Raw genomic sequence first — 56005 nt, 5'->3', positions numbered from 1 at the left:
ACGCTCCGGCCAGCGCGTGCAGCGCCTCGACCTGGTCGTCGAGGGTGAGCGGGAAGTTGTCCTTGATCGCCTTCTCCCAGCCGGGGGAGCGGCCGGGCGTGCCCCGGCCGTCCGCCACGATCACCGCGAAACCCTGGTCGGCGAACCACTGCGAGGTGAGATACGGATTCTGCGCGGCGAACACACGCTGGCCGTGCGGCCCCCCATAGGGATCCATCAGCACCGGCAGCGGACCGTCCGCCTCCTGGTAGCCCTCGGGCAGCAGCACGCCGCACGGAATCCGCAGCGTGCCCGCCTCGCAGAGCCGCACCCGGGCCGTCAGCACCGGCTGCTCCGCGTACGAGGCGACGGTCGCGACCGGCTTGCCTTCCCGCAGCACCTGCACGGACGCGCCGCTCACCTCCGTACGCGACGAGGCCAGCACCGTCACCGGGCCGGAGCGCACGGCCGAGTGCACCCCGGGGCCCTGAGAGATGCGCTCGATCCCCAGCTCGTTGACCCGGTACACATGGATCTCGCCGATCTCCGGATCCGCTGCCTCCTCGCCCGCCGCCGCGGACACCAGCACATCGCTCTCGCCGATGTCCAGCACCGCCCGCAACTGCAACTGGGCCCCGGTCAGCGCCCGGTCGCCCACCGCGAGCACCCGCGCGCCGCCCTCGTCCGCGATCCGCACAAGCCCCCCTCCCCCGGAGCTTCGCCCGAGAGGTACCCCCGGCGCCCAGGCCGGCACCCCGGGGAACAGATCAAGCCACACCGGATCCTCGTCGACATGCACCGTCCGGGTCGCGCCCGTCTCCGGATCGACCGCCAGATAGAGCTGCGTGCGCTGGTCACGAGCCTGTACGAGCAGCAGCGGGGCGCCCGCCGCCGACCAGTGCACCCGGGCCAGATACGGATACCGGGACCGGTCCCAGCCCACTTCCGTACGCTCCCCGTCCAGCGTGACCAGATACAGCCGCACCTCCGCGTTGGGAGTCCCGGCCGCCGGATAGGCGACTTGCTCCGGCTCCCGGCCCGGATGCGCGGGATCGGAGATCCACCAGCGCTGCACCTCCCGCTCGTCGACCCGGGCGACCAGCAGCCGGTCCGACTCCGGCGACCACCAGAAGCCGCGCGAGCGGTCCATCTCCTCGGCCGCGATGAACTCCGCGAGCCCATACGTGGTGTGCTCGTCCTCCGGCTCGGCCAGCGCCCGGTCCTCCCCGCCCTCCGCACCGGCCACCCGCAGCGCGCCCTGCGCCACATACGCGATGTGCCGGCCGTCGGGGGACGGCCGCGGGTCGATCACCGGGCCGGGCACGGGCAGTTCGCGCGCGGTCCCGGCCCGCAACTCCGCCGCGTACAGCCGCCCGGAGAGCGTGAACGCCGCCAACTCGACCGCCTGGTCCACCGCATACCCGACGATGCCCGCAGACCCCTCACGGCTGCGCTCCCGCCGGGCCCGCTCCTGCGCGGACAGCTCCTCGTCCGCCCCGCCCAGCAGTGCGTCCGGATCTGCGGCCAGCCGCTCCTGCGGGCGGCGTGCGTCGCCGTCGAGATCGAGCACCCAGAGCCGGCCCGACCGGTCGGTCCCCGAGGCCGACCTGAGGAACACCACCCGGGATCCGTCCGGCGACACCGTGAAGGCGCGCGGGGCGCCGAGCGTGAAGCGCTGGGTCCTGGCGTACTGACGCGGGAAGGAGAGCTGCAGCCTCGTGGTCATGCGACCGAACCTAGCGCTCGTGCGCCCCCGTGTGCTGCCGTGCACCGATCGATGCGTTGGTGCGGATAGTTATGATCCGTAGCGCAAGATGGGTATGACCCCTCCCTGGCACATGCAACCTGCCCGTCCCGACCGAATATTTGTGGAGGTGAACCGCCGTGGCACTCTCGATTTCGGCGGTGGTGCTGCTGGCGATCGTCGTCTTCCTGCTGGTCCGGAAGTCCGGGCTGAAAGGTGGGCATGCGGCGGTCTGCGTGTTGCTCGGGTTCTATCTCGCAAGCTCGTCGATCGGCCCCACCATCAACGAACTGACCACCAATGTGGCCGGGATGATCGGGGGCATCAAGTTCTAGCGCGACGGGCTCGGCCTCGTAGGCTGTCCGCATGAAGGATCTTGCCGCCCGTCGTCTGCTCCTGGTGCACGCGCACCCGGACGACGAGTCGATCAACAACGGCGCGACGATGGCCCTGTACGCGGCCGCAGGCGCCCAGGTCACGCTGGTGACCTGCACCCTCGGGGAGGAGGGCGAGGTCATTCCGCCGGACCTCGCCCACCTCGCGGCCGACGGTGAGGACCGTCTCGGGCCCCATCGCGCCGGCGAACTGGCCGCAGCGATGAAGGAGCTGGGCGTCACCGATCACCGCTTCCTCGGCGGCCCGGGCCGGTTCCGGGACTCCGGGATGATGGGCGTCCCGCAGAACCGCCGCGAGGGCGCGTTCTGGAACACCGACGTGGACGACGCTGCCCCGTACCTCGTCGAGATCATCCGTTCCGTGCGCCCCCAGGTGCTCGTGACGTACGACCCGGGCGGCGGCTACGGACATCCCGACCACATCCAGGCCCACCGGGTCGCGATGCGCGCCGGCGAGCTGGCCGCGGAGCGCGCCTTCCGGCGCGACCTGGGCGACCCGCACACCATCACCAAGATCTACTGGAACCGGGTGCCGCGTTCGGTGGCCGAGGAGGGCTTCGCCCGGCTGCGCGCGGCGGGCGGAGCGGACTTCCCGGGCATCGCCGAGATCGACGACATTCCGGGAGTGGTGGACGACTCCGAGATCACTACGGAGATCGACGGAACGGCGTACGCGGAGCGGAAGGCGGCGGCGATGCACGCCCACGCCACCCAAATCGCCGTGGACGGCCCCTTCTTCGCACTCTCCAACCATCTGGGACAGCCGATCTTCGCCACGGAGTACTACCAGTTGGTGCGGGGCGAGCCGGGCGCGCCGCCCGGAGAGCGTGAGCACGATCTCTTCACGGAAGTCGCACCATGAGCGGGAGTTGGGCATGACAGGAGTTATGGCATGAGCGGACGCGACGTACCCGGCTCCTGGCTCAGCCAGTCGCCGAAGCCCGGCAGGATCGCCGCCTACCTCGGTCTCGCCGTGCTCGGCGCGCTCGTCGGCCTCGTCGGCTCCTTGGTCCAAGGCGCTTGGTTTCCGGGCGGGTTGGTGCTCGCCCTGTTCGCCGCGGCGGGGCTGTTCTACGGCTCCCGGCGGGCAATCGAGACGCAGCTCGGGGTCGTCGCGCCCGCCGTCGGCTGGCTGGCGGCGATCGTGCTGCTGAGTATCGGACGTCCCGAGGGCGACGGGGCGTTCTCCGCCGGGATCGGACCGCTGGTCTACATGCTCGGCGGGATGGCGGTGGCTGTGATGTGCGCCACCATGCCGCGGCCGGTGCAACCGGGCGGCGGGCCCGGCCGACTTGGCAAGTAGGGGGCTGTGGGACCCCCTGGTATGCAGCAGGTGGGGTGGGCCCTATGGTGGGTCGCCCCTAGGGGTGGGAAGCCACTGAACTGACCATGCCCGTACGGTCGGCGGAATGTCGCTTTCCACAGTCCCGGGGTGCCTGTCTTCGGCGGCCAGTATGGTGGTGCGCGCCGCCGAGCCGCCCGCAGTAGTAGCTATCCAGTAAGAAACGGGCGGCGAAGCCAACCGGGAGAACCTGCTTTGAGTCGTGAAACTGACAGTTCGTCCTCCGGCCCCCAGGGGCGCGGTGGAGCCGTGTACCCCTCGGGAACACCGCCGTACGGATCCCGCCAGTATCCGTCGCTGCATCCCCCGCAGGACGCTCCGGACGAGGCCGGCGCGGCTCCCGAGCCGCAGCCGGACGAGCCCAGGACCGAGACCACGGTGACCACCCGCATCCGTATCAACATCCCGGGTTCGCGGCCGATTCCGCCGGTCGTCATGCGTACGCCGATGAGTGAGGCGGACGCCTCCGCGGCTTCGTCGGGCGGCTCCTTGAGCGGGTCTTCGGGCGCGTCTTCGGCGGGCGGACGGGACAGCGAGCGTACGGGCAGCACTCCGCGGCCGGACACGGTGCAGGACGCCGCGGCGGCGGAGCCGCAGGCCGAGGAGAAGCCGCCGACGAGTGACTGGTTCGCACCGCGCAAGTCGTCCGGCACGAATGGGGCGGGACTGTCGGCTTCGGCCGCGCCTGCCGGTCCTTCTGTGCCGGCGCCGGCTGCGGGGCCGGGGGCCGCGAACGGCGGTGGCCCAGGGGCCGGTCTCCCGGGCGCACCCCGCTCCGCGCTGAGCGACCTGGCAGCGAACGCCGATGGCACGGCATCCCGTACCAACGGATTCGCTCCGGGGAACGACACGCCTCCGCTGGGTGTACGGCCGCCTGCCGGGCCGACGGCGGGGCCGTCGACCGGCAGCATGCCGATCCGCCCGCGTCCGGGTGGGCCCGGTGCGCCTGGGCACGGCGTGGGCGGCCCCGCCGGTCCGGGCCTCATCGCTCCCGGTGCTCCCGGTGTTCCTGGTCAGGGGCCTGGTTCCGGTGCTCCCGGTGTTCCTGGTCAGGGGCCTGGTTCCGGTGCTCCCGGTGTTCCTGGTCAGGGGCCTGGTTCCGGTGCGCCCCGGATGTCCGACGACACCGCCGTGCTGACCCCCCAGAAGCCCGCCGGTCGGGCCCCCGATCCCGCCGTTGGCCATGTCTCCGGTGACACGCTCACCAGCGGCATCCCCGTCGTGCCTCCGGAGCACCGCTCGCCCTCGCCCTTCCCGTCCCTCGGCGTCCCGCAGCACGGCCCCGGCACCGGACCGAACCCCCTCCTGCAGTTCCCCGGCCCGCAGGACGAGGGCAACTTCTCCGCACCGGAGTTCCCTGGCGGCCCGGGCGGTGGCCCCGGCGGCCCCGTGGTGCCCGCCCCACGCCCCGCCGCGGCCGGGCCCGCCCCCGCCCCCGCCCCCGCCCGCGCGCCCCGCTCCGCACCCGCCAAGGGCCGCTCCAAGCTGGTGCTCGCCGGCGCCGGAGTGGTCGGCCTGCTCGGCGTCGCGTACGGAGCGGGACTGCTGATGAACCACTCCGACGTACCGAAGAGCACCACCGTCCTCGGCGTCGACATCGGCGGCGGCACCAAGGAGGACGCGGTCAGCAAGCTCGATGCCACCCTCGGCGAGCGCGCCGCCACGCCCCTCCAGCTCACCGTCGGCGGCAAGAAGGAACAGCTCGCCCCGGACAAGGCCGGACTCTCCCTGGACAGCCAGGAGACCGTCCGCAAGGCCGCGGGCAGCGACTACAACCCCGTCTCGGTGATCGGCTCCCTCTTCGGTGCCGAGCGCGTCTCCGAACCGGTGATCCTGGTCGACGAGGAGAAGCTGGGCGTCGCGCTCACCGACCTCGCGGGCGTCTCGGGATCGGCCACCGAGGGCACGATCAAGTTCGAGCCCGGCAAGGTAGTCGCCATACCGGGCAAGGCGGGCCAGGCGCTGGACGTCGGCCGCTCCAAGATCTCGGTCAAGGACGCCTACCGCGCCCAGGTCGAGACCGGTAGGCCGAACATCGTCGGACTGCCCGTCGCCACCCGCGAGCCGACCGTCACCCAGACCGAGCTCGACCGGGCGATGAATGAGTTTGCCGAGCCCGCGATGTCCGGTCTGGTCACGATCAAGGCGGGCGGCAAGCAGATCCAGTTCGGCCCGGCCAGGTCGCTGCCGAAGATCCTCTCCATGAAGGCGATCGACGGCAAGCTGGTCGAGGTCTACGACAAGAAGGCGATCGACGAGCTGCTGGACGGCGTGTTCGACGGCGTCCTGATCACCAAGGGTGACGGCAAGAAGCACCAGCTCTCCGCGGACGACGTGGCCCAGGCCATGGGGACGGCCCTGCGCGGCAAGACGCCGGCCGAGCGCACCGCGGTCATCCAGCTCGACCCGAGCTGACCCAGCCGGCCCCGCTCCTGACAGAGCCCCTGCCCCGTACAGGGCGGGGGCGCTGCGTCCCAAGCGGCCTGCGCCCCGCCCGCACGTTCGCGTCGGCGGCCCGTCCGTACCGCCGTCAGATGATCACGAGGGCGCTACGGCTGTGAGCGGTTGGCCACGGGTCTGCCCATCGGCCGGACCCCGCCTCGTGATCCTCATAGAATTGCCGGATGAGCGCTCCGGACCTCGACACCCCGCCCGAGGCGAGTGACGCGCTGCAGGTGCTGCACCGCGTCTTCGGCTATGGCTCCTTCCGGGGCAGTCAGCAGGAGATCATCGAGCACGTCGTCGCAGGTGGTGACGGGCTCGTGCTCATGCCGACCGGTGGCGGCAAGTCGCTCTGCTACCAGATCCCCGCGCTGGTGCGGAAGGGCGTGGGTGTTGTCGTTTCGCCGCTCATCGCGCTCATGCAGGACCAGGTCGACGCGCTGAGGGCGCTCGGGGTTCGGGCGGGGTTTCTCAACTCCACACAGGATTTCGACGAGCGGCGGCTTGTGGAGGCTGAGTTTCTGGCCGGAGAGCTGGATCTGCTCTATCTCGCGCCCGAGCGGCTGCGCGTCGAGTCAACAGTGCGGTTGTTGGAGCGCGGCACCATTTCGCTGTTCGCCATCGACGAGGCGCACTGTGTCGCCCAGTGGGGGCACGACTTCCGGCCCGACTACCTTGCTCTGTCCGCGCTGCACGAGCGCTGGCCCGATGTGCCGCGGATCGCGCTGACGGCTACCGCCACCGAGGCCACGCATTCCGAGATCGCGTCCCGGCTGAAGCTGCAGGATGCCCGGCACTTCGTGGCCAGCTTCGACCGGCCGAATATTCAGTACCGGATTGTGTCGAAGGACGACCCGAAGCGGCAGCTGCTTGCGCTCCTGCGTGCCGAGCACGGCGGCGATGCGGGGATTGTCTACTGCCTGTCCCGGGCTTCTGTGGAGAAGACCGCCGAGTTCCTGGTGAAGAACGGGATCGAGGCGCTGCCGTACCACGCCGGGCTGGATGCCCGTACAAGAGCCGAGCATCAGGCGCGCTTTCTGCGGGAGGACGGGCTGGTGATGGTGGCGACCATCGCCTTCGGGATGGGGATCGACAAGCCCGATGTGCGCTTCGTCTGCCATCTCGACCTGCCCAAGTCCGTGGAGGGGTACTACCAGGAGACCGGGCGGGCCGGGCGCGACGGGCTGCCGTCCACGGCCTGGCTGGCGTATGGGCTGCAGGACGTTGTGCAGCAGCGGAAGATGATCGAGGGCTCGGAAGGAGACGAAGCCCATCGGCGACGGCTCTCCGCGCACGTCGACGCCATGCTCGCGCTGTGCGAGACGGCCGAATGCCGGCGCGTGCAGCTCCTCGCCTACTTCGGGGAGGAGAGCGGCCCGTGCGGCAACTGCGATACGTGCCTGACGCCCCCCGAGTCCTGGGACGGCACCGTCGCCGCCCAGAAACTCCTGTCGACTGTCGTCCGGCTCAAGCGCGAACGCGGCCAGAAGTTCGGCGCGGGCCAGGTCACGGACATTCTGCTGGGCCGGAAGACGGCCAAGGTCATCCAGTTCGACCACGATGCGCTGAGTGTCTTCGGTATCGGTACGGAGCTGCGCGAGGCCGAATGGCGCGGTGTCGTACGGCAGTTGCTGGCGCAGGGGCTGATCGCCGTCGAGGGCGATTACGGGACGCTCGTACTCACCGAGACGAGTGGTGAGGTGTTGGGCGGGCGGCGCGCCGTCCCGCTGCGGCGCGAGCCCGAGAAGAAAGCGGCGGCGCGGACAGAGAAGACGTCCAAGAAGCGAGCCCCCGTCGACCTGCCCGAAAGGGCCATGCCCGTCTTCGAGGCGCTCCGCGCTTGGCGGGCCGCCGCCGCGAAAGAGCAGGGTGTGCCCGCGTACGTCGTCTTCCACGACGCGACGCTCCGCGAGATCGCGGTCACCTCTCCATCGACCCTGGCGGAGCTCGGCACGGTGAACGGCGTCGGCGAGAACAAGCTGCAGAAGTACGGTCAGCCGATCCTGGACACTCTCGCTGAGGCGCCGAAGCCTCCCGCTTGACTGGGGTCGCCCGTGTCGAGGCCGTCAGCGTCGCCGTTTCGGTTGCTCTGCTCGGCGTCGGCTTCGCTTCTTGGCTGCGCGGTGGCCGCCGAACCATCCGATCAGCGCGCCGCCGATCACGGTCGCTGTAAGCACAATCCACATGGGGGCCACGACGGTGGAGAAGTAGAGGCGGATCTTCACCGAGCTGGTGTTGATGACGATGAACCAGATGGCCAGGGCGGCGATCACGGCAAGGGCCACCGTCTTGGGCTGCACAGGCACGCCGCCGATGCGGCGCTGATTCGAGGCGGGAAATCCATTCGGATCAGACACATGCCGATAATGCGCACTTTGTCGTCAGTCGTCCCGGAGGCTGTCCGCGCCGAGCGCCATTCGGCGTATGCCATTCGGCCAGGTAGTGCGATCACAGTGGTCGATCAGACCGCCGAGGTGGGGCGTCGGTCCGTACGGACACGGGGGACGTGGCTGTGGTGGCCGAGCGTTCGACCGCCGAGGTCGATCCAGCTCAAAGAACTGGCACTGCGGTTGCTGGCCGAATCGAGGTGTGACGGGCTCGGAGGTGGAGATGGGCAGGCATCGTCCCTCATGTGAACGATGTTCGGCGTCCCCTCCATGGGCCCCGCTGCGCTGGTCTTGCAGCTCACGCAGAATTCCGCCAGAACCGGACGCACTGATCCGGCGGCCCAAGGATGCCGCTGTGACGGGCATGGAACGGGCCGGGCTCCCGCGGCCGTTGCGGCTCAGTTCAGCATCGCCCTCGCCGCCCGCGCCCGCCCCTTGATCGCGTCCGCCGCGCCCTCATCCACCGCCGCCACCACATCCGCGTACGCGTCCAGCTCCGCCGCCCCCCTCGCGAACTCCCCGCGCTGTACGAGCAGCTGGGCCCGTTCGTAGCGCAGGCGCGCCGGGTGGGAGGGCAGCAGCAGGGACAGGTCGACCGCCCACAGAGCGACGTCCGACCGTTCCGGGCGGGTCGCCGCCCAGGCGCGGATGTTGTTCAGGATGCGGACCACCACGCCGAGCGGGTCCGCCGGGGTCAGCATCGACGGGTCGAGTGGCGCGCCCGTCGCGCCCGTGACCAGCAGTTCCGTGTCCGGGCCCGTCAGCAGGCGGCCGCCGGCGAAGGGGTCCACGAGGACCTGCTCGTGTGGGTCGCCGAAGCCGACCACGAAGTGGCCGGGCAGGGCGACCCCGTACACCGGCGCTCCCGCGCGGCGTGCCACCTCGATCCAGACCACCGAGAGCAGGATCGGCAGGCCTCGGCGGCGCCGCAGGACCTCGTGGAGCAGGGAGGACTCAAGGCGCTGGTAGTCGCCGGGGGTACCTCTGAAGTCACAGCGGTCGCCGAGGAGCTCGGCCAGGGCCGATGCCCACGCGTGGGGGCCGGTCAGACCGAAGGGGAGGAGGCCGGCGAGACGGTCCAGTTCGATCTGGGCCGCGTCCAGGGCCACCTCGTCCACGGAAGGGTCCGCCTCCGCGCCCACGAGCAGGCACAGGACCGCGAGGTCGGGCCGCCCGGAGCGGGCCTCCTCGGCGAACAGATGGCGCCGGTCGGCAGGCCCGTCGGAGGGCGGGTCGGGGGATTCGTCGTGCATACGAGATTCGTACCCGCTCAGGCAGATCGGAAGTGGTGGTAGCGGTGGTGGGTCGCGAAGCCCATCCCGTCGTACAGCGCACGCGCCCCGTCGTTGTCGGACTCCACCTGCAGCCAGGCCGCCGACGCGCCCTCCTCCAGCGCGCGGCGGGCGAGCGCGGTCATCACCGAGGTCGCGAGGCCCGTGCGCCGGTAGGCCGGGTCCACCTCCACCGCCATGAAGCCCGCCCAGCGGCCGTCGACCACACACCGTCCGATCGCCGCCGGTGGACCGCCTATGACTCCGGGTACGGATGCGAACCACACAGAGGGGCCGCTCCCCAATACCTTCAACACATGTGGCCCGGGCACACCGGACCGCCGGTAGCGCTGTAGCCACGCCTCGTCGACGGAGCGCGCGAGCCGCACCCGCTCCACCTCCGCGTCCAGGTCTCCGATCGGGGCCAGCGCCCCGATGCGCACCTCCGCCGAGACCTCGCGCCGCCAGCCGCGCGCCTCCAGCTCCGCGCAGAGCTCCTCCTGCGTGCCCGCCGCCCCGGTCGCGGTCTGCACATACGCGGGCAGGCCCCGGTCCTCGTACCACGTACGCACGCTGGCCAGCGCCTCGTCGAGCGGCAGTCCCGGGTCTCCGAGCGGCAGCACAGAGTTGGCCCGCCGGGTGAACCCGGACGACGCCCGCAGCTCCCACTCGCCGAGCCGCTCGCTCTCCACCGGCCGCCAGGCGCGTGCCGTCACTCTCGCGAGCTCCAGGAAATCCGCCGCCGGACCCCGCCGCCGGGTCGGCTCGGCGGGCACCACCTTGCCCGCGACCAGCGACGATTCCGGGATATGGACGCTTTCACCGGTCCGGCGTGTGATCAGCAGCACACCCTCGTTCCAGGATGTGAGAACGCCGACCGTGTCGGTGAACTTCGCGGGCGCCCCGCCGGAGCCGGTCAGGCGCCTGACTGATACACGTTTGCCCACGTCAGCGGGTGTAATGCGGATCTCGAGCCGTCCGCCGCGGGTGAATTCCACAGGTCTGCGAGCCCCTCCTGTTCGGATCGTCCCCAAGAACGGAGATACTAGGGGCGGGCATCGACGACGCCGCGCTCCCGCGCAATGCCAGCCCTACCGAGGAGGAACGACAGCGTGACCTACGTCATCGCGCAGCCTTGTGTCGACGTCAAGGACAAGGCGTGCATCGAGGAGTGCCCCGTCGACTGCATCTACGAGGGCTCCAGGTCCTTGTACATCCACCCGGACGAATGCGTCGACTGTGGTGCTTGTGAGCCGGTCTGCCCGGTTGAGGCGATCTTCTACGAGGACGACACCCCGGAGGAGTGGAAGGACTACTACAAGGCGAACGTCGAGTTCTTCGACGAGCTCGGTTCGCCCGGTGGTGCTTCCAAGCTCGGCCTGATCGAGCGCGACCACCCCTTCATTGCTGCACTGCCGCCGCAGAACCAGTAGTTCCGCAGCGGACGGCCCGCAGCAGTGCCGCTCCCGGTCCCGTACGGTTCGTCGTCCGTACGGGACCGAGGCCTTTGCCTGACGTACGAGAAAGAGAAGCCAGTGTCCGCAGTCTCTTCGCGCCTTCCCGTCTTCCCCTGGGACAAGCTCGAGCCGTACAAGGCGACGGCTGCGGCCCACCCGGACGGCATCGTGGACCTCTCCGTCGGAACGCCCGTCGACCCGGTCCCCGAGCTGATCCAGAAGGCCCTCGTCGCGGCCGCCGACTCTCCCGGCTATCCGACGGTGTGGGGGACGGCCGAGCTGCGGGACGCACTCACCGGATGGGTGGAGCGCCGGCTCGGCGCCGTCGACGTCGCCCACACGAACGTCCTGCCTGTCGTCGGCTCCAAGGAGCTGGTGGCCTGGCTGCCGACCCAGCTCGGTCTCGGCCCGGGCGACAAGGTCGCCTACCCTCGGCTCGCCTACCCGACGTACGAGGTCGGCGCGCGCCTGGCCCGCGCGGAGGCCGTCGTCTACGACACTGAGACATTTGCGGCTGACGCCGCGGGAACAGACCTCGACCCCGCCGGTCTGAAGCTGCTCTGGCTCAATTCGCCCTCCAATCCGACCGGCCGGGTGCTGGCCAAGGAGGAGCTGATCCGCATCGTCGCGTGGGCGCGCGAGCACGGCGTGCTGGTCTTCAGCGACGAGTGCTACCTGGAGCTCGGCTGGGAGGCGGAGCCGGTCTCGGTCCTGCACCCGGACGTCTGCGGCGGTACGTACGAAGGCGTCGTCGCCGTCCACTCCCTGTCCAAGCGTTCCAACCTGGCCGGCTACCGCGCCGCGTTCATCGCCGGTGACGAGGCGGTGCTGGGCGAGCTGCTCCAGATCCGCAAGCACGGCGGGATGATGACCCCCGCGCCGGTACAGGCCGCCACCGTCGCGGCGCTCGGCGACGACACGCATGTCACGGAGCAGCGGGCCCGGTACGCCGCCCGGCGCGCAGCCCTGCGCACGGCGCTGGAGGGGCACGGCTTCCGGATCGAGCACAGCGAGGCCAGCCTCTATCTGTGGGCGACGCGCGACGAGCCGTGCTGGGACACGGTCGCGCACCTGGCGGAGCTCGGCATTCTGGTGGCGCCCGGCGACTTCTACGGAACGGCCGGGGAGAGTTTCGTACGGGTGGCGTTCACCGCGACCGACGAACGCGTCGAGGCGGCGGTCAAGCGCCTGGGCTGACGGCGGTAGAACAGCGCTGAGGAGCGCGGAGAGACGCAGAAGGGGGCCCTGGGAGTTCGCGCTCCCGGGGCCCCTCAGCCGTATCTCCGCCTGTCTCGGCGTACCTGCGCGGACTAGAGCGGGGAGTTCACCGGCAGCTGCTCGGTGGGCAGGCCGCCGCTGACGGGCAGGCCGCCGAGCGACTCGGTCGCGGTGCCGGCGGTCTCGCCGACGACGCCGGCGGCGTTGCCCGCGGTGTCACCGGCGGCCTCCTTGGCGGTGTCGGGCGCCGACTTGCCGGTCTTGCCGACGGTCTTGCCGGCAGCCGGGACGGCCTTCTTGACCGCTTCGCCGCCGGTCGCGCCCGCAGCGCCGGTGGTCTTCTGCGAGGCGCTGTCGACAGTGTTGCCGAGGCTGTCCGTGTCGAGGGTGGTCAGGCCGCCGAGCGGGCTCTGGGGAAGTTCCACGGCGCTTGCGGAGCCGGCCGCACCGACCACGGGGGCTGCACCCGCCGCGATGAGCAGCGCGGCACGGGCGATCCGACGGGTCAGGGGGAGGGACATGATGCTCCTTGAGACGAGAAGGACGTTGGTTCGTACGCAGTGACAACCGCAGGAAGGGCGGGGGAAGTTGCGGTGCATCAAGGTAAAGAGTTGGTAACGCATCGCATTATCAGCCCTGGATAAAAATGGACAAACATTCCATTGTGCAGAGGTCTGCTGAACCGTCACTTCCCTTTGCTCGCAAGGGATTTGATGAGTACCTTGCAACCCGTGCGAATAGCCGTCCTGCTTCTCGTCCGGACGTGATTGGAGCGCCCCTTTCGAGGGAGCGCCCGGATTACTGTGCGATGCGAATTCGGACGTCGGCCGCCTCGGAAACCGGCGCGGAACCCGACGCGGCGCCCGCGGAACGCCAGCCCTCGTCGGACTCCTTCGCGCTCCACACCCGGCCCCCGTACGAGACCTCCTCGATGCGCAGCCCCTCCGCCCGCGCCACCGCCCAGTGCGCCAGCTCCCAGCCGCGCTGCGAGGCCCCGCCGCCGTCCGTCCCGACCGTCGACGGCACCGGCACGGACACCTCGCGCTGGACGGGCGCTCCGGCCCTGCCCGAGGTCCTCGCCGTCGGCAGCACCTCGGGGCCGAACGCGCGCACCAGTTCCTCGCGCACCTTCGCCGGGTCGCCCGGCTTTACACCCTTGCCCGATTCGCAGGTCAGAGCCCCGGTCGCGCGGCCGGTCAGGGCGGCGGCCAGCAACGTCGCGTCCGGCTCGTGCTTCGCGTACGCCTGCGGGAAACCGCTGCGCTGGACGCGCTGCGCCGCAACGGTCAGCGGCAGCCGGGAGTAGCCAGGGACCTCGGCGAGACGCTCGTAGAACTTCCCCGCGGCGTAGACCGGGTCGAGGATCTGCCGGGTCGTGCCCCAACCCTTGGAGGGACGCTGCTGGAACAGGCCGAGCGAGTCGCGGTCGCCGTGCTTGATGTTGCGCAGCCCCGACTCCTGGAGGGCCGTTGCGAGCGCGATGGTGACCGCGCGCTCCGGCAGGCCTCGGGTGGTGCCGACCGCGGAGATCGTCGCGGCGTTCGCGGCCTGCTCGGTGCTGAGTTCGTACGTGGGGCCCTCGCCCTCGGCCGTACGCACGGTGCAGCGCGGGGGACCGCCGCCGGTGACGTACTGGACCACGACGTAGCCGATGAGTGCCAGCAGCACGGCGACCGCGGCCGCGATACGCAGGAGGCGGCCGCGCCGGACGGGGGAGGCGGTCTCGGACACGCTGCCCACCGTACTGGAGCCCGCGTTAAGGTCGGAGCCATGCCCGACACCGTGCTTGACCTCACTCTTGATGCTCCGGCGCTCACCGCCCGGCTGGTCGACTTCCGGTCGGTCAGCGGCGAGGAGAAGCCCCTTGCCGACGCGATCGAGCAGGCGCTGCGCGCCCTGCCGCACCTCACCGTCGACCGGCACGGCAACAACGTCGTGGCCCGTACGAACCTGGGGCGTGCCGAGCGGGTCATCCTGGCCGGGCACATCGACACGGTTCCGATCGCCGACAACGTGCCGTCGCGGCTGGACGAGAACGGCGTGCTGTGGGGCTGCGGCACCAGCGACATGAAGTCGGGCGTCGCGCTGCAGCTGCGAATCGCCGCGACCGTCCCCGAGCCCAACCGCGACCTCACCTTCGTCTTCTACGACAACGAAGAGGTCGCCGCACACCTCAATGGACTGGGACATGTGGCCGAAGCCCATCCCGACTGGCTGAAGGGCGACTTCGCGGTACTCCTCGAACCGTCCGACGCGCAGGTCGAGGGCGGCTGCCAGGGCACGCTGCGGGTCTTTCTCCGTACGACTGGGGAGCGGGCACACTCCGCGCGCAGCTGGATGGGGTCCAACGCCATTCACGCCGCGGCGCCGATCCTGGCCAAGCTCGCCGCGTACGAGCCGCGTCGGCCGGTGATCGACGGTCTTGAGTACCGGGAGGGGCTCAACGCCGTACGGATCGAGGCCGGAGTGGCCAACAACGTCATCCCCGACGAGTGCACCGTGGTGGTCAACTACCGCTACGCGCCCGACCGCAGCGAGGAGGAGGCCCTGGCGCACGTCCACGAGGTCTTCGCGGAATGCGGGGTCGCGGAGTTCGTCGTGGACGACCACACCGGCGGGGCGCTGCCCGGGCTCTCGCACCCGGCGGCGGCCGCGTTCATGGCGGCCGTCGGCGGCACGGCGCAGCCCAAGTTCGGCTGGACGGACGTCTCACGCTTCAGCGCGCTGGGCGTGCCCGCGGTGAACTACGGACCCGGTGACGCGCTCTTCGCCCACAAGCGGGACGAGCATGTCGCGGTCGACAAGATCACGCACTGCGAGGGACGGCTCCGCGACTGGCTCACTGCCTGACAACCCTGATTTCACATGTCGTAACGTTCGCCGACCTACCCTGACTCAAAGCAACAATGTTCGGCGGAGGGAGCAGGTCATGGGCAACCCCGAGGGTTTGCGGGCGCTGGAGGAGCAGCGACTGGGACCGGTGCTACGCCGTAGGGAACAGGTGCAGCCCGGCACCACCGATCAGCGGCTGCTGGACACCGAGGGCGATTCCGAGTGGGTGCACACCGACCCCTGGCGGGTCATGCGCATCCAGTCGGAGTTCGTGGAGGGCTTCGGCGCGCTGGCCGAACTGCCCAGCGCGATCAGCGTCTTCGGCTCCGCCCGCACGGGGCCCGGGACCCCCGAGTACGACACGGGCGTCCGTATCGGCAAGGCATTGGTCGAGGCCGGCTTCGCGGTGATCACGGGCGGCGGGCCCGGCGCGATGGAGGCAGCGAACAAGGGCGCGCGGGAAGCGGATGGCATCTCGGTCGGCCTGGGCATCGAGCTCCCCTTCGAGCAGGGCCTCAACCCGCATGTCGATATCGGCGTGAACTTCCGCTACTTCTTCGTCCGCAAGACGATGTTCGTGAAGTACGCGCAGGGCTTCGTGGTGCTGCCGGGCGGACTGGGCACGCTGGACGAGCTGTTCGAGGCGCTGACGCTGGTCCAGACCCGGAAGGTCACGCGCTTCCCGATCGTGCTGTTCGGTTCGGAGTACTGGAGCGGACTGGTGGACTGGCTGCGGAACACGGTGGTGGCGCAGGGGAAGGCGTCGGAGCACGACCTGCTGCTCTTCCATGTCACGGACGACGTGGAGGAGGCGGTGGCGATGGTGACGAAGGAGACGGGCCACTGACCTTCCGTGGCTCCGCCCCGGACCCCGCGGCTGAATCTTTCAGCCCGTCCGGCGTTTGAGGACAACGCCCGAAGGGCGTACCGGGGTCTGGGGCGAAGCCCAGTTACGGGAAGGGGCGGGTAGGGGCTGTATCCGCTTTTGCGGCTCCGCCGCGTGGGCCCGCCGCAGGCGCACGGCACCCGCACCGCCCCCGCCGCTACGCCAAGCCCCGCCGTGCCACCGCCGGCGCCCGGTGGCCCGCGATCGCCGACACCATGTCCAGCACCTGCTTCGTCTCCGCCACCTCGTGAACGCGATACACCTGCGCCCCCAGCCACGCCGACACCGCCGTCGTCGCCAGCGTCCCGATCACGCGTTCCTTCACCGGCTTGTCGAGCGTCTCCCCGACGAAGTCCTTGTTCGACAGCGAGACCAGCACCGGCCAGCCCGTCGCCGTCAGCTCCCCGAGGCGGCGCGTCGCCTCCAGCGAATGGCGTGTGTTCTTCCCGAAATCATGACCGGGGTCGATCATGATCCCGTCCCGCCGGACCCCCAGCTCCACCGCCCGTTCCGCCAGCGAGAGTGTCACCCGCAAAATGTCCGCCACCACGTCGTCGTACGCGATCCGGTGCGGCCGTGTTCTCGGCTCCGTGCCGCCCGCGTGCGTGCACACCAGGCCCGCGCCGTACCGCGCGGCGACCTCCGCCAGCTTCGGGTCCACCCCGCCCCACGCATCATTGAGCAGATCCGCGCCCGCCTCGCAGACCGCCTCGCCGACGTCGTGCCGCCAGGTGTCGACGCTGATCACCACGTCCGGGTGGCGCCTGCGCACCTCCGCCACGAAGCCGACCGTCCGACGTGCCTCCTCCTCGGCCGTCACCTCCTCCCCGGGACCGGCCTTCACGCCACCGATGTCGATGATGGCGGCGCCCTCCGACACCGCCTGCTCGACGCGGGCGAGGGCCGGCTCGTCGTGGAAGGTCGCTCCCTGGTCGTAGAAGGAGTCAGGCGTACGGTTCACGATCGCCATGATCACCGGCTCGTGCGCGTCGAATTCGCGCCGTCCCAGCCGCAGCATCTGCTGTTTCCTCCTCAGGTCGTTCGCCTGCGACCCTAACTGTCAGAGTCCCGTGGCACGATCAGCACCGGACGTTTTCGCTTGGGGAGAGGCTCGCTCGTGTTCTTGTTCTTGCTGATCGCGATGGTCGTGGTCGTTGCCGCGGTCACCCTCGCCGTGGTCGGCGGCGGCGACAGTGCGGCACTGCCCGAGGTGGCGCCGGAGCAGCTGGTCGACCCGCTGCCGGCCGCCCGCCCGGTCGGCCGCGCGGACGTCGAGGCGCTGCGGCTGCCGGTCGCGCCCCGCGGCTACCGGATGGCGGACGTGGACGATGTGCTCGGCCGCCTCGGCGCCGAGCTCGCCGAGCGGGACGCGCGCATCGCCGAACTGGAGTCCGCGCTGGCCGGCGCGCAGGCCACCGCGGTGGGCAGGGGCGACCTGTTCACCAAGCCCGGCGGGGAGCCCGAGCAGTGACCGGCGGTGTCGTACCCGGCCCCGACGGGAAGCTGCGCTGCCCCTGGGGCCTGTCCACGGACGACTACGTCAGGTACCACGACGAGGAGTGGGGCCGCCCCGTCCACGGCGACGACGCGCTCTTCGAACGTCTCTGCCTGGAGGCCTTCCAGTCCGGCCTGTCCTGGATCACCATCCTGCGCCGGCGCGAGGGCTTCCGCCTCGCCTTCGACGGTTTCAAGATCGCGTCCGTCGCGGAGTTCACCGACGCCGACGAGCGGCGCCTCTTCGCCGACGCCGGGATCATCCGCAACCGCGCCAAGATCGCGGCGACCCTCGCCAACGCGCGCGTGCTCGCCGACTGGTCCCCCGGCGAGCTGGACACGCTGATCTGGTCGTACGCCCCCGACCCGGCGGCGCGGCCGGCGCCACGCACGACCGCCGACGTCCAGGCCGTGACGGACGAGTCCACCGCGCTGGCCAAGGACCTCAAGAAGCGCGGGCTGCGCTTCATCGGACCGACGACGGCGTACGCACTCATGCAGGCGTGCGGCCTTGTCGACGACCACCTGAGCGACTGCGTGGCCCGCCGCGCGAGCGCCTAGCTGCTCCTAGCGGCCGAGGTACTTCGGCTTCTCCTTGGCGATGAAGGCCTGGACCGCGATCGCATGGTCCTCGGACGCACCCGCCCTCGCCTGCAGCTCGTCCTCCTTGTCGAGCGTCTCACTGAGCGTGTGACCGGCGCCGTAGGCCAGGGACTCCTTGAGCGCCGCGTACGCCACGGTCGGTCCTTCGGCCAGCGCCCGGGCGACCGCGGCGGCCTCCGTGGCCAGGTCGTCTGCGGGGACCAGCTTGTTCGCGATGCCCAGCTCGTACGCCTCCAGCGCGGAGAACGAGCGCGGGAAGAGCAGCAGGTCCGCGGCCCGGCTCTGGCCGACCAGCCGGGGCAGCGTCCACGACACCCCGGAGTCGGCAGTCAGCGCGACGCCCGCGAAGGACGTCGTGAACTTGGCGGTGTCCGCGACGACCCGGTAGTCCGCGGCGAGCGCGAAGCCGAGTCCCGCGCCCGCGGCCACGCCGTTGACCCCGGCCACGACCGGCTTCGGCATCTCGGTCAGGGCCCGAACGATGGGGTTGTAGTGCTCCCGCACGGTGTTCATTGTGTTGCCGGTGCCGGACTCGCGATCGGCGGCGAGGAGCCCGATGTGCTCCTTGAGGTCCTGGCCCACGCAGAAGGCGCGCCCGGACGCGGTGAGCAGTACCGCCCGTACGGAAGGGTCGGCTGCGGCTGCCCGGGCCGAGTCCCTCAGAGCGACTTTGGCCTCGATGTTCATCGCGTTCATGGCCTCGGGCCGGTTGATCGTGATCGTCGCGAGTCCGTCGCTCACCTCGTACAGCACGGAGTCGGCCATGGCAGGGTCCCCTTTGCGGCTCTGACGGTGGTGTTCAGGCGTGTTCGGGGCCCAGCATGGCGGAGATCGCCGGGGCGAACATGTGACCTGCGTCAAACAATCTTCCGGCCCGGTCCGGCGGGCGGTGGCGAAGTATCGCAGGCGGATCGCCGAATTGAGTGGTTTTGAGAGAGCGCGTTGCGCAAGCGATGCCGACTGATGTTGGTCATCGGGTCCCGCGATGCGGGATAATGACCTGGAAGCAATGTGTTCGATGCCGGGACGCGTGCCTATCCATGGGCCGTCGGCTGACGATGAGCTGGTTTCAGGAAGGGGAACGAGCATGGCGGCCATGAAGCCGCGGACGGGCGACGGCCCGCTCGAGGTGACCAAGGAGGGGCGGGGCATCGTCATGCGCGTTCCGCTCGAAGGCGGCGGTCGGCTTGTGGTCGAGCTGACTCCGGACGAAGCCGATGCCCTCGGCGACGCTCTGAAGAAGGTCGTCGGCTGACGCGGAAGCGCCCACACTTTTCACTGCCCCGGCACTTCGGTGTCGGGGCAGTGCTGTGTTCCGGATCGGATGCGTAACGGGCGGGGTGGCGGGGTGGGGCAGGCAGTGGCGCCCGCGCGGTTCGGGGCCGGCGGCCCTTGCCCGCTTCGGGGCGGCCGGTGGCGGACCGCGCCCCGCCAGGCGACGGGGCTCAGCCGCGGCGGACCGCGCAGAGCAGGCCGTCGCCCACCGGCAGCAGCGACGGCAGCAGCTCCTGGCTCTCCCGTACCGCGCGCAGCAGCTCCCGCAGACGCAGCACCTCCGCCGGCTGGGCCGCCGAGTCGACCGTGCGGCCGTCCGCGAATACGCCCTCGAAGCAGACCAGACCGCCAGGTCGCAGCAGGCGCAACGATTCAGCGAGATAGTCCAGTGACTCCGTCCGGTCGCCGTCGCAGAAGACGAGGTCGTAACCGCCGTCGGCCAGCCGCGGGAGTACGTCGAGCGCGCGACCGGGGATGAAACGCGCCCGGTTCCCGGCGAAGCCCGCCGCGCGGAACGCCTCCTTGGCGAACTGCTGCCGGTCCGGCTCCGGGTCCACCGTGGTCAGAACGCCGTCGGGCCGCATCCCGTGCAGCAGATAGATCCCGGAGACACCCGTCCCCGTACCGATTTCGGCCACCGCTTTCGCGTCGGCGGTGGCAGCCAGCAGTCGCAGCGCGGCGCCGGTGCCTGGCGACACCGAGGGGAGCCCTGACTCCCGGGCCCGGTCACGGGCCCAGCGCAGCGCGTCGTCCTCGGCGACAAAGGCGTCGGCGAACGCCCAGCTCGTCTGCCGGTTGGCGGTAATGACCCTCTCCTGTCCCCGTAGTGGCGCGAGGCTGACTGTATCGGCTGCACCCGGGAACCCGCGGATGGGACCAGGCGTTATGGAGGGACAGGGGGAAGCGCATGGATCAGGACCAGAAGCAGGACCCAAATTCGCGTAAAGATTCTTATCCGGAGCTAACGGGCGAGGTGGCTATGGTAGGGGCTCCGCTGGACACCACCAGAGCCGACAGGGGAGGTGCGGCTGCACCTGCGGATCGGAGAGGAGTGCTGAGGCGCTTCCTCAGGTCGTCGGGTGAGCCGAGATCCGTGACCGACATTGCTGACCGTTTTCGCTCCACTGACTCCGTAACTACCGCGACCTTCGCATCGGATGCGGAATCGCAGGCGTGGACCCCTCCCACGTGGGAGGAAATCGTCAGCACGCACAGCGGCCGGGTCTACCGCCTCGCCTACCGGCTGACGGGCAACCAGCATGACGCCGAGGACCTCACCCAAGAGGTCTTCGTGAGGGTCTTCCGCTCGTTGTCGACGTACACGCCGGGCACTTTCGAGGGCTGGCTGCACCGCATCACCACCAACCTCTTCCTGGACATGGTCCGCCGCAAGCAGCGGATCCGCTTCGACGCGCTCGCCGACGACGCCGCCGAGCGGCTGCCCAGCCGCGAGCCGTCCCCGCAGCAGGTCTTCAACGACACCCACTTCGACGCCGATGTACAGCAGGCGCTGGACACCCTCGCGCCGGAGTTCCGCGCCGCCGTGGTGCTCTGTGACATCGAGGGGCTTTCGTACGAGGAGATCGCCGCGACCCTGGGCGTCAAGCTCGGCACGGTCCGCAGCCGGATCCATCGCGGCCGGTCCCATCTGCGCAAGGCTCTGCAGCACCGTTCCCCCGAGGCACGTGCCGAGCAGCGCTCACTGGCGGGTGCGGTCGGCTTGGCAGGGGAGGTCGGACCGGCGTGAGTGGCTCAAGCCCCACCCCTGCGGAGCAGCACCTGGGGGACCGGCTCGCCGCGCTCGTCGACGGTGAGCTCAAACACGATGCCCGGGACCGGGTGCTGGCCCATCTGGCGACCTGCCCCAAGTGCAAGGCCGAGGCCGATGCCCAGCGCCGCCTGAAGAACGTCTTCGCCCACACCGCGCCGCCGCTGCCCTCCGAAGGGCTGCTCGCGCGGCTCCAGGGGCTGCCCGCAGGACCCGGAGGTGACGACGAAGGCCGAGGTGGACCTTTCGACGGGGGGCGGCTCGGCGGCGACGGCGTGTTCGGAGCGCTGAGCCCTTCGTCGGGACGGGGCCGGGGGGACTCCCGCGAGTCCCGAACGGAGACGTTCGGATACGTTCCCGCGGGCGCACACGCGACCGTGCTTCCCGGCGGTTCCGGCAGCGGCTTCCAAATCCATGACGTGGGTCGTACGGAAGCGGAGCGCTCGCCCTGGCGCGGGCGGAGGTTCGCTTTCGCGGCGGCCAGCGCCGTGTCGTTCGCGGCGATGGCCCTCGGCGGGGCACTGCCGCTCGACGCCTCGGTTCCGGCCGGTCCCAGGGGCGAGGGCGCGGGGCGCAACGTCACGCCGCTGCGGGCCGCGACCCCGACCGCGGGCGCCACTGTCGCGGGCAACCCCAGGAGCACCGAGACCGAGCGCCGCCGCACTGGGGGCAACGGCCCGGCCAGGTCGGACGACCGCCCCGTCATCGCCGGAGCGCCCAGCCTGCTGGCCCCGGCGCCGTTGAACCAGCCGTTCTCGGCCCCGATGCTGACCAACGCGTCCTACTCCCCCTACTCCCCGCCGCTGATACGTCCGACGGGCCTGGCTTTCCAGCTCGCGACCGCCCCCGGGCTCACCCCGAGCGCCACACCGGTCCCCACGCATCTCGCTGCCCCGACCCAGTCTGCGCTGCCCCTGTCGTCCCGGCGCTGAGCAGGACCCTGCGCGGAGATTCGCGAACCTGGTTGAATCCTCTGAGGGGTGCCCCGTGGGGGTGCGCATTGGCCGGCAGTTTGCGGGGAGAGCATGGACGACGGGAAGCCCACCGGACCGAAGGCGAAGTGGTGGAGCCGGCCCAGCGCGGGACGTGCGACCCTGCCCGAGCCGGCGGCGCAGGAGGCGATGTCGGTGTCGGAGCCTGTGCCGGCGCGTCTGCCGGTTCCGGTGCCCGAGGACGCGACCGTGGCCGCGGACACCGAGGTGACGGCGGAGCTGCTGCCCACGCCGTCACAGGGCAGGCCGCAGCCGCTGCACGAGCCCGACGAGTACAGCACCCCGCCGTACGGCGGACCCGGGCCGTGGGCGCCCGCACCTCCCGTACAGCGACCGATGCCGACTCCGGCGCAGGGCACTCCCGTACCGCCGCAGTACGCCCCGACGCCGAACGGCGCCGCGCCGGCCACCGGCGGCGGGTACGCCCCGCCGCCGGTGCCCCAAGCGTCCCAGCCGCTGCACCCCCACACCCAGCCCCAGCCGCTGCACCCCCACACCCAGCCCCAGCCGCACGTCCACCAGCCCCACATCCAGCCCCGGCCGCCGCAGCCCGCGACCTCCCACTGGCTGCAGTACGACCCCTGGAGCGCGCCCGGTCAGCCGCTGACCCACCCCGGTGAGCCCGCCAGGAAGAAGCGTGGGCGCGGATCGCTGGTGGCCGGGGCGGTCCTTCTGGCGCTCGTCGCAGGCGGCATCGGCGGCGGCATCGGCGCGTACATCGAACGTAACGGCGGCATCACCCAGGTCGAGCTCCCGCAGGCATCCAGGGACAACGGCAACCGCCCGCCCGACAGCGTCGCGGGCATCGCCGCAAGCGCGCTGCCGAGCGTCGTCACGCTCCATGTCAGCGGCGGCGGCGAACAGGGCACCGGCACGGGCTTCGTGCTCGACCAGCAGGGCCACATCCTGACCAACAACCATGTCGTCGATCCGGCAAGCTCGGGCGGCGACATCTCCGTCACCTTCAGCGGCGGCGAGACCGCCAAGGCGACGCTCGTCGGCAAGGACAGCGGCTACGACCTCGCCGTCGTCAAGGTCTCCGGTGTCTCGGGCTTCAAGCCGCTGCCCCTGGGGAACTCCGACAGCGTCCAGGTCGGCGACCCGGTCGTCGCCATCGGCGCACCCTTCGACCTCCAGAACACCGTGACCTCCGGCATCATCAGCGCCAAGGAGCGCCCCATCACCGCAGGCGGCGCGAAGGGCGACGGCAGCGATGTCAGCTACGTCGACGCACTGCAGACCGACGCCCCGATAAACCCCGGCAATTCGGGCGGTCCGCTGGTGGACACCAAGGCCCGGGTCATCGGCATCAACAGCGCGATCCGTGCGGCTGACTCCGGTGCGGGCCCCGAGGGTGGCCAGGCCGGCTCCATCGGACTCGGCTTCGCGATCCCCATCAACCAGGGCAAGCGCGTCGCCGAAGAGCTGATCAACACCGGCAAGGCCACCCACCCGGTGATCGGCGTCAGCCTGGACATGAAGTACACCGGCGACGGCGCACGTGTCGGCGAGAAGGGCAAGGACGGCAGCCCGTCCGTCACTTCGGGCGGCCCTGGTGCCAAGGCGGGGATCAAGCCGGGCGACATCATCACCAAGGTCGACGGCCAGCGGGTGCACAGTGGCGAGGAGCTGATCGTCAAGATCCGCTCGCACCGCCCGGGCGACCGGCTGGAGCTCACCCTGGTCCGCGGCGGCAATGAACGGACGATGACGCTCACGCTCGGCTCCGCGGACGGCACATGACGGACAGCGGAACGCCGACGAGGCCGGTGCCGGCGCCGGCCACCGGAAGGTACCGTGCGGACAGTTCCGCCAGGTACCGTGGATCGGGCCCGGACCCCATCCAACCTTGCGGGCCGCAGAGAACACGAGGAGCAGCAGGGTGTTCAATGACATAGGCGCACTGGAGCTGGTGGCGCTCGTAGTGCTCGCCGTGCTCATCTTCGGCCCGGACAAGCTGCCGAAAGTCATCCAGGACGCCACGCGCTTCATCCGGAAGATCCGAGAGTTCTCCGAGAGCGCGAAGCACGACATCCGCAGCGAACTGGGTCCGGAGTTCAAGGACTTCGAATTCGAGGACCTCAATCCCAAGGCGTTCATCCGCAAGCAGCTGAACGAGAACGAGGACCTGAAGGATCTCAAGGACCTCCGCAGCAGCTTCGACCTCAAGAAGGAGATCAACGAGGTCGCCGACGCGGTGAACGGCAACGAATCCGACACGTCGGTCCCCGCAGCCGTCAACGGCTCGCCGGGCACCCCCGACCTGCTCAAGAAGAGCGAAAAGCCCGTTCAGGACGAGCGCCCGCCCTTCGACGCAGACGCCACCTGAGCGTCTCAATCCCTGCGAGCCGGGACAGGGTGGCTATTCTCTCCATCTGTCCGGAAGTGAGGACGCCCGAGGGGGGCGGGTCCGCTCCGGGCTCGGACACAGAGGAGGCGGCCGGGTAGATGGAGACGACAAGTCGGCTAGGAGCGCAGGACGCGGTCAGCGATCCCGATGCCCCGGATGGGCAGCCCCCGCTCGCGGAGGCACCTGCGGGAACGGCGGCCCAGCGCGCGGTCGACGACTATCGGCGTGCGTCCTTCCCTTGGTACGGGCTGGACGAGGCATTCACGGGCCGGCGCTGGCTGATGCAGGTCGGCACCGCGGCGGACGGCACGGTCCAGCATGGCGCGGTGGGCCACGGCGACGAGCCGTCGATACGGTCGGAGGCAGCCGGCGCCGAGAGGGAGCGTTTCGCCGCGGTCATCACCGTGGCGGCCAGCCCGGTGCGGCGCAGCGGCGACGGCACGGGCGTACTGGACGCCACCACAGTCTCCTCCGCGGCCTGGCTGGCCGGATCGGGGCTGCTGGCCTACACCTGGCCCGCCCAGTTGGACCACTCGCTGCGCGACGACTGGCTGGACCAGCAGACCGAGACCGCGTTCGAGCTGGCCGACGATCTGGCCGGGCCCGCCTGGTCGATGCTCTCGCTGCCGGTCGACGGCGTACCGACGACCTTCCACTACCGCGAGTCGGAGTTCGGCTGGGTGCTGGCGGGCTCGACCCGGGCCGGGGTGCACGTCGGCGCGTACGGGCGTGGGATGAGCGCGTACGGGCTGGGCTTCTCGGCGGTCCAGGACCTCGGCGCGTACGCCTGAGGGGCACCCTGCCGGGGCGTTTCGAGCCGGCCCGCCCCGTCCTCAATCGCCGGACAGGCTCTTTTGGAGCCCGTCCGGCGATTGAGGAGCGGTGCTTGGGGCGGAGCCCCGGGTTGAGCGGAGGCGGCGCAGGCGTCAGAACTTGTTGCGCGGGGTGATTCCCAGCGACATGCCCGACAGACCGCGCTGACGGCCGCCCAGCTTGCCCGCGATGTCCCGCAGCGCCGCGCCCGCCGGTGAGTCCGGGTCGCTCAGGACTACCGGCTTGCCCTCGTCGCCGCCTTCGCGCAGCCGTACGTCAATCGGGATGGAGCCCAGCACCGGCACGTTCGCGCCGGTCGTCTTCGTCAGCCCCTCGGCGACCCGCTGGCCGCCGCCCGAGCCGAAGACGTCGACCATCTCGTCGCAGTGCGGGCACGGCAGACCGGACATGTTCTCGACGACGCCGACGATCTTCTGGTGCGTCTGTACGGCGATGGAGCCGGCCCGCTCGGCGACCTCGGCCGCGGCCTGCTGCGGGGTGGTGACCACCAGGATCTCGGCGTTCGGCACCAGCTGCGCCACCGAGATCGCGATGTCGCCGGTGCCCGGCGGCAGATCGAGCAGCAGTACGTCCAGGTCGCCCCAGTACACGTCCGCGAGGAACTGCTGGAGCGCGCGGTGCAGCATCGGCCCGCGCCAGACCACCGGGGAGTTGCCCGGGGTGAACATGCCGATGGAGATCACGCTCACGCCGTGCGCGGACGGCGGCATGATCATGTTCTCGACCTGGGTGGGACGGCCGTCCACGCCCAGCATCCGCGGCACGCTGTGCCCGTAGATATCGGCATCGACGACGCCGACCTTCAGCCCGTCGGCCGCCATTGCCGCCGCCAGGTTCACGGTGACGGAGGACTTGCCGACGCCGCCCTTGCCGGAGGCGACCGCGTACACGCGGGTCAGCGAGCCGGGCTTGGCGAAGGGCACCTCGCGCTCGGCGGTCCCGCCGCGCAGCGAGCTCGCGAGGTTCTGGCGCTGCTCGTCGCTCATCACGTCCAGCGTGACGTCGACGCGCGTGACGCCCTCGACGCGCGCGACCGCGTCGGTCACGTTCTTGGTGATCGTCTCGCGCATCGGGCAGCCGGAGACGGTGAGATACACCGTGACGGCGACCGCACCGTCCGCGCCGATCCCGACCGACTTGACCATGCCGAGCTCGGTGATGGGTTTGTGGATCTCGGGGTCGTTCACCGTCGCCAGCGCTTCAAGCACCGCGTCTTCCGTAGCCATACGGACGATGGTACGGCGCTGGCACCCGCCCCCGCTAAGGGCGGTCAGCGGTCGCCTTCATCACTCCTGCGGGAGGTGTCGTGCGGGAGTGGACGCCGCTCGTCCATCTCCTTCATCAGATCCTGGAACTCGGAGCGGATCCAGTCCCGGGTGGCGACCTCGCCGAGACCCATCCGCAGCGCCGCGATCTCGCGGGTCAGGTACTCCGTGTCCGCGATGGAGCGCTCGTTCTGCTTGCGGTCCTGCTCCTGCGTGACCCGGTCCCGGTCGGCCTGCCGGTTCTGGGCCAGAAGGATCAGCGGGGCGGCGTACGAGGCCTGGAGCGACAGCATCAGCGTCAGAAAGATGAACGGGTACTCGTCGAAACGCAGATCCCTGGGTGCGGTGACGTTCCAGACGACCCACAGGATGATGGTCAGCGTCATCCAGACAAGGAACCGTCCGGTCCCCAGGAAGCGGGCGATCCGTTCCGAGAAGCGGCCGAAGGCCTCGGGGTCGTATTCCGGCAGCAGGCTGCGCCGCGGCGCGCGCGGCTGGTCGAGCCGGGCCCGGTGACGAGGCGCGGCGCTCGCCCCGGACGGCATGCGCTCCTTCGGATCGCCGCGTTCGGTCAGTCCGTACTCGCTGCCGCTACCCATGGGCGGACTCCTCGCGGAGGGTCTCCTCGAAGTCCGTCTCCCGCCAGTCCTCCGGCAGCAGATGGTCGAGTACGTCGTCGACGGTCACCGCCCCCAGCAGCGAACCGCCCTCGTCCACGACCGGCGCCGCGACCATGTTGTACGCCGCGAGATAGCTGGTGACCGCCGACAGCGGGGTGTTCGGCGAGAGCGGCGGCAGATCGGTGTCCACGATCGAGCTGACCAGCGTGAACGGCGGGTCCCGCAGCAGCCGCTGGAAGTGCACCGTGCCCAGGTACTTGCCGGTCGGCGTCTCGTCCGGCGGCCGGCACACGTACACCTGCGCGGCGAGCGCGGGAGAGAGGTCCCGTTGGCGTACGCGTGCCAGCGCGTCCGCGACCGTCGAGTCCGGCCGCAGCACGATCGGCTCGGTGGTCATCAGACCGCCCGCCGTCCGCTCCTCGTACGACAGCAGCCTGCGCACATCGGCGGCCTCGTCCGGCCGCATCAGCGCCAGCAACCGCTCCTTCTCCTCCTCGGGCAGCTCGGAGAGCAGGTCGGCCGCGTCGTCCGGGTCCATCGCCTCCAGGACGTCTGCCGCCCGCTCCTCCTTGAGCTTGCCGAGGATCTCGACCTGGTCGTCGTCAGGCAGCTCTTCCATTACGTCCGCGAGCCGGTCGTCGTCGAGGGCCGCGGCGACCTCGGCGCGCCGCTTGGGGGAGAGGTGGTGCAGCACATTGGCGAGGTCGGCGGCGCGCAGCTGCTCGAAGGTCGCCAGCAGGCTCTCGGCGCCCTGTCCGTGCTCCTCCAGCGAGAAGCCGGTGACCGCGGACCACTCGACGGTCAGCGTCTCGCCCTTGCGGCGCAGCGCCCCGGGCTTGCCCTTGCGCACGAAGACCTTGTCGATCTCCCAGTCGCGGCGGGCCGGCAGCTGCTGGATCGAGACGTCGAGCACGGTGACCTCCTCGCCGGTGTCCACGAGCTGTACCCGCCGGTCGAGCAGTTCGCCGAGCACCAGCCGCTCGGTGGGGCGCTGTTCGAAGCGGCGCATGTTGAGCACGCCGGTGGTGATGACCTGGCCCGACTCCACCCCGGTCACCCGCGTCATGGGCAGAAAGATCCGGCGGCGGCTGAGCACCTCGACAACCATGCCGAGCAGCCGCGGCGGGCGGCGGCCGACGCGCAACATCGCGACCAGGTCGCGGAGGCGTCCCACCTGGTCTCCCTGGGGGTCGAAGACAGGCACACCGGCGAGGTGGGAGACAAAGATCCGGGGGGCGCCTGCGGGCATGATCCGCGCCTCCTATTCGCCGGGACATCTGCCAGGAAATGCCTGTGTTTGAGGGCTTCAGGCTAGCCCGTACCCTTCTGGGCCGCCCTGGCTGGCGTCCGTACGGCTCCCTGCGGAGCGGTGCCCTCCGCCCAGGTACGCTGCGGTCTGCCACCAACTACACGCAGATGAGAGGCAGTGCGCTTGTGACTCCCCTCCCTCCGGCTTCCCGGGCTCGCCGGGCCGCGCTCCACCTGGCGCTGTGTGCCGGGCTGACCGCGGCGCTCACGGCATGCGGCAGTGAGGATCCGGACGCGGGGACCAATGGTGTCGGCAAGCTCTCCGCCGCCGAGATCGAGACGAAGGCACGCGCGGCGGCGGCCGCGGCGGCGTCGGTACGCCTCTCCGGGACGCTGGTCAGCAAGGGCGGCACGTACAAGCTGAACATGCGCCTCAAGCACGACGGCGGCACCGGTTCCGTCACCTCGAAGGACAACACCTTCGAACTGCTGCGGGTCGGGAAGTCGCTCTATCTGAAGGCCGACGCCGGTTTCTGGAGTGGTGCGGGGGGCAAGGGCGAGGCGAAGCCGAGCGAGACGGACTCGGAGGCGGCGGGCAAACTTGGCGACAAGTATGTGAAGGTGCCGGAGGGGGACCCGGCGTACAACCAGTTCCGCGGCTTCACGGACATGGATGTGCTGCTGGAGGGGCTGCTCGGCATGCAGGGCGAGCTCAGCAAGGGCAATCGCACGCAGGTGGGCGGCGTCCGCACGATCAAGGTCATGGCGGGCGAGGGCGCGGGCGGCACGCTCGACGTCTCGCTCGAGGGCAAGCCGTACCCGCTCCAGCTCGCGAGGGCGGGCGGCGCGGGGGTGCTGACGCTGGGGGACTGGGGCAAGGACTTCGCGCTGGCGGCGCCGGCGAAGGACGAAACGGTCGACTACGGCCGCCAGTTGCCGAAGACCAGCGACTAGCTGTTCCCGCCCCCGGACCCTGGTACTCAGTCTCCTCAGGACGAGTCTGGGGGGAGAATGAGGGCAAAGCCCCGTCCGGGGGCTACCCGCGCTTCTTCTTGCGGCGCAGGAGCAGGCGCGGCAGCGCCGCCGGCACAGGCCGCCGCGTCGTCGCTGTCGTCGGCAGGGGGGCGGCCGCCCCCGAGCCCTCCGGCATCTCCCGGATCGCGTCCTTCGGCTCCAGCCGCAGCACCCGGCACTCCCGTGCCCATCGCTCCGTCATCTGCTCCGCGTCCGGCGCGTTCAGGCGCTTGCCCTTCAGTTCCGCGACGGCCGACTCCCACGCCTCGGAGTGCGGCTCCAGCTCGCTCACCGCCGCCGTCCAGGCGATCAGCCGGCCGCCCTTGTCCTTGCTGCGTACGGTGACCTCCGCCATACCGCCGTTCACGAGCTGTGGCAGCGGCTGCTCGCCGGGGCCGTCGCCGATGATGTGTGCCGCGCCCTCGTGCCACACGTGCCACAGGGCCCTCGCGGGTCCCTCGCCGCGCACCCAGATGAGGCCGGACTTCTTGGTGGCCTCCTCGATGAGGGCCTGGCCGAGCAGCATGTCTGTCATGCCTGCAGCTTAACGACAGCCCCCAGGGCTACAGCCAGCCGTTGCGCTTGAGGGTGCGGTGGATCGCGAGGCAGACGCCGATGATGCCGGTGAGCACCATCGGGTAGCCGTACTTCCAGTGCAGCTCCGGCATGTGGTCGAAGTTCATGCCGTACACCCCGCAGACCGCCGTCGGCACGGCGATGATCGCCGCCCAGGACGTGATCTTGCGCATGTCCTCGTTCTGCGCGACCGTCGCCTGCGCCAGATTGGCCTGGAGGATCGAGTTCAGCAGCTCGTCGAAGCCGATGACCTGCTCCTGCACCCGGGCGAGGTGGTCGGCGACATCGCGGAAGTACTTCTGGATGTCGGGGTCGACCAGCCGCATCGGCCGCTCGCTCAGCAGCTGCATCGGCCGCAGCAGCGGCGACACGGCTCGCTTGAACTCCAGTACCTCACGCTTGAGCTGGTAGATCCGCCCCGCGTCGCTGCCGCGCGGGCTGCCTTTCGCGGGCGCGGAGAAGACATCGATCTCGACCTCGTCGATGTCGTCCTGCACGGCCGCCGCCACCGCGATGTACCCGTCGACGACGTGGTCGGCGATGGCGTGGAGTACGGCCGAAGGCCCCTTGGCGAGTAGCTCGGCGTCCTTCTGCAGCCCGTGCCGCAGAGCCCGCAGCGAGCCCTTGCCGCCGTGCCGCACCGTGATGACGAAGTCCCGGCCGGTGAAGCACATCACCTCGCCGGTCTCGACGACCTCGCTCGTCGCGGTGAGCTCGGCGTGCTCGACGTAGTGGATCGTCTTGAAGACGGTGAAGAGCGTGTCGTCGTACCGCTCCAGCTTGGGCCGCTGATGGGCGTGGACCGCGTCCTCGACGGCCAGCGGGTGCAGCCCGAACTCCGCTGCGATACCGGCGAATTCGGCTTCCGTAGGCTCGTGCAGCCCGATCCACGCGAAGCCGCCGCCCTCCCGCACCCGCAGCATCGCCTCGTGCGGCGTCTGGCAGGTCGCGCTCTCCATCCGCTTTCCGTCGCGGTAGACCGCGCAGTCGACGACCGCGCTGGAGGCGGACGGGTCGCGGGTGGCGTCGTACGTGCTGTAGGGGGCGTTGCTCTTGCGCAGGGACGGACGGACCGCTTCACGCAGGTCACGGATCATCGACATGGCAGGCTCCTTCACGGAGAGGCCGTCGGTACGAGTGGCGTGGCACAGCCCGGAATGGGGACGTGATGCGTACGTCCGCAAAGCGGGCGGCACCGCGGGATCGCGGTGACGGCGTTCGCTACAGACAGGCAAAAACGAAGTGCTCTTCCGTCGTGCGAAATGCCATGGGCCCCGTGCGGGAAGGCCTCAGATCACAGAGGAAAGGTGCCGTGCGGAAGAGCGGTTGGTACTGACCGGTCGACTTCGATCCACCGCAGCCCCACCTCCTCCAGCCGGTCCCCCGTAGGGGATGACGTGTCGTCGGGACTCGAGAGCAACGCTTCTGCGTGCTGTCCCGACCAGCGGCCAAGACTATCAGCCGACTGAGGGCCAATCCCTTCGTTTGCCCGTTCCATACGCCATTTATGCTCGCGACATGGAAGATGTTCTTGCGCTGGTCGAGGCCCGGCTGCGTACGGCACTGGGCGAACCGGACGCGCGGGCCGCGGTGACCTTCCTCGGTACGGACCGTATCGAGGTGCTCCGGTTCCTTGACCGGGGCGGCGACGGGGACATCGTGCGGTACGCCACTCTCGGCATGTCCGCCCACCCGATGACGGACCCCACCGCGGCCCTTGCCGACCCCGTGAAGGGACCGCGCGCGGAGCTGGTGCTGTCCGTACGGGCCGGGCTCGCCGACACCGACAAGGTGCTGCGTCCGCTCGCCGTACTGGCCGCGTCCCCGCAGGTCGAGGGCGTGGTCGTGGCGCCAGGCGCCTCGCTGGACGTCGGCGGTCCGCTGTGGCCGGCCGCGCCGTTCAGCTCGGTGCTTGTCGCCGAGCCCGGCGGGTTGGTGGAGGACCTGGAGCTGGACGGGGCCATGGACGCGGTGCGCTTTCTGCCGCTGCTGCCGATGACGTCGAACGAGGCGGCCTGGAAGCGGGTGCACGGCGCGCAGGAGCTCCAGGAGCGGTGGCTGACGCACGGCACGGACTTGCGCGATCCGCTGCGCAGGTCCGTAACTCTCGACTGATTTCAGGCCAGTTGGTGAAGACCGTCACACTGTCCTCGGCCGCGTGGACGGGCTGGAGCTCCGGCGCTTCCCACGTCGGCCACCGGCTGCTTCTCCGCCGAATGAGTGCGATAGGCAAACTATGAGTTAGGCGCTCTAATTATTGTACGGTACATTTAATTTTGCCTGTGAGAGCACGCGCCGGACGGGTGATCGTCCTTGACGCGACGACGGCCGGGGAGGACCGTTGGAGGCTATGAGGGGCGAACCCAGTTGCCCGAAGTGCGGTGGCCGGGTCAGGGCGCCCGGTCTCTTTGCCGACTCCTGGCAGTGCGATGTGCACGGTGCGGTGCACCCAATGCAGCCGGTGATCCCGCCCAGTGTCGAGGCCCTCGGTGTAGTCGTGCACCGCGCGAAAGTCCCTGTCTGGATGCCCTGGCCGCTGCCCGTCGGCTGGCTCTTCACCGGTGTCGCCTATGCGGGGGACGACCGAAGTGGCGGCCGCGCGACCGCAGTTGCCTGCTCGGGGCCCGGCCCGCTCGGAGGCATGGGCGAACTGCTGCTGATCGCCGAGGAACTGGGCGTCGGCCTCGGTGCGCGTTACGCGGGGACGGACGGACCCGATCCCGGCCCGCACATCTGCGTCGACCAGGCGCCGCAGACCAAGGTGCTCGCCGCGGGACGCCCCACCCCGCTGTGGCATGTCAGCGACGCCCCCGCCGACCGCGCCGTCTTCGCGGGCGAGGCGCGCGGGCTGTGGCTGTGGGCAATCGTCTGGCCGGAGCAGTCAGGGTTGTTGATGTACGACGAGCTGGTGCTGACGGATCTGCGGGATGCGGGCGCAGAGGTGGAACTGCTGCCCTGCGGGGCGCTGTCGCCCCGCCTGCTGGGCTGAACCGGGCTGAAACGGCGCTGTTCGAATCCCCGATACACTGGACCGTCCCCTTGTCCGTCTGCCGTCTCTGGAGTCACGCGTCGTGCGCATCGATCTGCACACCCACTCCACGGCTTCGGACGGTACGGACACCCCCGTCGAGCTGGTGCTGGGCGCCGCCGCGGCCGGACTGGACGTCGTAGCGCTGACCGACCACGACACCACCCGCGGCCACGCCGAGGCGATCGCCGCGCTTCCCGAGGGCGTGACCCTGGTCACGGGCGCCGAGCTCTCCTGCCGTCTCGACGGAGTGAGCCTGCATCTGCTGGCGTATCTCTTCGACGCGGACGAGCCGGAGCTGCTGCGCGAGCGCGAGCTCGTACGGGACGACCGGGTGCCGCGCGCGCAGGCGATGGTGGCCAGGCTCCAGGAACTGGGCGTCCCGATCGAGTGGGCCCAGGTCGCCCGTATCGCCGGGGAGGGGTCGGTCGGCCGACCGCACATCGCGACCGCCCTCGTCGAGCTCGGCGTCGTGCCCACGGTCTCGGACGCCTTCACGCCCCAGTGGATCGCCGACGGCGGCCGTGCGCACATCACCAAGCACGAGCTCGACCCATTCAAGGCGATCCGCCTGGTCAAGGCCGCAGGCGGGGTCACCGTCTTCGCGCACCCGCTCGCCGTCAAGCGCGGCAATACGGTGCCCGAGGCCGCCATCGCCGATCTCGCCGCGTACGGCCTCGACGGCATTGAGGTCGACCACATGGACCACGACGAGGCGACCCGGGCCCATCTGCGCGTCCTCGCCGCCGACCTCGGGCTGCTGCCCACTGGATCCAGCGACTACCACGGCAGCCGCAAGACCTGCCGGCTCGGCGACTACACCACCGACCCGGAGATCTACGGCGAGATCACGCGGCGCGCGACCGGCGCCTTCCCGGTGCCGGGCACGGGCGGACGCCGCGCCTGACCCCCGCCCTTCTCTGTTCGACCCTCTTCCAGCTAGGCCTTCACTGTGTTCGACGCTGCCGTTTTCGGCTCCCTCTTCCTCACCCTTTTTGTGATCATGGATCCCCCCGGGATCACCCCGATCTTCCTTGCCCTGACCTCCGGGCGGTCCGCCAAGGTGCAGCGCCGGATGGCCTGGCAGGCGGTGGCCGTCGCCTTCGGCGTTATCACCGTCTTCGGCATTCTGGGCCAGCAGATCCTGGACTACCTGCATGTCTCCGTACCTGCGCTGATGATCGCGGGCGGTCTGCTTCTGCTGCTCATCGCGCTCGACCTGCTGACCGGCAAGACGGACGAGCCCAAGCAGACGAAGGACGTCAACGTCGCGCTCGTACCGCTCGGCATGCCGCTGCTCGCCGGGCCCGGCGCGATCGTCTCGGTGATCCTGGCCGTGCAGCACGCGGACGGCGCGTCCCAGCAGATCTCGGTCTGGGCGGCGATCGTCGCGATGCACGTCGTGCTCTGGCTGACCATGCGCTACTCGCTGCTGATCATCCGGCTGATCAAGGACGGCGGTGTGGTGCTGGTGACCCGGCTCGCGGGCATGATGCTCTCCGCGATCGCCGTGCAGCAGATCATCAACGGCGTCACCCAGGTCATCCAGGGGGCCTGAGCTCGATGTGCCGAACGCACTGCGCCCCCCTACGGATAATCCGTAGGGGGGCGCAGTGCGTCACATCACTACGTCGTCAGGCGTTACGAAGCCATGGATTCGGCCGGTCGGATATAGATGCGCTGGCCGGTCGAGGCGGCCTGCTGCACGATCCGGTTGACGGAGGCGGCGTCTACGACAGTGCTGTCCACGGCAGTGCCGTCGACGTCGTCCAGTCGCATGATCTCGAAGCGCATGGCTTCTCCCTTCGTCTGATCCTCCTGTTGGAGAACTGATGGCGACGGTTGTCCGTCTGTGTTCTGCACGTCTTCAACGGGATGCACCCTGCAAACATTCCCTACGCTAAGGAAATTTTTTGGATGCCTAACTACTGGCAGGCTGTGGCGTGGCCACGGAGAATGAGCACCGTATGAATGAGCACCGTATGGACGACGCAGAGATCAATGAGATCGGCGCCCGCCTGGAGCGCACCAACGAGCTGCTCCATCGCATGCTCGCCGAGGTCGCCAAGACCCCTTCCACGCACGCCATCTTCGTGGATGCGGGTTACGTCTACGCTGCGGCCGGGTTGCTTGTCGCGGGCACCGAGGACCGGCGCTCCTTCGACCTGGATGCGGAAGGGCTGATCGAGGCCTTCATCGACAAGGCACGCACGATCTTCGCGGACAGCAGGCTGCTGCGGGTGTACTGGTACGACGGCGCCCGGCGCCGTATCCACACCCCCGAGCAGCAGTCCGTCGCCGAGCTGCCGGACGTCAAGGTGCGCCTGGGCAACCTCAACGCGAACAACCAGCAGAAGGGCGTCGACTCACTCATCCGTACGGACCTGGAGTCACTCGCCCGGCACCGCGCGATCAGCGACGCGGCGCTGGTGGGCGGCGACGAGGACCTGGTCTCGGCGGTCGAGGCGGCGCAGGGGTACGGCGCGCGGGTCCATCTGTGGGGCATCGAGGCGGCGGAAGGGCGCAATCAGGCGGAGCCGCTGCTGTGGGAGGTCGACAGCCAGCGGACGTTCGACCTGGATTTCTGCCGGCCCTACATCACGCGCCGCCCGGTCACTACGTACGAGAACGAGGGTGCGCCGCCGCCGTCGCGGGACGAGGTGCGCTTCGTGGGGGCGCAGATCGCGGCGACGTGGCTGGGGGAGCGGGGGCGGGAGGCGATGGTGGAGCTGCTGCCGGGCCATCCGTATCTGCCGGGTCCGGTGGACCAGGACCTGCTGATCGAGGCGGAGAGGCTGCTGCAGCGATCACTGCGCGGGCATGCGGTGCTGAGGCGGGCGCTGCGGGACGGGTTCTGGCAGCACCTGCAGGCCCAGTTCTGACTCGTTCAGTGCTGATCCCAGAACGCGGCAATGGCGGTGGCGGTCTCGCGGGGACGGTCGGTGTTCGGTGAGTGCTCGGCTCCGGCGACCAGGGTCCGGTGGGCGTCCAGCCGCCGCGCCATCGCGTCGAGCAGCGGCACCGGCCAGGTGTCGTCCCGCTCGCCGGACACCACATGCTTGGGCAACGGCTGTACGGCGGCGAGTTCGTCGACCCGGTCCGGCTCCACGGTCAACTGGCGGCCGGTGGCGATCAGCTGGGCGGGGTTGTGGCGCAGCCAGCGGCGACGGAGGTCCTCGCCGTTGCCGGGGTCGATGTCGGCGTCCTCGGGCGGGTCGAGCGCCTTCATGGCCTCCCAGACCTGATCCATCGTCATGACCGAGAGCGCGTCGCTGAGCAGCTTGACCTTCTGCTGCTGGGCTGGGGAGATCTGGGCGGGCCCGGAGGACACGAGGGTGAGCGTGCGGAAGGGGGCGGGGTCGATGAGGACGGCGGCGCGGGCGATCTGCCCGCCGAGGGAGTGCCCGACGAGGTGCACGGACCCGCCGATCGCCTCGGCCTGCGCCAGCACGTCGCGGGCCAACTCGTCTTGGGCGTAAGCCTGTTGGTCGTCCGGCCCCGCGGTCTCGTACTGCCCGCGCCCGTCGACGGCGACGGCGCGGTAGCCGGCCTCGGCGAGGGGCTGCAGCAGGGCGATGAAGTCCTCCTTGCTCCCGGTGAACCCGGGCAGGAGAAGGGCGGTGCGGTTGCCGGCGCGACGGCCGGGGTCGGGCTGCGCATCGAGCACGGCGAAGGTGCCGCGGGGGGTGTGGAGGTCGCGGGGGCGGGCGGAGGGGGGCGGGGTGAAGGTGGGCGGGCGACTCATGCGACGAGGCTAACGGGGGCGGGGCTTTCCCCCACCCCGCCCCTTCCCGCTGTGTCAATTTGCGGCTCCGCCGCGTGGTGGGGGCAGGGCAGGCCCCGGGCCCCGGTACGCCCTTCGGGCAGGTCCTCAATCTCCCCCAGACTTCGTCCGGGCCCCCAACGGGCTGAAGACAGCCCCGCCGGCGTTTGAGGCGCGGGGTCTGGGCCGGAGCCCCGGTTCGGGAAGGGGCGGGGTGGGGAAAGCCAATGGCCCGGTCCCCGTTGCGGGGGCCGGGCCATTTTGGGGCCGGTCAGCTCTCGGGCTGGGTCGCCTTCACCGTGCGGGTGCGGCGGCGCGGCTTCGTCTCGGGCTCGGTCGTTTCGACGGCTGCCTCGACGGGCTTGGCGGCCCGTGCACGGCGGCGCGGCTTCGCCTCCGGCTCGGTCGTTTCGACGACCGCCTCGACGGCGGGCTTGGCGGCGCGGGTGCGGCGGCGCGGCTTCGTCGCGGCCTCCGTCTCGACCGTGACCTCGGCCTCGACCGTGGCCACCGCGTCGACCGGGTCCGCGACCTTCACCGTGCGCGTGCGGCGGCGCGGCTTTGTCGCGGCCTCCGTCTCGACCGTGACCTCGGCCTCGACCAACTCCACCGTCTCCACCGTGGCCGGCGCTCCCACGCGCGTGCGGCGACGGCGGCGCGGGGTGCGCGGCTCAGCCGGGGCGTCGGGTGCGTCCGTCGCGTCCGGCGTCACCGTGGGCTCCGGGGCGTCGGACGTGGAGCCGCTTCGCGTCCGGCGGCGCTGCCGCGGGGTGCGGGGTGCGCGCTCTTCCCGCGCCGGGCCGGCGGACGGCGACGACTTGCGGCCGCGGCCGCCCGTCTCGCCGAGGTCCTCGACCTCCTCCGCCGCCAGTCCCGCGCGGGTGCGCTCCGCCCGCGGCAGAACGCCCTTCGTGCCGGCCGGGATGCCCAGCTCCTCGAACAGGTGCGGCGACGTGGAGTACGTCTCGACCGGGTCGCTGAAGCCGAGGTCCAGCGCCTTGTTGATCAGCTGCCACCGCGGGATGTCGTCCCAGTCCACCAGGGTCACGGCCGTACCGGACGCGCCCGCCCGGCCCGTACGGCCGACGCGGTGGAGGTATGTCTTCTCGTCCTCGGGGGACTGGTAGTTGATGACGTGCGTCACGCCCTCGACGTCGATGCCGCGCGCCGCGACATCGGTGCAGACGAGGACGTCCACCTTGCCGTTGCGGAAGGCCCGCAGCGCCTGCTCGCGCGCGCCCTGGCCCAGGTCGCCGTGGACCGCGCCGGAGGCGAAGCCGCGACGTGCGAGCTGCTCGGCGATGTCCGCCGCCGTCCGCTTCGTACGGCAGAAGATCATCGCGAGCCCGCGGCCGTCGGCCTGCAGGATCCGGGAGACCATCTCCGGCTTGTCCATGGAGTGCGCGCGGTACACGCGCTGCGTGATGTTCGCGACGGTCGCGCCCTCGTCGTCCGGCGCGGTCGCGCGGATGTGCGTGGGCTGCGACATGTACCGGCGGGCGAGGCCGATGACCGCACCCGGCATGGTCGCCGAGAACAGCATCGTCTGGCGCTTGGCCGGAAGCATGTTGATGATCTTCTCGACGTCGGGCAGGAAGCCCAGGTCGAGCATCTCGTCGGCCTCGTCGAGGACGAGCCCGCGCACATGCGAGAGGTCGAGCTTGCGCTGGCCGGCCAGGTCGAGCAGGCGGCCCGGGGTGCCGACGATCACGTCGACGCCCTTGCGGAGCGCCTCGACCTGCGGTTCGTACGCACGGCCGCCGTAGATCGCGAGCACGCGGACGTTACGGACCTTGCCGGCGGTCAGCAGGTCATTGGTGACCTGCTGGCACAGCTCACGGGTCGGGACGACCACTAGCGCCTGCGGGGCGTCGGTCAGCTGCTCGGGCTTCGCCCGGCCCGCCTCGACGTCCGCGGGGACGGTGACACGCTCCAGCAGCGGCAGGCCGAAACCGAGCGTCTTGCCGGTGCCGGTCTTGGCCTGGCCGATGACATCGGTGCCGGAGAGCGCGACGGGGAGCGTCATCTCCTGGATGGGGAACGGGGACAGAATGCCGACGGCTTCGAGGGCCTCGGCGGTCTCGGGAAGGATCCCAAGATCCCGGAAAGTCGTAGTCAGGGTGCTGCCTCTTCTGTGAGACGCGGCGCGAGGCGAACGAAGGGGGTCGTACCGCACCTGGGTACTGGGCCGGCCGTGGGTTGGCCGGATGGCGCGGGACCACTGCCGTCGCTCGAGCGCTCGTGCCGCTGAGGGGGCCCCTCATCTGCGGTCATACGCAAGTGTGCGCACGGTCCGCGCGAGGGCGGTCGGTTCGGAGCCGATCGTGCCACCGACCGGGCATCCTCAAGGGGACTCTGGGGGAGCAAATCCCCCAGTCATACACTGCGATCGCCCGCCGAGAAACCATAACGCTCGACAGGCGCATTACCACTGTACCCCGGATTCGTGCATGCGTGTTGGGTGAATTCGTAGGAACCGAGGCGCGGAAGGGGCTGACCAGCCCCTTCCGCCCTGTGGCGAGCGGGCTATTGTGCGCTTCATGGAGACGCCTGACAACGCCACTGAACACACCGGGATCGCGGCCCAGGACTGGGCCACGGCTTCCGCCGACCCGCAGTACCGCGCCGCCGTCGTGGATCTGCTGGGCGCGCTCGCGTACGGCGAGCTCGCGGCTTTCGAGCGGCTCGCCGAGGACGCCAAGCTCGCACCGACGCTCGGCGACAAGGCGGAGCTGGCGAAGATGGCCTCCGCCGAGTTCCACCACTTCGAGCAGCTGCGCGACCGGCTCACCGCCATCGACGCCGAGCCGACCGCCTCGATGGAGCCCTTCGCCCAGGCCCTGGACGACTTCCACCGCCAGACCGCGCCGTCCGACTGGCTGGAGGGCCTGGTCAAGGCGTACGTCGGCGACTCGATCGCCAGTGACTTCTACCGTGAGGTCGCGGCCCGGCTGGACACGGACACCCGCGCGCTGGTGCTCGCCGTGCTCGATGACACGGGCCACGGGAACTTTGCGGTCGAGAAGGTCCGCGCCGCGATCGAGGCCGAACCGCGCGTCGGCGGACGGCTCGCGCTGTGGGCCCGCCGGCTGATGGGCGAGGCACTCTCCCAGGCGCAGCGAGTGGTGGCCGACCGCGACGCGCTCTCCACCATGCTCGTGGGTGGTGTGGCGGACGGCTTCGATCTCGCGGAGGTGGGCCGGATGTTCTCCAGGATCACCGAGGCGCACACCAAGCGGATGGCGGCCCTGGGCCTCGCGGCCTAGCTCTCGGGCGACTCGGGCGTTTCCGGCGGTTTCGCAGACTCCGGCGGTTTCGGCGGCTTCCGCGGCTCCTCGGGCTCCGCGGAGGCCGCGGCATGCGGCCTCAGAAAGGGAGCGCTCGGCGCAGGCGGCGCGTTGACGGCCGGATCAGCAGCGAGAGCAGTACGGCTCCGATGGTCGCCGCGCCCACCAGCGTCGCGAGGAAGTGACCGGGACCGAGCGCCGCATGCGTCACATACGCGCCGAACAGCGCGCCCAGTGGGCCTGTTGTGAAGATCACGCGGCGTGCCGGAAGCCGGTCGGGCAGATGACGGGCAGCCGCCCAGGAGAGGGCGAGTCCGAGCAGGACTGAACCAAGCGCTTCCAGCAGCACTGCTGATCACCTCACGGAAGCCGGTGCGGGCAAATCGGTCGTAGCCCGTACTACCCGGCGTCCGCGGAACGCAACCCTCGCTGAGCAGCGGACCTGAGCAACGCAGGAGGGCCCGGCGGGGAATTCCCGCCGGGCCCTCCTGCGTGCTGCTCCAGTGATTCGAGCCGCCCTGCTACAGCGCGCCGAATCCCACGCGCCGTGCCGCCGGCTCACCGATCTCGATGTACGCGATCCGGTCGGCCGGCACCAGGACCTTGCGGCCCTTGTCGTCCGAGAGGCTGAGCAGCTGTGCCTTGCCGGCCAGCGCGTCTCCCACCGCGCGCTCGACCTCCTCGGCGGACTGCCCGCTCTCCAGAACGATCTCCCGGGGCGCGTGCTGCACGCCGATCTTGACCTCCACGGCTATGTCCCTCCGAACGGTCAGCGATGCGCGGTCAGCCGCGCCGTACGCAGCACACATTAGCCCGGCCGACGGACAGGGCCGACGTTCGCGGGGAACGCCAGGAGCGAACATCCAGCACTGAGGCGCCGTCGCGGCGCCTCAGTGCTGATCGGTGCCGTGCAGTGGGAAGCCCGCGATGCCCCGCCACGCCAGCGAGGTGAGCAGCTGCACCGCCGTGTCGCGCGGGATGCCGGAGCCGCTGGAGAGCCAGTACCTGGCCACCACCTGGGAGACCCCGCCAAGCCCTACTGCCAGCAGCATGGACTCCTCCTTGGACAGGCCCGTGTCCTCGGCGATCACGTCCGAGATCGCCTCGGCGCACTGGAGCGAGACCCGGTCCACGCGCTCGCGCACCGCGGGCTCGTTCGTCAGGTCGGACTCGAAGACCAGCCGGAAGGCCCCGCCCTCGTCCTCGACGTACGCGAAGTAGGCGTCCATCGTGGCCTCGACGCGCAGCTTGTTGTCGGTCGTCGACGCCAGCGCCGTACGGACCGCGTGCAGGAGGGACTCGCAGTGCTGGTCAAGCAGGGCCAGATAGAGCTCGAGCTTGCCCGGGAAGTGCTGGTAGAGCACGGGCTTGCTGACGCCGGCCCGCTCGGCGATGTCGTCCATCGCGGCCGAGTGGTAGCCCTGGGCCACGAAAACTTCCTGGGCAGCGCCCAGAAGCTGGTTCCTGCGGGCTCGGCGTGGCAGGCGTGTGCCCCGCGGGCGCGCCGCCTCTGTCTGCTCGATGGCTGTCACGCCGCCTCCCAAAATTCGTTCCGTGCGCGCTGTGCGCCGCGCCGCCATCGTACTTTTGGGTAACCCGGCTGTGCGTGCTGCGGGCGCAGAATTTCACGGACCGGGCGGTCTCGGTAGCTCCCGATTCGGGGGCAAAGAGGGGCAGGTCACCGGTAGTCGTCCTCGTCGAGAGAGACGACGCGGGCCTGTTCAGCGGCATCGGCCTCGTTCGCGGTGGCCGGGTCGATGTCGGTCAGGGGATCGTCGTGCGCCGGTTGTATTTCGGTGTGCTGCTCGGCGGCGTCGGCCTCGGGCACCTCTTCGTCGAGTGCGGCGTCACCCGGGTCCTCGTCATCTTCGAAGGTCTCCGGCTCGGTGGGATCGACAGGCATGCTGCACCGCTTTCCATGGAGAGCGCCTTTCCTACGAGCCTAGGAGGTCCTGATTCATGGCGCTACGCGATGTGTGATGCCGAACACACGAACCAGGGTGTGATCATCTCGTAACATTGCCGCATGTCTTCGACCGAGCTGCCGGGAGTCCGCGCCATAACCGCCGCGGCGGCCCCCAAGGTTGCGGCCGTGCGGGTCGCGGAGGGGGAGGAGCTGCGCTCCGTGGCGCTGCCCGGGCTGTCCCTCACCGTCAGATCCCGGCCCCCGGCGCGCACCGGATTGCCGCCCGCTCTGTACGTGCACGGGCTCGGCGGTTCCTCGCAGAACTGGTCGGCGCTGATGCAGGTGCTCGATGACGTCGTGGACGGCGAGGCGCTCGACCTGCCCGGCTTCGGGGACTCGCCGCCGCCGGACGACGGCAATTACTCGGTCGCGGGGCATGCCCGGGCGGTGATTCGGCATCTGGACGCGGCCGGGCGCGGGCCCGTACATCTGCTCGGGAACTCCCTTGGCGGTGCGATCTCCACCCGGGTCGCGGCCGTCAGGCCCGATCTGGTGCGCAGTCTCACCCTCGTCTCGCCCGCTCTGCCCGAGCTGCGTGTCCAGCGCTCCGCCGTGCCCACCGCGCTGCTCGCGTTGCCCGGGGTCGCCTCGCTGTTCGGCAGACTCACCAAGGACTGGACGGCCGAGCAGCGCACCAGAGGCGTGATGGCGCTCTGTTACGGAGACCCCAGTCGGGTCGACGACGAAGCGTTGCGCAATGCTGTGGAGGAGATGGAGCGGCGTATGCAGCTCCCTTACTTCTGGGACGTGATGGCCCGGTCGGCGCGTGGCATTGTCGATGCGTACACACTCGGCGGCCAGCACGGACTGTGGCGGCAGGCCGAGCGGGTGCTCGCGCCGACGCTCCTGGTGTACGGGGGGCGAGACCAGCTGGTCGCCTACCGTATGGCGCGCAGAGCGGCGGCGGCCTTCCGGGACTCCCGGCTGCTGTCTCTCCCGGACGCGGGGCACGTTGCCATGATGGAGTACCCGGAAACGGTCGCCCTGGCCTTCCGGGAACTGCTGAACGACTGCGACAGGAGCTGAATCGGGGCGTGGGACGACACAGCCGCAAAGGCCCCGCCCCCAGGGGCTCCGAATCGGACGACAAGTCCGGCATATCGACCGCCGGTGGGCCACAGGACGTGGTTCCGGACCCCGGCAGCGGGCGGCGCAGGAGGCGTGCCGCGCCCGGTTCCGAGCAGCACACCCCCTCCGGGTACGGACATTCCGGATATGACCCCTCCGAGTACGGCACGCCGCAGGCCAGGGGCGGGCACCCCGAGCAGCACGAGGCGGGCGGCGGCTGGGGCGTCCCCCAGCGGTACGACAACAGGCAGGGCGGACAGGGCAGAGGGGGCGGCCAGGGCGCGCAGCGGGTGCAGACACCCGTCGCGCCGCCGCGGACGATCGCCACGGGGGCGCGAATACCGGGGCCGCGACGGGAGTTCGTCGAGGCCTTCGACCAGCCACAGTCGCAGTCGCAGCAGGGCAGGGTGCCGGGTCCGCGGAGGGCCGATCCGTACGCCTCCGACACCTCCTGGGACGACGTCCCCGACCTCGCCTCCGAGCTCGATGTCCCCGATGTCGACGAGGAAGCACCCGAGGAGCCGCCCGCCAAGGCAGGCAAAGGGCGCACCTTCACCGGGATCGCCGCCGCCGCGGCGACCACCGTTCTCGTGGTCGTCGTGGCCGGCCAGGTCGCCGGCGACGGCCCCGGCGCATCGAGCGCGCAGTCCGCGGGCGAGGACCGGGGGGCCGCGGAGAGCCCGGCGTCCCGCTCCGGCCGGCAGGCGCCGCCGAAGGGTGCGCCGCCCGCCGCTCCGGCTGCCCCGGTCGTGTACGCAAAGCTGATGGCCACTCAGTTCTCGATGGATCCGAAGCTGACGGCGGGTGGAGAATTCGAGGCGGTGTCCGGTTTCGTGAAGGCGCCGGGCAAGGGCCGCAAGATCCGCTACCGGGTGGATGTCGAGAAGGGCCTCGGGCTGGACGGCGCGCTCTTCGCAAAAGCGGTCCAGGAGACTTTGAACGACGAGCGGAGCTGGGCGCACGGCGGGGCAATGACCTTCGAGCGGGTCTCGTCCGGCGAGCCGGAGTTCGTCATTACGCTGGCGAGTCCGGGGACCACGGCGGACTGGTGTGCCAAATCCGGTCTGGATACGACCGTCGACAATGTCAGCTGCGACTCCGCGTCGACCGACCGCGTGATGATCAATGCGTACCGCTGGGCGCAGGGCTCGGAGACGTTCGGCGACAAGGCGATGTTCCCCTACCGCCAGATGCTCATCAATCACGAGGTCGGACACCGGCTCGGGTACGGGCATGTGACCTGCCGCACGCCGGGAGCGCTCGCGCCGGTGATGCAGCAGCAGACCAAGTCCCTGGACGTCGACGGGATCGAGTGCAAGCCCAACCCCTGGGTGCACCCGGGCAGTTGAGTCCAGCATGCGGGACAGATGTCTCGCGCACGGACCCTCGCGCGTTGACACCGGCAGCGGGGTCGTACATATTTTTCGGCATGTCGCACCGCCACGCCGCCTCCGAACGCGCCGCCATTGAGCTGGCGCTCATCGGCGTGACCGGGCTCAGCGTGGCCGACATTCACTGTCACTGAGGCCTGCCCGAGCGCGCGTCGGCCATTCTCTTCGAGCGATTTCAGCCGATTTCTGCCGCGCCCGGGCGTATTACGTCCGCAGGCTCGGCAATGTGCGTTTCAGTGCCCTTACGCACGCTCTCTCGCCGCTGCCTGCGCGCATTTCCCTTTCCCCGCCGCATGCCCACCGAGAGGTCTACTTCCGATGCGTCAACTGTCCCTCACATCACGCCGCGTGGCAGCGGCCGCCGTCAGCCTTGTCGTGGCCTCGGGCGCCGCCGCCTGCGCGGGCCCCGGGACAGCGACGCCATGGGCGGCGCCGCGGGCAACGGCAAGCTCCAGAAGGGCGGCACGCTCACCGTGCTGAACTCCGAGGCGCAGACCGACTTCGACCCCGAGCAGTGGGCGTGGAGCATGCTGCTGCCGTGGATCACCCTCGGACTCTTCGAGAGCGCGAAGTACGCGCGTCTGACGCGGAGTTCGACGCTGGAGACGCTGGCCGAGGACCACATCCGCACCTTCCGTGCGTACGGCGTCGCCGAGCGGGCGGTCGTCGGGCGGCACGCGCTGCGCGGCGCGGTGCCGCCGGTCATCTCGCTCAGCGCGCTCGACCTCGGCACGATGATGGGCGGCGCGGTGCTCACCGAGTCGCTGTTCGGGATCCCCGGCCTCGGCAAGACCCTCATCGACGGGGTCCGGGTGATCGACCTGCCGGTGGTGGTGGGGGTGGTGCTGGTGATCGGCGCCGCGGTGGTGCTCGCGAATGTCGTCGCCGATCTGCTGTACGCGGTCGCCGACCGAAGGGTGGTCCTGGCATGACGGCCTTGGTGGAGGTCAGCGACCTCACCGTTGAATTCCCGGTGAGGGAGGGCGGGTTGCGCGCCGTCGACAGCCTCTCCTTCGAGCTGGACGCCGGCCAGGCGCTCGGCCTGGTCGGCGAGTCGGGGAGCGGGAAGAGCACCGTCGCGGGTGCGCTGCTCGGGCTGCACCGGGGGACCGGCGCGCGGATCTCGGGCAGCGTACGGGTCGGCGATACGGGTGTGGTCGCCGCGTCCGATCGCGAGCTGCGGGCGCTGCGCGGCGGGGTCGCCGCGATGGTCTTCCAGGACCCGCTGTCATCCCTCGACCCGTACTACGCGATCGGCGACCAGCTCGCCGAGGTGTACCGGGTCCACGCGGACGTCTCGCGCAAGGCCGCCCGCGCGCGGGCGGTCGAGGTGCTGGATTGGGTGGGCATCCCGGACGCGGCCCGGCGCTCCCGTGCCCGACCCCACGAATTCAGCGGAGGTATGCGGCAGCGTGCGCTCATCGCGATGGCGCTCGCCTGCGAGCCGAGGCTGCTGATCGCCGACGAACCGACGACCGCGCTGGATGTCACCTTCCAGGCCCAGATCCTCGATCTGCTGCACGGGCTGCGGGTGGAGACGGGCATGAGCCTGCTGCTGGTCACCCACGATGTGGGCGTCGCGGCGGAGAGCGTCGACGAGATCCTGGTGATGCGCGACGGGCGCCGGATCGAACGGGGCCCGGTGCAGGACGTCCTGGGCGCTCCCACTCAGCCGTACACCAGGGCGCTGCTGGCGGCGGTGCCGAGGCTGGACGCGCCGAAGCAGGCCGCCCCTGCGGGCATGGGCGAGGCGCTGCTCGAAGTAACCGGCCTGCGACGGGAGTTCGGGCGCGGCAAGCGTGCCGTCACCGCTGTCGACGGCGTCTCCTTCTCCGTGCGCACCGGGGAGACTCTCGGCGCCGGCGCTGGATCCGGTGCTCGCCGTGGCTCGCCGCTCCGCCCGCAAGGAACTGGCCGCAGCCTGACGCTCCGTAACGAGATACCCGCGTAGCGCGACGAAACGCTACCTGGGTGGGAAAGTTACGTGCATTCACCCCTTCTGGTGGCGTGATGGACAACCGTCCGTCGCGCCACCGGCGTACCGGCTTACCTTCTTCCCGCTGCGAGTCGCCGGACCAACGGTGGCCGCCCACAAGGGAGATCGGGGGTGCACTGGTGCGGATCGGACTGCTTACGGAAGGTGGATATCCGTATGCGACGGGTGAGCAGAGGCTGTGGTGCGACCGGCTTGTGCACGGGCTCGCGCAGCACGAGTTCGACATCTACGCGCTGAGCCGCAGCGCGCGGCAGGAGGACCACGGCTGGCTCCAGCTCCCGCCGCAGGTGCAGCGCGTGCGCACCGCCCCGCTGTGGGCGCCCGAGGACGACGGGCGCATGTACGGGCGCCGTGAACGACGGCGCTTCGTCGGCCACTTCAAGGAGCTTGCCACCGCCGTGTGCGGCGAGGGCGATGGCTTCGCCGACGGGCTGTACGGGCTCGCCGAACTCGCCCGCGACCGAGGCGGCCTCTACGCGGCCCTTCGCTCCGAACTCGCCGTACGCGTCCTCGAATGCGCCTGCCGCGCCCACGGCGCGCGCCGCACCGTGGAGGCCGCCACCGTCCCCGACTACCTCGCCTTTGCCGACCAGCTGGAGCGTGCGCTGCGCCCGCTCTCCCTCGACTGGTACGGCGAGGACGGCCTCGGCGCGGTCGACCTCTGCCACGCCGCTTCCGGCGGATCCGCCGCCCTGTCCGGCCTGGTGGCCAAACGCTTCTTCGGGGTCCCGCTGCTGGTCACGGAGTACGGCGTACAGCTGCGCGCGCACTATCTGGCCGCGAGCGACGGCGAGCTGACCGCGCCTGTACGAGCCCTGCTCGCCGCCTTCCAGGGACGGCTCGCCGCCGAGGTGTACGCGCAGGCCTCCGTCATCACGCCCGGCAACACGCATGCCCGGCGCTGGCAGGAGAAATGCGGTGCCGATCGCGCCAAGCTGCGGACCGTCTACCCCGGCATGGAGGCGGACCGTTTCGCGGCGGTGGGGGAGCCGGTGGGGGAGGGCGCGGAAAGCGGCGACCCGCACACCCTCGTCTGGGTCGGCAGGATCGAGCCGGCCAAGGACCTCATCGCGCTCCTCCATGCCTTCGCCGAGGTGCGCAAGAAGGAGCCGCGGGCGCGGCTGCGGCTGTTCGGCGCGCCGGTGCAGGGGCCTCAGGCGGCGACGTATCTGGCCCACTGCAAGGCGCTGGCCGCCCAGCTCTTCCCGGACGAGGCGGCCGACGCGCACGCGGTCGGCACCAACCCTGTCTCCTTCGAGGAGATCGGCGGACCCGAGGCCCCCGAGCTCGCCGACGCGTACGCCTCCGGGGGCGTGGTCGTCCTGTCCAGCGTCGTCGAGGGCTTCCCGATCAGCCTGGTCGAGGCGATGTTCTGCGGCCGCGCGACGGTTTCGACGGATGTCGGCGCGGTCGTCGAAGTCATCGGTGGTACGGGCCTCGTCGTGCCCCCACGCAATCCGCGGGCGCTCGCGGACGCCTGCCTCGCGCTGCTGCGCGACCCGGAGCGCCGCGAACGGCTGGGCGCCGCGGCGCGCGCCCGGGCGCTCGAACTCTTCACGATCGAACAGAACCTGACGGCATTTCGCGGCATTTACCTGGAGCTGATCTCGCACTCCCCGGTGCAGCGCGAAGCCGTGAACGAGGACGGTGATCCGTTGCCCTTCGCCCATCCCGCCGAGGCGTATGTACCGGGCCACTGGACGGGCGGCGGCTCCCCGTCGAAGGGCCGCACACCGCGCTGGGCGGACGGGCGGGGGCTCGTCGGTGCCGCGGTCGTCACCGCACAGGAGGCACGCGCATGAGTACGTCCCGTATCACCGTGGCCGGGGAGGATGCGCCCGCAAAGCCGGGCAAGCCCCCCGCCCCGCGCCGTGGCCCCGCCGACCCCGTCAAGGCGCTCATGCACCGCCACCGGGAACTCTGCGAGCGGGCCGTCGACCCCCTGGAGATCGCCGCGGGCCTCGAAGCCCATGGCGTCACCGACCGGACCGCCTCGCGCTTCCGTCACCGGGACGTCTTCTCGCTCGCCGAGGAGCTGTACGCGCGCGTGCCGCGCGGGGAGGAGTCGGGTCCCGGCCCCGCACGTGGGGGCGCGCACGTCGCCGAATCGCGCGCCGGACACGGCGGGCGCGCCGGGTACGCACTCCTCGTGCTGTTGCCGGGCGCCGTCTGCGCCCTCGCCGTCGTCGCCCTGCAGGAGACCGAGGGTGCGGCCCGGCTGGCGGCCGGGGTGGCGGGCGCGGTCGGGGCCGCCGTCGCGCTCGCTCTCTGCCTGCGGCACGGGTCGCTGCGCGCGGCGGGGCGCACCGTCCCCACCGTGCGCCTGTGGACGCTCTGGCTGCTGGCGTACGCGGCGTACGGCGAAGGCCTGCTGGAGCAGATCGCCCGCGGCGGACCCGAAGGACCTCCGCCCCTGACCGCCGCCCCGCTCGCAGTCCTCGCCCTCGCCGTCGCCCCCGCGGCCTGGTGCGCCCGCCTCTTCTCCGTACAGGCCCGGCGCAAGCTGGACGGCAGCCGCGGCCTGGAAGAGTTCGCATCCGGCGCGCGCCCCCTGCTGCTCTCAGTCGTCGCGTTCTATGTCTGCGTCCTCACCGCGCTGCTCGCGCTGGGCGGGCTCGTCGTCCCGCACGAGGCCTTCGCCCCTGCCGTCCCCCTCGGAACCCTGCTCCTCCTGGCCCGGCTGCTCATCGTCCACGGCTTCCCCGAATCCGCGGCCGCCGGGCTCGCCGCCGCCTGCGCCGCCGAAGCCGCGGCCCCCGTCCTGCTGCTGGCCGGCCGCCTGCCCGGCTGTGGCTTCCTGGCGAGCCCCGTCGAGGCGGCCGTCGGCGCCTGGGGCGCCGGATCCCTGGCGGCAATCGCCTGCGGGGCTGCCGCCCTCGGCCTGCTGGCTCACGCCACCGCGGCCCTGTCCCGGGCCTCGGCGCACACCGCCCGGACCGCCCACGGAGCCGACACCTCGGGCGTGCCCCGGCAGCACCAGCAACCGCATCGACAGCAACACCCTTAAGGAGAAAGCGACATGACCCCCGAACCCCCAGCTCCGGCCCGTCGGCACAGAGGGGAGGCGCGATGAGGGTGCTGCTGCTCGGTGCCAATGGATTCCTCGGCCGCTTTGTCGCCGACCGGCTGCTCGCCGACCCGGCCGTGCACCTCACCGCCCTCGGTCGTGGCGACGACGCCGACGTGCGCTTCGACCTCGCCGGTGGCAGCCCGGGCGCGCTCACCCGCTTTCTGGGCGCCGTCCACCCCGGCGTCGTCATCAACTGCGCCGGCGCCACCCGCGGCGGCGCCCGCGATCTGACCCGGCACAACACCGTCGCCGTCGCCACCGTCTGCGAGGCCCTGCGCCGCAGCGGCTGCGGCGCCCGGCTGGTCCAACTCGGCTGCGCCTCCGAGTACGGCCCGTCCCAGCAGGGGTCGTCGACCGCGGAGGACGCGATTCCGCGCCCGGGCGGGCCGTATGGCGTCAGCAAGCTCGCCGCCACCGAGCTGGTGCTCGGCTCCGGCCTGGACGCCGTCGTACTGCGGGTCTTCTCACCCGTCGGCCCCGGCACCCCGGCCGGCTCCCCGCTCGGCCGCATCGCCGAGGCGATGCGCCGCGCCATGCAGTCCGGCGACGGCGATCTGAAGCTCAGCGGCCTCGGGGTGCAGCGCGACTTCGTCGACGTACGGGACGTGGCGCGCGCCGTGCACGCCGCCTCCCTGTCCGCCGCGCAGGGCGTCGTCAACATCGGCACGGGGCGTGCCGTCCGGCTGCGGGACGCGTCCGCCGTGCTGGCCCGGGTCGCGGGCTATGCGGGCGCGTTGCACGAGCTCGACGCGCCCTCCGGCCGCCCGTCCATCGGAGCCCCCCGCTCCGAATCCGTACTGGAGCAGCTGTCCGCGACCCCTACGCCATATCCCGACGGCTGCGGCAGCTGGCAGCAGGCGGATGTCCGCACGGCCCGCGACCGGCTCGGCTGGCGTCCCCGTATCAACCTCGAAGAATCCCTTGCCGACATCTGGATGGAGGCAGCATGCCGCATCTGACCACGACCGGCACCCAGCTCTCCGCGACCGGAGCGGAGGAGCTCGGCTTCGGCATCCCCGGCTACGCCCACCCGCTGCTCGCACCTGTCGAATGGGCCGAACTGACCCGTCCCGGCACGCCCTTGCACTGGGTCGTCCTCAATGTCGACGACGGCCCCGGCGACCGCCCCGACCCGCACTGCCTGGAAGCCACGGGCAAGGTGCGCAACGCGGGCGTACAGGTCCTCGGGCACATCGACATGGCGCACGGCTCGCGCTCCTTCAGCGATGTCGTCGCCGACGCGCACCACTACCTCGAGTGGTACCGCGTGGACGGCTTCCTGCTGGACCGCTGTCCTACGGACCGGACTGATCTGCGCGGGGTGCGGCGTGTGACGGCGACGCTGGAGGCAGTCCTGGACGGCGGGCATCTTGTCCTCGGCCATGGGTCGCACCCGTACCCCGGATATGCGGAGGCCGCCGACCAGCTGGTCACCTTCTCCGGGCCGTGGACCGATTACCGCTGGTCGCAGGTGGCGGAGTGGACGGCGGACTATCCGCCGGAGCGGTTCGCGCACTTCGTCCACGGGGTGCCGCGCACGCATCTGGAGGAGGCCACTCGCGTCGCGCGCTGGCAGGGCGCGGGGACGATCTTCTTCACCGACCGGACCGCGCGCTCCGACCATAGGGGACATAGCACCGCATTTGAGGCACTGCCCGGCTACTGGGACGAAATCGTCTCGCAGATCGGACCGAGTGTCTCGGAATGAGGAGGGCCGTGGCAGTGTTACGGAGAGAACAACCGTACTGACATACCGACCAACGGAGCCCCCGTGTCGCTGCCACCCCTGGTCGAGCCAGCTGCTGAGCTCACCGTCGACGAGGTCCGCAGGTACTCCCGCCACCTGATCATCCCGGATGTGGGGATGGACGGGCAGAAGCGCCTGAAGAACGCCCGTGTGCTGTGTGTGGGCGCCGGCGGCCTGGGTTCGCCGGCCCTGATGTACCTCGCCGCGGCCGGTGTCGGCACGCTCGGCATCGTGGAGTTCGACGAGGTCGACGAGTCGAACCTGCAGCGCCAGATCATCCACAGCCAGGCCGACATCGGCCGCCCCAAGGCCCAGTCCGCGAAGGACTCGGTGCTCGGCATCAACCCGTACGTGAACGTCGTCCTGCACGAAGAGCGGCTCGAGGCCGAGAACGTGATGGACATCTTCAGCCAGTACGACCTGATCGTCGACGGCACGGACAACTTCGCGACCCGCTACCTGGTCAATGACGCATGCGTGCTGCTGAACAAGCCGTACATCTGGGGCTCCATCTACCGCTTCGACGGCCAGGCGAGCGTGTTCTGGTCGGAGCACGGTCCCTGCTACCGCTGCCTCTACCCCGAGCCCCCGCCGCCCGGCATGGTCCCGAGCTGCGCCGAGGGCGGCGTGCTCGGCGTGCTTTGCGCGTCCATCGGCTCCATCCAGGTCAACGAGGCCATCAAGCTCCTCGCGGGCATCGGTGAGCCGCTGGTCGGCCGACTGATGATCTACGACGCCCTGGAGATGCAGTACCGCCAGGTCAAGGTCCGCAAGGACCCGAACTGCGCGGTCTGTGGCGAGAACCCCACCGTCACCGAGCTCATCGACTACGAGGCCTTCTGCGGCATCGTGTCCGAGGAGGCCCAGGAGGCGGCGGCCGGTTCGACGATCACTCCCAAGCAGCTCAAGGAGTGGATCGACGACGGCGAGAACATCGAGATCATCGATGTTCGTGAGATCAACGAGTACGAGATCGTCTCGATCCCCGGCGCCAAGCTGATCCCGAAGGGCGAGTTCCTGATGGGCACCGCCCTGGAGGCGCTGCCGCAGGACAAGAAGATCGTCCTGCATTGCAAGACGGGTGTCCGCAGTGCGGAAGTCCTCGCGGTGCTGAAGTCCGCGGGCTTCGCGGACGCGGTGCACGTCGGCGGCGGCGTGATCGGCTGGGTCAACCAGATCGAGCCGGACAAGCCGATCTACTGACGCGAGTGTGCTGGGCCCTGGACCGGAGCGCCGCCGGTCCAGGGCCTTCGCGTTGTCCCGGTCCAGGCCCTTCGCGTTGTCATGGACAGCTATCCGCAGGTCTTGCCGTTCGCCGGGACCTTGCCGTCCAGGAGATACGCGTCCACCGTCCCGGTCACGCACGCTCCCTTTCCGTACGCGCCGTGGCCCTCGCCCTTGTTGGTGAGCAGCACGCCGACGCCCGCGCCGAGCTCGTCCGCCATCTTCTTCGCGCCCTCGTACGGGGTCGCCGGGTCGCCCGTGGTGCCGACGACCAGGATCGGGGCCGCGCCCTCTGCGGCGACCTCGGGAGTCTCCCACTGGCCGAGCACCGGCCAGTTCGCGCACCAGCCCGCCAGGTCCCAGGCCAGATACGGGCCGAAGACCGGCGACACCTTCGTGAACTCGGCCAGATAACGGGACTTGACCTCGGCGGCCGTCACCCGTCCCGTGGTGTCCGCGCACGATATGGCGCGCTGCGAGTGGTCCTGCGTGCCGTAACTGCCGTCCTCGTCACGGCCGTTGTACGACTGGGCCATCATCAGCAGCCGACTGCCGTCGCCGTTGCCGGCCTCGTCCAGGGCCTTGGTCAGGTACTGCCACTCGTCCTCGGAGTACAGCGGCGTGATGATGCCGGTGAGGGCGAGGCTCTGGGTGAGAGTGCGGCCCTGCGTGGTGGGCAGCGGCTCGCGGTCGAGTCTGTCGAGCAGCTTCACCACGCGCGCGGTGCCGTCCTTCGCGCCGATGCCGCGGCTCTTGAAGTAGTTCTCCAGGGCGCGCTGGAAGCCGAGGGCCTGGTTGCGCGAGTGCCCCGGGTAGTCGGCGGAGGGGTCGACCACGGCGTCCAGGACGAGGCGTCCGACCTTCGCCGGGAACAAGTGGGCGTAGACGCCGCCGAGCTCGGTGCCGTACGAGAAGCCCAGGTAGTGCAGCTTGTCGTCGCCGAGGACCTGGCGTATCAGGTCCATGTCGCGGGCGGCGTTCTCGGTGCCGACGTGCGGCAGCACCTTGCCCGACTTCTCGGCGCAGCCCGCGCCGAATGCGGTGGAGTCTGCGAGGTACGCCTGCTCTTCCGCGGGTGTGTCCGGGGTGAAGTCCAGCCGGAAGGAGGCCGCCGACTGCTTGCTGTCACGGCAGACCACAGCGGCGCTCTCCGCGACCCCCCGCGGGTCGAAGCTGACCAGGTCATAGCGGCTGTGCAGCGTCTTGAAGCCGTCTGCCGAGCCGGGCAGTCCGGCCACCCCCGACCCGCCGGGGCCACCGAAGTTGAAGAGCAGTGAGCCGATCCGCTTGTCCGCGTCGAGTGCCTTGGCCCGGATCAGGGCGATCCCGATCGTCTCGCCCGTCGGCTTCAGGTAGTCGAGCGGGGCCTTGAGCAGGGCGCACTGCCATTCCTTGCCCGGCGTCTGTGCGTAGCTGCCCCGGGCCTTCACGGGGGCCTTGCAGGGCTTCCAGTCCAGCTGCTGGCCGGTGAGCGCGGCCGGCAGAGCCGGCTCGCCCAGCTTGCTCGGCGCGGCGTTGCCGGCGGCTGCCTTGGACGCCGAGGGCTTGGCGGTGTTCTTGCCGTCGGCATCCGCCTTGTCCGTACGGCTGTCACAGCCGACGGCCGCTGTGGCCAGCAGCAGCAGCGCGGCGGCGGCCAGGGTCCCCGCCCGTACCCGCATGGTCATCCCGTGCCCCCCGAGGCTTCGAAGATCCTTTCGGCATCCTATGCGGGCCTACTGACACACCGTCCCGGCGGCAGGCGCCTTGCCCTGGAGGAGGTAGGTGTCCACGGCCTGCTGCACGCACCTGTTGCCGCCGTTGTACGCGCCATGGCCCTCGCCCCGGTACGTGAGCTCCACACCGACGCCCTTGCCGAGGGCGTTGACCATCGCCCTCGCGCCTTCGTACGGGGTCGCCGGGTCGCCGGTGGTGCCGATGACGACGATGGGAGGCGCGCCGGGCGCGGAGACGTTTGGAGTGTTCCAGACGCCGGGCACCGGCCACTCGGTGCAGCCCATCAGGCCCCAGCCGAGGTAGTCGCCGAAGACGCGCGACGTTTTGCGGAACTCCGGCAGCTTCGCCTTCGTCTGCGCCAGGGACCAGCGGTCCTTGGAGTCGACGCAGTTGATGGCCGCGTTGGCCGCCGCGAGGTTGCTGTAGCTGCCGTCCTGGCTGCGCCCGTTCATCGAGTCGGAGAGCGCGAGCAGCAGTGCGCCGTTGCCGCCGTCGGCCTCGTCGAGACCTTGTTCCAGAAACTCCCAGTACTCCTTGGAGTACAGGGCCTGCGCGATTCCGTTGGTGGCCTGGCTCTGGGTCAGCTTCCGGTCGCCGATACCGGCGATCGGCTTCTTGTCGAGCTCCGTGAGCAGCGCGATGATCCAGTCCTGGATCTCCTGCGCAGTGGAGCCGGGCAGCCGGCACTGATCGCCGCGGTCCACGCAGTCCTGGGCGAAGTTGGTGAGGGCCAGCTGGAAGCCCTTCGCCTGGCCGAGCGAGCTCTGTTCGGCGTTCTTGGTCGGGTCGACGACGGCGTCGAAGACTGCCCGGCCGACCTTCGTCGGGAACAGGTGGGCATAGACGCCGCCCAGTTCGGTGCCGTACGAGATGCCGAAGTAGTAGAGCTTGTCGTCGCCGAGTACCTGGCGCATCAGGTCCATGTCGCGGGCGGCGTTGGCTGTGCCGACGTACGGCAGATACTTGCCGGAGTTCTTCTCGCAGGTCTCGGCGAAGTTCTCCAGACCGTCCGTGTACGTCTGCTCCTCGGCGGCGTCGTCGGGTGTCCAGTCCTGGGCGAAGTACGAGTCGAGCTGCTTGTCGTCCTCGCACTCCACCGCCGCACTGCGGCCGACCCCGCGCGGGTCGAAGCTGACCAGGTCGTAGCGGGTGTGCAGGGTGGCGTAGTCCGCGGCGGCGGCGGGCAGGGTGGCGACCCCGGAGCCGCCGGGGCCGCCGAAGTTGAAGATCAGGGAGCCGATCCGGTTGCCCGCGTCGCGGGCCCTCGCCCGGATGAGGGCCAGTTCGATGGTGTCGCCGTCCGGCTTGGCGTAGTCGAGCGGGGCGTCCATGAAGGCGCACTCCCAGGCGATGCCGCCGGGCAGCGGCGAGGGCGCGGTCCCGCCGCCCTCCGCCTCCGAGGGCGGCGGGCACTTCTGCCATTCCAGCGTCTGCGAGGCGAGATCCTTCGCCCGCCCCTCGCCCGTGTCCTCGCCCTCGCCGCCGCTGTCGGAACAGCCGGCGGCCGTCAGCAGCACGGCGGCGGAGGTGGCGAGTGCGGCGGCGCGGAGGGCAGTGGTGCGCATGGCCGCGGAAGAGGTCGGCATGCCGCCATGGTGCGCCGCGGGGGCGTGTGGCGCGCGGGCGGCGGTCCATGCGGGTGGCGCGGGGCCGTCAGACATGGTGGGCTGCAGGGGCGAGCGCGCCCTCGCGGGCCTCGCGCAGCTTCTCCTCGGCCTCCTGGATCCGCTGCTCGGCGGTGCGGCTCAGCTCGGCGG

The 56005-nt window shown here is 70.6% G+C and carries 55 protein-coding genes and 3 pseudogenes (1 of these 58 cut by a window edge); 35 read left to right on the top strand and 23 right to left on the bottom strand.

Translation table 11 applies throughout. From position 1 onward, the window contains the following. On the bottom strand, positions 1-1705 hold the 5' portion of the coding sequence (locus ACWDO5_RS04585) for an alpha/beta fold hydrolase (RefSeq protein ID WP_450528318.1). The gene continues 458 nt to the left of window position 1, outside the view; the window shows 1705 of its 2163 coding nt (coding positions 1-1705); it begins with the start codon at positions 1703-1705; its stop codon lies off the left edge, out of view. 158 nt (positions 1706-1863) lie between these two features. On the opposite strand from ACWDO5_RS04585, the gene ACWDO5_RS04580 reads away from it, so the two are divergent. From ACWDO5_RS04580 to recQ, 5 genes are all read left to right on the top strand, one after another. Beyond that, positions 1864-2058 (top strand): hypothetical protein, encoded by a 195-nt coding sequence (locus ACWDO5_RS04580; RefSeq protein ID WP_450528317.1) that lies wholly within the window; start codon positions 1864-1866, stop codon positions 2056-2058. Positions 2059-2089: 31 nt separating this feature from the next. After that, complete coding sequence (mshB, locus tag ACWDO5_RS04575) at positions 2090-2980, top strand: N-acetyl-1-D-myo-inositol-2-amino-2-deoxy-alpha-D-glucopyranoside deacetylase (RefSeq protein ID WP_450528315.1); 891 nt, start codon at positions 2090-2092, stop codon at positions 2978-2980. A 30-nt stretch (positions 2981-3010) separates the two neighbouring features. Beyond that, complete coding sequence (locus ACWDO5_RS04570) at positions 3011-3421, top strand: DUF6113 family protein (protein ID WP_450528313.1); 411 nt, start codon at positions 3011-3013, stop codon at positions 3419-3421. 234 nt (positions 3422-3655) lie between these two features. Further along, positions 3656-5875, top strand: a complete 2220-nt coding sequence (locus ACWDO5_RS04565; RefSeq protein WP_450528311.1) for a hypothetical protein — start codon at positions 3656-3658, stop codon at positions 5873-5875. 209 nt (positions 5876-6084) lie between these two features. Then, positions 6085-7944, top strand: coding sequence for a DNA helicase RecQ (gene recQ, locus ACWDO5_RS04560; RefSeq protein WP_450528309.1), 1860 nt, complete (start codon positions 6085-6087; stop codon positions 7942-7944). A 24-nt stretch (positions 7945-7968) separates the two neighbouring features. Here recQ and ACWDO5_RS04555 read toward each other — a convergent pair whose 3' ends face one another. The 3 genes from ACWDO5_RS04555 to ACWDO5_RS04545 all read right to left on the bottom strand — a co-directional run bounded on the left by ACWDO5_RS04555 (position 7969) and on the right by ACWDO5_RS04545 (position 10558). After that, complete coding sequence (locus ACWDO5_RS04555) at positions 7969-8259, bottom strand: lipopolysaccharide assembly protein LapA domain-containing protein (RefSeq protein WP_450528307.1); 291 nt, start codon at positions 8257-8259, stop codon at positions 7969-7971. Between the two features lie 428 nt (positions 8260-8687). Continuing rightward, the gene (locus tag ACWDO5_RS04550; RefSeq protein ID WP_450528305.1) at positions 8688-9542 is read right to left on the bottom strand and encodes a transglutaminase family protein; all 855 of its coding nucleotides are present in this window, start codon (positions 9540-9542) and stop codon (positions 8688-8690) included. A gap of 17 nt (positions 9543-9559) precedes the next feature. Then, positions 9560-10558, bottom strand: a complete 999-nt coding sequence (locus ACWDO5_RS04545; RefSeq protein ID WP_450528303.1) for a GNAT family N-acetyltransferase — start codon at positions 10556-10558, stop codon at positions 9560-9562. Positions 10559-10672: 114 nt separating this feature from the next. Between ACWDO5_RS04545 and fdxA the strand changes: the two genes are divergently transcribed. Both fdxA and ACWDO5_RS04535 read left to right on the top strand, forming a co-directional pair. Then, positions 10673-10993, top strand: a complete 321-nt coding sequence (fdxA, locus tag ACWDO5_RS04540) for a ferredoxin (protein WP_018089397.1) — start codon at positions 10673-10675, stop codon at positions 10991-10993. Positions 10994-11095: 102 nt separating this feature from the next. Beyond that, a complete protein-coding gene (locus ACWDO5_RS04535) occupies positions 11096-12214 on the top strand; it encodes a bifunctional succinyldiaminopimelate transaminase/glutamate-prephenate aminotransferase (RefSeq protein WP_450528301.1) in 1119 nt (372 codons plus the stop codon). 113 nt (positions 12215-12327) lie between these two features. Here ACWDO5_RS04535 and ACWDO5_RS04530 read toward each other — a convergent pair whose 3' ends face one another. Together ACWDO5_RS04530 and ACWDO5_RS04525 are read right to left on the bottom strand one after the other, a co-directional pair. Continuing rightward, on the bottom strand, positions 12328-12756 hold the full coding sequence (locus ACWDO5_RS04530) for an ATP-binding protein (protein ID WP_450528299.1): 429 nt from the start codon (positions 12754-12756) through the stop codon (positions 12328-12330). Between the two features lie 277 nt (positions 12757-13033). Beyond that, on the bottom strand, positions 13034-13966 hold the full coding sequence (locus ACWDO5_RS04525; RefSeq protein ID WP_450528297.1) for a hypothetical protein: 933 nt from the start codon (positions 13964-13966) through the stop codon (positions 13034-13036). A 39-nt stretch (positions 13967-14005) separates the two neighbouring features. Between ACWDO5_RS04525 and dapE the strand changes: the two genes are divergently transcribed. Then, positions 14006-15085: a succinyl-diaminopimelate desuccinylase gene (dapE, locus tag ACWDO5_RS04520; protein ID WP_450528295.1), complete on the top strand. Its 1080-nt coding sequence runs from the start codon at positions 14006-14008 to the stop codon at positions 15083-15085. A 79-nt stretch (positions 15086-15164) separates the two neighbouring features. Then, complete coding sequence (locus tag ACWDO5_RS04515; protein WP_450528293.1) at positions 15165-15914, top strand: LOG family protein; 750 nt, start codon at positions 15165-15167, stop codon at positions 15912-15914. 196 nt (positions 15915-16110) lie between these two features. Here the strand turns inward: ACWDO5_RS04515 and folP are convergent, their stop codons facing one another. Then, on the bottom strand, positions 16111-16971 hold the full coding sequence (folP, locus tag ACWDO5_RS04510) for a dihydropteroate synthase (RefSeq protein WP_450528291.1): 861 nt from the start codon (positions 16969-16971) through the stop codon (positions 16111-16113). Between the two features lie 99 nt (positions 16972-17070). On the opposite strand from folP, the gene ACWDO5_RS04505 reads away from it, so the two are divergent. Next, positions 17071-17424 (top strand): DivIVA domain-containing protein, encoded by a 354-nt coding sequence (locus tag ACWDO5_RS04505; RefSeq protein ID WP_450528289.1) that lies wholly within the window; start codon positions 17071-17073, stop codon positions 17422-17424. After that, positions 17421-18008: a DNA-3-methyladenine glycosylase I gene (locus tag ACWDO5_RS04500; protein ID WP_450528287.1), complete on the top strand. Its 588-nt coding sequence runs from the start codon at positions 17421-17423 to the stop codon at positions 18006-18008. Before ACWDO5_RS04505 ends, ACWDO5_RS04500 begins: the two co-directional genes overlap by 4 nt. Before the next feature lie 6 nt (positions 18009-18014). Here ACWDO5_RS04500 and chcB read toward each other — a convergent pair whose 3' ends face one another. Next, positions 18015-18815: a 2-cyclohexenylcarbonyl CoA isomerase gene (gene chcB, locus ACWDO5_RS04495; RefSeq protein ID WP_450528285.1), complete on the bottom strand. Its 801-nt coding sequence runs from the start codon at positions 18813-18815 to the stop codon at positions 18015-18017. 322 nt (positions 18816-19137) lie between these two features. Between chcB and ACWDO5_RS04490 the strand changes: the two genes are divergently transcribed. Beyond that, positions 19138-19305: a DUF3117 domain-containing protein gene (locus tag ACWDO5_RS04490; RefSeq protein WP_003966491.1), complete on the top strand. Its 168-nt coding sequence runs from the start codon at positions 19138-19140 to the stop codon at positions 19303-19305. Between the two features lie 190 nt (positions 19306-19495). On the opposite strand, the gene ACWDO5_RS04485 is transcribed toward ACWDO5_RS04490, so the two are convergent. Next, positions 19496-20197, bottom strand: coding sequence for an O-methyltransferase (locus ACWDO5_RS04485; RefSeq protein ID WP_307665833.1), 702 nt, complete (start codon positions 20195-20197; stop codon positions 19496-19498). A gap of 107 nt (positions 20198-20304) precedes the next feature. On the opposite strand from ACWDO5_RS04485, the gene sigE reads away from it, so the two are divergent. The 5 genes from sigE to ACWDO5_RS04460 all read left to right on the top strand — a co-directional run bounded on the left by sigE (position 20305) and on the right by ACWDO5_RS04460 (position 25226). Then, the gene (gene sigE / locus ACWDO5_RS04480; protein WP_450528283.1) at positions 20305-21072 is read left to right on the top strand and encodes an RNA polymerase sigma factor SigE; all 768 of its coding nucleotides are present in this window, start codon (positions 20305-20307) and stop codon (positions 21070-21072) included. Beyond that, positions 21069-22025: an anti-sigma factor family protein gene (locus tag ACWDO5_RS04475; RefSeq protein WP_450528280.1), complete on the top strand. Its 957-nt coding sequence runs from the start codon at positions 21069-21071 to the stop codon at positions 22023-22025. Before sigE ends, ACWDO5_RS04475 begins: the two co-directional genes overlap by 4 nt. Positions 22026-22118: 93 nt before the next feature. Further along, complete coding sequence (locus tag ACWDO5_RS04470; protein ID WP_450528278.1) at positions 22119-23828, top strand: trypsin-like peptidase domain-containing protein; 1710 nt, start codon at positions 22119-22121, stop codon at positions 23826-23828. Positions 23829-23967: 139 nt separating this feature from the next. Beyond that, positions 23968-24414: a sec-independent translocase gene (locus ACWDO5_RS04465; protein ID WP_450528276.1), complete on the top strand. Its 447-nt coding sequence runs from the start codon at positions 23968-23970 to the stop codon at positions 24412-24414. A gap of 119 nt (positions 24415-24533) precedes the next feature. Then, positions 24534-25226 carry a hypothetical protein gene (locus tag ACWDO5_RS04460; protein WP_450528274.1) on the top strand — a complete coding sequence of 231 codons (693 nt, stop codon included), beginning with the start codon at positions 24534-24536 and terminating at the stop codon, positions 25224-25226. 135 nt (positions 25227-25361) lie between these two features. Here the strand turns inward: ACWDO5_RS04460 and ACWDO5_RS04455 are convergent, their stop codons facing one another. Genes ACWDO5_RS04455 through ACWDO5_RS04445 form a run of 3 tightly spaced genes read right to left on the bottom strand, consistent with a single transcriptional unit; the run spans position 25362 to position 28403 of the window. Next, a complete protein-coding gene (locus tag ACWDO5_RS04455) occupies positions 25362-26495 on the bottom strand; it encodes an Mrp/NBP35 family ATP-binding protein (RefSeq protein ID WP_450528272.1) in 1134 nt (377 codons plus the stop codon). Positions 26496-26539: 44 nt separating this feature from the next. Continuing rightward, entirely contained in the window at positions 26540-27079 is a 540-nt protein-coding gene (locus ACWDO5_RS04450; protein ID WP_450528387.1) for a DUF1003 domain-containing protein, read from the bottom strand. A 46-nt stretch (positions 27080-27125) separates the two neighbouring features. Continuing rightward, a complete protein-coding gene (locus ACWDO5_RS04445) occupies positions 27126-28403 on the bottom strand; it encodes a magnesium transporter MgtE N-terminal domain-containing protein (protein WP_450528270.1) in 1278 nt (425 codons plus the stop codon). A gap of 185 nt (positions 28404-28588) precedes the next feature. On the opposite strand from ACWDO5_RS04445, the gene ACWDO5_RS04440 reads away from it, so the two are divergent. Beyond that, positions 28589-29356: a hypothetical protein gene (locus tag ACWDO5_RS04440; RefSeq protein ID WP_450528269.1), complete on the top strand. Its 768-nt coding sequence runs from the start codon at positions 28589-28591 to the stop codon at positions 29354-29356. Positions 29357-29438: 82 nt separating this feature from the next. Here ACWDO5_RS04440 and ACWDO5_RS04435 read toward each other — a convergent pair whose 3' ends face one another. Both ACWDO5_RS04435 and ACWDO5_RS04430 read right to left on the bottom strand, forming a co-directional pair. After that, positions 29439-29951, bottom strand: a complete 513-nt coding sequence (locus tag ACWDO5_RS04435) for a hypothetical protein (RefSeq protein WP_450528267.1) — start codon at positions 29949-29951, stop codon at positions 29439-29441. Positions 29952-29979: 28 nt separating this feature from the next. Beyond that, positions 29980-31095 carry a magnesium and cobalt transport protein CorA gene (locus ACWDO5_RS04430; RefSeq protein ID WP_450528265.1) on the bottom strand — a complete coding sequence of 372 codons (1116 nt, stop codon included), beginning with the start codon at positions 31093-31095 and terminating at the stop codon, positions 29980-29982. 415 nt (positions 31096-31510) lie between these two features. Between ACWDO5_RS04430 and ACWDO5_RS04425 the strand changes: the two genes are divergently transcribed. The 4 genes from ACWDO5_RS04425 to ACWDO5_RS04410 all read left to right on the top strand — a co-directional run bounded on the left by ACWDO5_RS04425 (position 31511) and on the right by ACWDO5_RS04410 (position 34578). After that, on the top strand, positions 31511-32107 hold the full coding sequence (locus ACWDO5_RS04425; RefSeq protein WP_450528264.1) for a suppressor of fused domain protein: 597 nt from the start codon (positions 31511-31513) through the stop codon (positions 32105-32107). 235 nt (positions 32108-32342) lie between these two features. Further along, positions 32343-32981, top strand: coding sequence for a DUF6758 family protein (locus ACWDO5_RS04420; RefSeq protein ID WP_450528263.1), 639 nt, complete (start codon positions 32343-32345; stop codon positions 32979-32981). Positions 32982-33063: 82 nt separating this feature from the next. Beyond that, the gene (locus ACWDO5_RS04415) at positions 33064-33927 is read left to right on the top strand and encodes a PHP domain-containing protein (protein ID WP_450528261.1); all 864 of its coding nucleotides are present in this window, start codon (positions 33064-33066) and stop codon (positions 33925-33927) included. 45 nt (positions 33928-33972) lie between these two features. Next, entirely contained in the window at positions 33973-34578 is a 606-nt protein-coding gene (locus ACWDO5_RS04410; RefSeq protein WP_450528259.1) for a MarC family protein, read from the top strand. 83 nt (positions 34579-34661) lie between these two features. Here ACWDO5_RS04410 and ACWDO5_RS04405 read toward each other — a convergent pair whose 3' ends face one another. Then, complete coding sequence (locus tag ACWDO5_RS04405) at positions 34662-34814, bottom strand: hypothetical protein (RefSeq protein WP_307661284.1); 153 nt, start codon at positions 34812-34814, stop codon at positions 34662-34664. Positions 34815-34987: 173 nt separating this feature from the next. Between ACWDO5_RS04405 and ACWDO5_RS04400 the strand changes: the two genes are divergently transcribed. Further along, complete coding sequence (locus tag ACWDO5_RS04400; protein ID WP_450528258.1) at positions 34988-35902, top strand: NYN domain-containing protein; 915 nt, start codon at positions 34988-34990, stop codon at positions 35900-35902. Between the two features lie 5 nt (positions 35903-35907). Here the strand turns inward: ACWDO5_RS04400 and ACWDO5_RS04395 are convergent, their stop codons facing one another. Together ACWDO5_RS04395 and ACWDO5_RS04390 are read right to left on the bottom strand one after the other, a co-directional pair. Further along, positions 35908-36765, bottom strand: a complete 858-nt coding sequence (locus ACWDO5_RS04395; RefSeq protein ID WP_450528256.1) for an alpha/beta fold hydrolase — start codon at positions 36763-36765, stop codon at positions 35908-35910. A 289-nt stretch (positions 36766-37054) separates the two neighbouring features. Next, positions 37055-38809 (bottom strand): DEAD/DEAH box helicase, encoded by a 1755-nt coding sequence (locus tag ACWDO5_RS04390; protein ID WP_450528255.1) that lies wholly within the window; start codon positions 38807-38809, stop codon positions 37055-37057. 514 nt (positions 38810-39323) lie between these two features. Between ACWDO5_RS04390 and ACWDO5_RS04385 the strand changes: the two genes are divergently transcribed. After that, complete coding sequence (locus ACWDO5_RS04385) at positions 39324-40049, top strand: ferritin-like fold-containing protein (RefSeq protein ID WP_450528253.1); 726 nt, start codon at positions 39324-39326, stop codon at positions 40047-40049. Positions 40050-40149: 100 nt separating this feature from the next. On the opposite strand, the gene ACWDO5_RS04380 is transcribed toward ACWDO5_RS04385, so the two are convergent. The 4 genes from ACWDO5_RS04380 to ACWDO5_RS04365 all read right to left on the bottom strand — a co-directional run bounded on the left by ACWDO5_RS04380 (position 40150) and on the right by ACWDO5_RS04365 (position 41973). Next, entirely contained in the window at positions 40150-40419 is a 270-nt protein-coding gene (locus ACWDO5_RS04380) for a hypothetical protein (RefSeq protein WP_450528251.1), read from the bottom strand. Between the two features lie 172 nt (positions 40420-40591). Further along, positions 40592-40819, bottom strand: coding sequence for a DUF3107 domain-containing protein (locus ACWDO5_RS04375; RefSeq protein WP_307661278.1), 228 nt, complete (start codon positions 40817-40819; stop codon positions 40592-40594). Positions 40820-40960: 141 nt separating this feature from the next. Next, a complete protein-coding gene (locus ACWDO5_RS04370; RefSeq protein WP_450528249.1) occupies positions 40961-41602 on the bottom strand; it encodes a TetR/AcrR family transcriptional regulator in 642 nt (213 codons plus the stop codon). A 146-nt stretch (positions 41603-41748) separates the two neighbouring features. Next, the gene (locus ACWDO5_RS04365; RefSeq protein WP_450528247.1) at positions 41749-41973 is read right to left on the bottom strand and encodes a hypothetical protein; all 225 of its coding nucleotides are present in this window, start codon (positions 41971-41973) and stop codon (positions 41749-41751) included. 123 nt (positions 41974-42096) lie between these two features. Between ACWDO5_RS04365 and ACWDO5_RS04360 the strand changes: the two genes are divergently transcribed. The 11 genes and pseudogenes from ACWDO5_RS04360 (at position 42097) to moeZ (ending at position 52511) form a co-directional block, all read left to right on the top strand. Beyond that, entirely contained in the window at positions 42097-43062 is a 966-nt protein-coding gene (locus ACWDO5_RS04360; protein ID WP_450528245.1) for an alpha/beta fold hydrolase, read from the top strand. Between the two features lie 8 nt (positions 43063-43070). Continuing rightward, positions 43071-44453, top strand: a complete 1383-nt coding sequence (locus tag ACWDO5_RS04355; protein WP_450528243.1) for a DUF3152 domain-containing protein — start codon at positions 43071-43073, stop codon at positions 44451-44453. A gap of 80 nt (positions 44454-44533) precedes the next feature. After that, on the top strand, positions 44534-44629 hold the full coding sequence (locus ACWDO5_RS04350; RefSeq protein WP_450528241.1) for an Ms4533A family Cys-rich leader peptide: 96 nt from the start codon (positions 44534-44536) through the stop codon (positions 44627-44629). 184 nt (positions 44630-44813) lie between these two features. Continuing rightward, positions 44814-45004 (top strand): annotated as a pseudogene (locus ACWDO5_RS04345) (ABC transporter substrate-binding protein); the annotation flags it as partial. Beyond that, positions 44999-45427: pseudogene (locus tag ACWDO5_RS04340) on the top strand (ABC transporter permease subunit); the annotation flags it as partial. The pseudogenes ACWDO5_RS04345 and ACWDO5_RS04340, both read left to right, overlap by 6 nt. Then, positions 45424-46374 (top strand): annotated as a pseudogene (locus ACWDO5_RS04335) (ATP-binding cassette domain-containing protein); the annotation flags it as partial. The pseudogenes ACWDO5_RS04340 and ACWDO5_RS04335, both read left to right, overlap by 4 nt. Before the next feature lie 236 nt (positions 46375-46610). Continuing rightward, positions 46611-48293, top strand: a complete 1683-nt coding sequence (locus ACWDO5_RS04330; protein ID WP_450528240.1) for a DUF3492 domain-containing protein — start codon at positions 46611-46613, stop codon at positions 48291-48293. Then, positions 48290-49498: a hypothetical protein gene (locus tag ACWDO5_RS04325; protein WP_450528239.1), complete on the top strand. Its 1209-nt coding sequence runs from the start codon at positions 48290-48292 to the stop codon at positions 49496-49498. Before ACWDO5_RS04330 ends, ACWDO5_RS04325 begins: the two co-directional genes overlap by 4 nt. Before the next feature lie 62 nt (positions 49499-49560). Next, the gene (locus ACWDO5_RS04320) at positions 49561-50520 is read left to right on the top strand and encodes an NAD-dependent epimerase/dehydratase family protein (RefSeq protein WP_450528237.1); all 960 of its coding nucleotides are present in this window, start codon (positions 49561-49563) and stop codon (positions 50518-50520) included. Next, the gene (locus tag ACWDO5_RS04315) at positions 50508-51269 is read left to right on the top strand and encodes a spherulation-specific family 4 protein (protein WP_450528235.1); all 762 of its coding nucleotides are present in this window, start codon (positions 50508-50510) and stop codon (positions 51267-51269) included. Before ACWDO5_RS04320 ends, ACWDO5_RS04315 begins: the two co-directional genes overlap by 13 nt. 63 nt (positions 51270-51332) lie before the next feature. Further along, positions 51333-52511, top strand: coding sequence for an adenylyltransferase/sulfurtransferase MoeZ (moeZ, locus tag ACWDO5_RS04310; RefSeq protein ID WP_450528233.1), 1179 nt, complete (start codon positions 51333-51335; stop codon positions 52509-52511). 89 nt (positions 52512-52600) lie between these two features. Here moeZ and ACWDO5_RS04305 read toward each other — a convergent pair whose 3' ends face one another. Further along, positions 52601-54199 carry an alpha/beta hydrolase gene (locus ACWDO5_RS04305; RefSeq protein ID WP_450528232.1) on the bottom strand — a complete coding sequence of 533 codons (1599 nt, stop codon included), beginning with the start codon at positions 54197-54199 and terminating at the stop codon, positions 52601-52603. A 48-nt stretch (positions 54200-54247) separates the two neighbouring features. Then, positions 54248-55813: an alpha/beta hydrolase gene (locus ACWDO5_RS04300; RefSeq protein ID WP_450528386.1), complete on the bottom strand. Its 1566-nt coding sequence runs from the start codon at positions 55811-55813 to the stop codon at positions 54248-54250. Positions 55814-56005 lie beyond the last annotated feature (192 nt).

The organism is Streptomyces sp. NPDC000880 (assembly GCF_053599675.1).
This window is presented reverse-complemented; position numbering and strand designations above follow the sequence as displayed.

Coding starts and splice junctions, on each gene's coding strand:
- ACWDO5_RS04455 (WP_450528272.1), bottom strand. CDS start 26,495: ATGGCTACGGAAGACGCGGTGCTTGAAGCGCTGGCGACGGTGAACGAC.
- ACWDO5_RS04305 (WP_450528232.1), bottom strand. CDS start 54,199: ATGACCATGCGGGTACGGGCGGGGACCCTGGCCGCCGCCGCGCTGCTG.
- dapE (WP_450528295.1), top strand. CDS start 14,006: ATGCCCGACACCGTGCTTGACCTCACTCTTGATGCTCCGGCGCTCACC.
- ACWDO5_RS04460 (WP_450528274.1), top strand. CDS start 24,534: ATGGAGACGACAAGTCGGCTAGGAGCGCAGGACGCGGTCAGCGATCCC.
- ACWDO5_RS04315 (WP_450528235.1), top strand. CDS start 50,508: ATGCCGCATCTGACCACGACCGGCACCCAGCTCTCCGCGACCGGAGCG.
- ACWDO5_RS04435 (WP_450528267.1), bottom strand. CDS start 29,951: ATGACAGACATGCTGCTCGGCCAGGCCCTCATCGAGGAGGCCACCAAG.
- ACWDO5_RS04530 (WP_450528299.1), bottom strand. CDS start 12,756: ATGTCCCTCCCCCTGACCCGTCGGATCGCCCGTGCCGCGCTGCTCATC.
- ACWDO5_RS04550 (WP_450528305.1), bottom strand. CDS start 9,542: ATGCACGACGAATCCCCCGACCCGCCCTCCGACGGGCCTGCCGACCGG.
- ACWDO5_RS04515 (WP_450528293.1), top strand. CDS start 15,165: ATGGGCAACCCCGAGGGTTTGCGGGCGCTGGAGGAGCAGCGACTGGGA.
- mshB (WP_450528315.1), top strand. CDS start 2,090: ATGAAGGATCTTGCCGCCCGTCGTCTGCTCCTGGTGCACGCGCACCCG.
- ACWDO5_RS04425 (WP_450528264.1), top strand. CDS start 31,511: ATGGAAGATGTTCTTGCGCTGGTCGAGGCCCGGCTGCGTACGGCACTG.
- ACWDO5_RS04570 (WP_450528313.1), top strand. CDS start 3,011: ATGAGCGGACGCGACGTACCCGGCTCCTGGCTCAGCCAGTCGCCGAAG.
- ACWDO5_RS04395 (WP_450528256.1), bottom strand. CDS start 36,765: ATGAGTCGCCCGCCCACCTTCACCCCGCCCCCCTCCGCCCGCCCCCGC.
- ACWDO5_RS04360 (WP_450528245.1), top strand. CDS start 42,097: ATGTCTTCGACCGAGCTGCCGGGAGTCCGCGCCATAACCGCCGCGGCG.
- ACWDO5_RS04450 (WP_450528387.1), bottom strand. CDS start 27,079: ATGCCGTCCGGGGCGAGCGCCGCGCCTCGTCACCGGGCCCGGCTCGAC.
- folP (WP_450528291.1), bottom strand. CDS start 16,971: ATGCTGCGGCTGGGACGGCGCGAATTCGACGCGCACGAGCCGGTGATC.
- ACWDO5_RS04385 (WP_450528253.1), top strand. CDS start 39,324: ATGGAGACGCCTGACAACGCCACTGAACACACCGGGATCGCGGCCCAG.
- ACWDO5_RS04325 (WP_450528239.1), top strand. CDS start 48,290: ATGAGTACGTCCCGTATCACCGTGGCCGGGGAGGATGCGCCCGCAAAG.
- ACWDO5_RS04320 (WP_450528237.1), top strand. CDS start 49,561: ATGAGGGTGCTGCTGCTCGGTGCCAATGGATTCCTCGGCCGCTTTGTC.
- ACWDO5_RS04430 (WP_450528265.1), bottom strand. CDS start 31,095: ATGTCGATGATCCGTGACCTGCGTGAAGCGGTCCGTCCGTCCCTGCGC.
- ACWDO5_RS04400 (WP_450528258.1), top strand. CDS start 34,988: ATGAATGAGCACCGTATGGACGACGCAGAGATCAATGAGATCGGCGCC.
- ACWDO5_RS04390 (WP_450528255.1), bottom strand. CDS start 38,809: ATGACGCTCCCCGTCGCGCTCTCCGGCACCGATGTCATCGGCCAGGCC.
- ACWDO5_RS04420 (WP_450528263.1), top strand. CDS start 32,343: ATGAGGGGCGAACCCAGTTGCCCGAAGTGCGGTGGCCGGGTCAGGGCG.
- sigE (WP_450528283.1), top strand. CDS start 20,305: ATGGTAGGGGCTCCGCTGGACACCACCAGAGCCGACAGGGGAGGTGCG.
- ACWDO5_RS04490 (WP_003966491.1), top strand. CDS start 19,138: ATGGCGGCCATGAAGCCGCGGACGGGCGACGGCCCGCTCGAGGTGACC.
- ACWDO5_RS04300 (WP_450528386.1), bottom strand. CDS start 55,813: ATGCGCACCACTGCCCTCCGCGCCGCCGCACTCGCCACCTCCGCCGCC.
- ACWDO5_RS04445 (WP_450528270.1), bottom strand. CDS start 28,403: ATGCCCGCAGGCGCCCCCCGGATCTTTGTCTCCCACCTCGCCGGTGTG.
- ACWDO5_RS04350 (WP_450528241.1), top strand. CDS start 44,534: ATGTCGCACCGCCACGCCGCCTCCGAACGCGCCGCCATTGAGCTGGCG.
- ACWDO5_RS04365 (WP_450528247.1), bottom strand. CDS start 41,973: ATGCCTGTCGATCCCACCGAGCCGGAGACCTTCGAAGATGACGAGGAC.
- ACWDO5_RS04470 (WP_450528278.1), top strand. CDS start 22,119: ATGGACGACGGGAAGCCCACCGGACCGAAGGCGAAGTGGTGGAGCCGG.
- ACWDO5_RS04405 (WP_307661284.1), bottom strand. CDS start 34,814: ATGCGCTTCGAGATCATGCGACTGGACGACGTCGACGGCACTGCCGTG.
- chcB (WP_450528285.1), bottom strand. CDS start 18,815: ATGGCCGACTCCGTGCTGTACGAGGTGAGCGACGGACTCGCGACGATC.
- recQ (WP_450528309.1), top strand. CDS start 6,085: ATGAGCGCTCCGGACCTCGACACCCCGCCCGAGGCGAGTGACGCGCTG.